The following is a 57671-nucleotide window of genomic DNA, read 5'->3' on the forward strand; positions in this document are numbered from 1 at the left end:
ACAATTTTTACTTCAGAATATTGTCTAACTTTTTGGGGTCACTTCATAACAGGTTCGTGGCGGTTTTTATGTACGTTTAAGTTTTACGCGGCAATCTCAGATCAGAGCAGCAGTGATGAGGCTCATCTTGTAGACTTCCTCAGCATCGCAGCCACGGGACAGGTCGTTGATGGGAGCATTCAGACCCTGCAGGATGGGGCCGTATGCAGCAAAGCCGCCCAGACGCTGTGCGATCTTATAGCCGATGTTGCCGGCGTTGATGTTCGGGAAGATAAAGACGTTAGCTTCGCCAGCAACGGTGGAGTTGGGAGCCTTCAGCTTGCCAACTTCCGGTGCAACGGCGGCGTCAAACTGCAGTTCACCGTCAACCTTCAGTTCGGGATGTGCTTCCTGAACGCGCAGGGTGGCGTTGCGCATCTTATCAACGGTCTCGCCCTTGCCGGAACCCTTGGTGGAGTAGCTCAGCAGAGCAACCTTCGGGTCGATACCGAAAATCTCAGCGGTATGAGCAGTCTCAACGGTGCTCTCGACGATCTCATCCTCAGAAGGATCGATATTGATGGCGCAGTCGCCCATCGCCAGCTTCTCGTTGCCGCGGACCATAATGAAGCAGGAGCTGACGGACTTGATGCCGGGCTTGCACTTGATCAGCTGCAGAGCCGGGCGAACGGTATCAGCGGTAGAATAGGTAGCGCCGCCCAGCAGGCAGTCAGCCTTACCCATCTTGACCAGCATGGTGCCGAAGTAGTTGGACTTGGACAGTGCAGCGCGGCACTGCTCCTCGGTCATCTTACCCTTGCGCAGTTCAACCATTTTGGCAACCATTGCGTCAAATTCAGGGTAAGAGGTCGGGTCGCAGATCTCTGCGCCGGTAATGTCAAAGCCGCCCTCAGCAGCAGCCTTTTTGACTGCTTCCGGGTTGCCCAGCAGCAAAACGTTCAAAATCTTGCCAGCCAGCAGCTTGGATGCTGCGGACAGGATACGGGCATCAGTGCCCTCAGTAAATACGATGGTTTTAGGATTTGCTTTCAACTGATTTTCAAAATTTTCAAAAACGTCCATGATAATACCTCCGTATCAATCTGGTGCCGGGTATCCGTGGATCCCGCACACGCTAGTACAGATACAATTATAGCACGATTTGAATTATTTGCAAATGGTGCAAGGACAAAACATATGTTTTTTGCGCAAAAAAAGTCTGAACTGGCTAAAAACGCAAAAATTCATGCGTTTGACGCAAAAATATCAGGCGAGATTGACAAAACTATATCAAACGGTGCGCGGGATGGAATTCTCTCCTTCCGGAGCAGAAAACCCATAAGAACGATAAAAATCGGCAACATCCTGTGGGCTGTGCACAACAACAGCCTGCAAAAGCCGGTCCGTGCCGGGCTGGCGGAAGCCGATGATGGTTTCACCTGTACAAATGCTGCTTTGCATTGCAATATCCGCCGGGCCAAGGCCCGGCGGCGGCTGCAACGCGGCGCAGGTTTTGCGGTGGTTAAAGAACATGGTGCATAACGCCTCCCCTGCTTTTCTTTCAGCATAGCGCAGGTTTGGGCAAAAAGCAAGTGCAATACAAAAAAGCCTTCCGGCACACAGGAGGGCTGCAATACCGGAAGGCATATGTAGGGAAATATAGAGAATGTCAGAATAAATCAGTCGAGGAATTCCTCGTTCAGCTGAACGCCAAAATCATGGGCAATGGCACGCAGGTCATCATCGGTGATGGTCTGGCGGATCAGGCCGCCGCCCATGGAGAGAACTTTGACATAGATCTCAGCACTCTTTTCAATCGTGTGGGCCAGGCCGAAAGTAATATCAAAATCGGGGCCGGAAGCAAACAAACCGTGCTGTGCCCAAATGGCAGCCTGGTATTTTTTCATCAGCTCACTGGTAGCCATGGCAATGTCAGCACCGCCGGGCACCATCCAGGGGCAGACGCCGACACCCTCCGGGAAAACGACCGGGCATTCAGTAGCGCTCTGCCACAAAGCACGGGTAAAATCACGGTCAGTCAGCGGCAGAATGTAGGTCAGGGCAATTACGTTGGTAGCATGGCAGTGGTAGATCACGCGGTTGGCACCGTTGGTGGCGGCCTTGCGCACGCTGTGGTTCATAAAGTGGCTGGGAAACTCGGAAGTCGGCTTTGCGCCATCGGCCAGGCCCCAGACAATGCGCCAGCTGTCGCCCTTATCATTGATCTCAACAATGCCGATGCTGTGGATAGGGTCCGGCTCCACATTGCGGAAGAACTTGCCGGAACCGGTGGTGATGAAATATTCCCCGGCCAGGTTATCAGCCTGAACGCCCATGTTGACCCACTCGCGCGGGGTTTCGTCAAAGAAAGGACGGCATGCGGCAACATCTTCCTCGGTCATGCGGTAGGTCAGGTTGCCGCCGTTGCGCTCATGCCAGCCCTGCAGCCAGCCGTCGTTGCACATACGGATAAAACCTTTTACGTTTGCTACATCATAAATCGTGCTCATAATACTGCTCCTTTACTCCATTGCCTTTTATCGTAACTGTTGCCTGCGGCTTACCGCGTGATGATATCAACAGGGACATTAAAGATCTTTGCCACTTTCAGGATGGTATCAATGTGGCGGCCGGTGGCTGCTGCCATGTGGTGGGTGGGGCCGGCTTCGCTCCAGCGGTTGCAGAACTCACGCGCACCGCAGCTGAAGCGGGTACGCATGTTGGTATCGCCAAAGGTAAAGATGGGGCCGGGTTCATTGACGCCCTCGGCAACCACAAACTTGAAGTGGCCGTCCTTATCCTGCGTGATGGCCAGATAGGTCACATCGCCGACCGGTGGATAGAATTGGGTCAGATAGCCGCCACCAGTCTTGCCGTGGAACACGGGCACGATCTTCATGGTCGGCTTTTTTGCCTTGGAGATATCGGCATCACCGGAGCCGGAATGGCCGATGATGCAGATATCCTCGTTGAAGTCGATGGAGTACATCTCGCTCAGCTGGCCGCAGCCCGCAATGGTTTTCAGGATGGACATTGCCATCGAAACCTTGATATCGCCCTCAACCGCGCAGGCAGTGCCCTGCTTGATGAGCATCGAGAATGCAGGAATCAGCATGGAGTCCAGTTTGCCGGCCACACCCTTGGCAAAACCGTCGTAGTGGGAAGCCACAAACGCAATCTTTTCGTCCTTGACCCACTGCTCAAAGGCAACAACATAACGGGCCATATCCCAGACCTTTTCGATCGTGCCGCCGCCCTCAATATCAAAGGTATCCAGAATATCCTGTGCCTTGGCACGAATCGCTTCTTCATCGGTGATGTTATCGGCAATGGCCCACATTTTTTCCCAGTCAAACTGCTTGGTGTAAAGCCACATGCGGTTGTATAGGTTGGTTTCGTCAATGTACAGGTCCATCATGCCGGGGTACGGGCGGCCGATCTGGGCAAGGTTGGTATCGCGGAAGCGGCGGCGCACCTGTGCAGCACGGCACCAATCTTCAATTTCAGCCTGCACACCGGGGTCACCGCCCTCGACCACGCCGGTGATAACGGCATGGCGCTTACCGGCGCGTTCCAGGTCGGCAACCATTTCACCAACGGCACCACAGGCGTACAGTTCACCTAGCCAGGTTGGTGTATCAGTGTTGGCATAATCCGGGGCTTTCTTCTTCTGCACATTGACCAGTACAACGGGTACATCCAGATCGCGCACGGCGGGCAGCATGTTGTAAGAGGTTGCATAGGTCAGCAGCTGCAGAATAACCAGGTCAACGTCTGCGGTACGGAACTTATCGCCCGCTGCCATGGACTGCTCTTTGGTGGTAACAATGCCGCCGTCAATGACCTCAACAGTACCGGGAATGGTCTTTTTGAAAGCGGCATACTGACCCTCAAATTCAGGAACCAGGGTTGGGAACTGCGGCAGATAGGCACCCAGAGCAATGGCAAACACGCCAACACGGGCTTTGGTTTCAACTAACATGGATATTACCCCCTGTAATAAAATTTATTGCGGATCACATTCCAAAATAGTGAACGACTTTTTGATGGAGGCGCGTGCATCCGCAAGGTCTTTGAACTCCCCTGCACGGATCATCTGCACCATCAGGTTGCCAAGGGCGGTACCCTCGGTAGGGCCTGCAAACACGGGCAGCTGGGTGGCATTTGCGGTCATCTGGTTCAGGTACATATCCTGGCTGCCGCCGCCCACAATATTGATGCTGGTATATTCTTTGCCGGTCAGGCTTTGCAGCTCTTGAATAGCGGCCTGATAATCATGCGAAAGCGAGTTGTAAATGGTCTGCATCACTTCGCCGGTGGTGGCGGGAACCGGTTTGCCGCCGTCTTTGCAGGCAGCCTTGACTTCTTTGATCATGGATTTCGGCGCCAGGAAGCGGTCGTCGCCAGTGGATACGATCCCGGCAAAGCTGCTGGCTTCCTGCGCGGCGGCAATCAATTCCGGGAAAGACGGGCGGGTTCCGGTCTGCTCGCCAAGTTCACGCCGCACAGACTGGATCATCCACAGGCCCATAATGTTCTTAAGGTAACGGTAGCGATATTCATAGCCGCCCTCGTTGGTAAAATTGGCCTGCATGCTGGCAGGGGTCGTGATGGGGTCTTTGTTTTCCACACCCAGCAGGCTCCATGTGCCGCTGGAAAGATAAACGGCCTTATCATCCCTTGCAGGAACAGCCAAAAAGGCGGAGCCGGTATCATGTGTAGCGGGCAGTACGACGGTGCAGTCAAAGCCGACATAATCCTTGACGGCGGAGCTCAAATTTCCAAGTTTGGTGCCGGGGGTGCTGATTCTGCCAAAGATTTTGCGCGGCAGACCAAGCCGGTTGATGATTTCATCGTCCCAATCCTTGCTTATAGCGCCCACCAGGGCAGTGGTGGAAGCATTGGTGTACTCGTTGGCCATCACGCCGGTCAGGCGGTAATTCAGGTAATCCGGCACCATCAAAAAATGCTCGGCAGCGGCAAGCTGTTCCGGGTGCTCTTTCTTTAAGGCACACAGTTGGTAAACCGTGTTGAACGACTGGTACTGGATGCCGGTACGGGCGTAAAGTTTTGTAAACGGCAGAATGGGTTCCAGTTCCTCCCGCATGGCGGCGGTGCGGCCATCGCGGTAAGCAACGGGGTCCCCGATAGGGGTACCATCGGCCTCCAGAAGCAGAAAGTCAACAGCCCAGGTATCAATACCGACCGTTGTGGGCGTATAGCCTGCATCGTGGGCGGCTTTCAGCCCCTCGATCACATTCTGAACCAGGCCTTCCATATCCCAGCAAAGGTGACCGTTCTTTTCAATCAGGCGGTTTTCAAAGCGGTAGACTTCATGCAGGGCCATAACACCATGTTCCACGGTGCCAATAATGTGCCGGCCGCTGGATGCTCCGATATCTACAGCAAGATAACAGGTTTGCATCTTTCTCTCCTTTTTGGTAAAATACGAATCAGGCGAACTGCCTTATGCTATTAGTATAGCGGCATAATATCCGGCATTCCATGGTTTGAAGTGGACTGTTTTTTGTGAAAATTCTACTTTGCCATTCCCTGCTGGCAAAGGCGGTTTCGCTGCTTTTGCTTGACTTATAGTTATGGGAAAAAATTAAGTCTGTGTTTTTTCGATGACAAGGCGAAGCTTGTTGTAATACTGTCGCAGTGCCCGGCGAAAATGCTAAGGCAACACCGCACAATTCCCGCCTGACGGCTTAAGCACCGCTCCGGCGGCTGCGGCACGGCATCTGCGTTGCCAAAATGCTCGATAATGTCGAGTTGCGGTACCCGCATCGTGCTTCGGGGGCAAAAGCCCCTCGCACTCTGCGACCGCTGCCCCTGCTTCGGTTCGCTGTTTCCGCCACTGGCGGCGCTCACCTTTGCAGCATCCAGTATTATCTGCGCTTTTGGCTTGGCATCTGCCGCACCTCGCTCGCCGTATCGGCACTTAGAATTATGCGGTATTGCCCTAAAAGTAAAGAATAAAAATAAAAAAGCCCCGCCTGCCGGGCAGAACATTCTGCATCCGGCAGGTGGGGCTTTTGGTTGTTGCAAATAGATAAATGAAAATTTACTGCCTTTTCTGCATCCGCAGCAGGCTGTACGGCATCAAGGGCGTGGCACAGGGAATGGTATACTGCATCATCGGGTGCGGGGTGGCATCCACCGCTTCCCCTTCCGCGTTTTTGATCCATTCAGGGGTTACGGGCACGACCGAACCATCTGGCTGCAAAATTTCCAGCGAATCTCCCAGGCAGAACTTGCTGCGCTGGGTGCAATGGGCAACGCCGTCTTCCCACGAATCCACAGTGCCGATGAAATCCCAATCTCGCACATAAGTATGGCTGGGCGTCTGCAGGGCTTTCTCTTTGCCAAAATAGAAACCGGGTGAATAATGGCGGTGGCTGGTACGGTTCAGCTCATCCAGCACGGAATCCGGTAAATCAAACGTATCACTGGCGGGGTTTGCCAGGTACTGGTCCAGCGCTTTGCGGTAAGCAGCGGTAACGGACGCAACGTAATAGAACGTTTTGGCGCGCCCCTCAATTTTCAGAGAATCCACACCAGCCTTGCAGATCAGGTCCAAAAACGGTGCGGTGCATAGGTCGTTGGCGTTCAGGATGTAGCTGCCTTCCTCATTTTCGCCAATGGGCATATACTGGCCGGGGCGGTTTTCTTCTACAAGATAGTATTTCCAGCGGCAGGGCTGGGCACATTCGCCGCGGTTACCGCTGCGCCCGGTCATATAGCTGGAAAGCAGGCACCGACCAGAAACGCTCATGCACATGGCGCCGTGCACAAAGGCTTCCAGTTCCAGCTCCGGCGGGGTGTTATCGCGGATCTGGGCAATATCGGTCAGGGTCAGCTCGCGTGCCAGCACCACACGCTTGGCGCCCAGGTTGTAGGCCATGGTTGCAGCAGCATAATTGGTGATGCCTGCCTGGGTAGAAAAATGCACATCCACATCCGGAGCATACTGTTTGGCAAGGCTCAGTACGCCAAGGTCCGCAATGATAAAGGCATCCACCCCGGCTTCGGCCGCGTCCTTGATATACTGCGGCAGCTCGGAAAGCTCATCGTTGGTGGGCAGGTTGTTCAGGGTCAGGTATACTTTTTTGCCGCGAGCATGGGCAAAAATGCAGCCATCATGAAGCTCGCCAATGGTCAGGTTGACCGGTGCGGCGCGCATACCAAAGCGCGGCAGTGCGCAGTATACGGCATCGGCACCATACATGACGGCATATTTCAGGGCTTCAAGGCTGCCGGCAGGCGACAGCAGTTCCGGACAGGACAACATAAGATAACGGCTCCTTTGTTCAGTGAAGTTCAGCTTTTATCAGCCCCAACCGGCGATGATGCAGTTCTGATGGTGTTCGTCTGCCGTTTTGGCATAGAAATATTCGCCAGGGTGGTCGCCGTTCGGGTTGCCGGTAACAAAGAAATAATAGCCTTCGTCCAGATATTCCTGGTCGGGATTCAGCGCGGCAGCAATGGCATCAATACCGGGATTGGTGATGGCACCGGCGGGCAGGCCGCTGATGCGGTAGGTGTCGTAATGAGCAAGCACATCATCAGGAATAGCACCCTGTTCCGGCCAGCCGTAATAAACGGCGGTGGGCGAATTCCACAGGTAGTTATTGTCACTATCGTTCATGATATAGCTGCTGGCATTGGATTCCAGCTTATGCTCTGCCCACTGCGGGTCATCGGATTCCAAACGATTGTGGAAGCAGGCGGAAACCTTGGCGTCTTCTGCGGGCATACCGGCTTCTTCCTGAATGAAGCTGGCCAGAATGACAACATCATTCATTGTGGTGCCCTTTTCGTTGATGGTATCCCACAGGTCGGAAGTTTTGGCGTCGAATTCCTTATAGAAGGTGTTGACGTAATTATAGACCGAGTCATCGGTGAAGAACTCGTAAGTGTCCGGGAACAGGTAGCCCTCGCACTTCATCAGGCGGCCTTCGGTATCCGGGATGGCATTCCAGAAATCATACTGGCTGAAATCGGAACCATCCTCGCCGTTGGCGCAGGCAAGGAAATCATCCACCGAGCACAAGCCATTTTCTTCCATCTTCTGGGCAATAGCAACGGCTGTGTAGCCTTCGGGGAATGTGATGGTAATGGTCTTGCGCTTGACCTGCTGCACGCTGAGGGTTTTCAGGATCGTGTTATAATCCATGCCGGAGCGCAGGGTAAAATCGCCATACTGCAAACCGGAAGCGCGGCCGCTGTATTTGGCATACAGCTTGAACAGCCAGTCATACTGGATGACGCCATCCTCTTTCAAAACGTTTGTGATGTCTGCAACAGTGGAACCCTGTTCAATGGTAACGGTCTGCTCCGGGCCAAGTTCGCCGTTGCCGGCAACTTCGCCGTAGAACTGGAACACTTTCCAGCCGCCGATGCCGACGATAGCCAAAATGACAACAAGAACCACAAGTCCAATGGGAAAACGGCGGCGGACGGGTTCATCATCGTCATCCTCTGCGTACTCGTCTGGACCTTCGGCGTCTTCGTACAGGTCCTGCGGGTCAGGATCAGGCTGTACCGGGCGCTTTGGTGCGGGGGCTGGCGCAGCATGATAAGCCTGGCGCGACTGCGAGCCCTTGTCCTGGGAATCACCACGATTGATTTTCATTCCAAATCTCCTTTACCAGGCAGCAGAACTGCCCTGTTTCACGTATGCACGGTCTTACAGCAACAGGCGGAAATAAACGTCCGTAACGGGGAACGGCTGCCCAAGGTAACAAATCATGCCGTAACCACAGCGCTTACCCTCGCCCAGGTACAAAAACTGATTTTCCGCCAGCAGCAGCCGTGCTTTGGTCAGACCGGTATGTTCCCGCGCGGCCTGCAGCAGAATATCAGCCGAGTGGTCGTTATCGGCCTGCAGCTCCATAAAAAGCAGCTCGTCCTTTTCTTGGCAATAGAGGCCGTAACCGCGCTGGTTGGAAACAATGGTCATACCGCGGCGGTAGAGCCGGGTGATCATGGTGTTCATGCTGCTTTCCGGCAGGGCGATGCAGGCGGGCTGGTAGCGCATGCGGGTGTCGATCAATTTGCGGACTGTTAGGTTATCAAACTCTGCTCGTGCCCACAAATTGTGTTCAATGGGCTTGCGGATGATGCGCAGCGGGAAGCGCCCCTGAAAATTCAGCTGGGAAAACGCTTTTGCGGCCCGCGTGCTTTGCGGTGCCGCCACAGCGAAATCACACCCTTTGGCGGAAAAGGCGCGCAGGCAGGTTGCCAGCAGTTTGGGCATCAGCCCGCGCCCCTGCAGGGACGGGTCCGTTGCCATGCAGCAGAGCCATACGCCGTGGTGGTGCCCGCATTCCACTGGAACCGCACCAATCATGGCGGCCGGGATGGGCTTTGCACCGGGGGCCGGGTCCCGGGCAAGGATCAGGATATTATCCAACCCCACAATTCCACAAAGCCAGTCCAAAGCATCCTGGCGGGTTCCGCCATACGTTTTGCGGCGGAACGCAACCATCTGCTCCAAATCAGCTTCCGTTGCTTTGCAAAGCATGTTCTATCCCCTCCTTGCCGTATTCAACGTGTGGTTTTTGCTGCCAACGGTTTTAGCTCAAAATCCGCTCCAGGTATGCCATCACTTCGGACTGAATATCCTCCGGCGTGCGGATGGTTTTCTGGCCGTCTACCGTTGTGGTACACTCAATGCGGTGCCAGCCCAGCTTGCGTGCGCAGTATTCAGCGGCGGCGCGGGAACGGGCCAGGTATTCGGTATCGCGTTCCTGAATATCTTTTTTGCTTTCATCGCCGTGGTAGCGCTGCGCAATCAGGCGCTGGCTGACATCGGGATCAACCGCAAGGTATACAACCGCATCCGGCGCAGGCAGGCCGAGCTTTTTGTACTCGAACTCAAACAGCCACTCCAGAAAACCATCCCAGTGCATCGGCGGCAGTTTGGAACATTGGTGAACAGCGTTGGAGGTGGTGTAACGGTCAGAGATGATTAGCCCATTCTGGCGGTAGACATTGCCCCACCTGGTTTTGTAGCTGGCAAAGCGGTCAACAGCATAAAACGTTGAAGCTGCATAAGCGTTCACGTCATCCGGGCGCTGGCCGAACTCGCCGGAAAGATACATCTTGACCAGTGCGGAGGACGGACTGTCATAATCTGGGAAGCTGATTTTCAGCGGGTCATACCCTTTGCTATGCAAATTCTGGCAGGCAAGTTCTGTCTGTGTGCCCTTGCCGGAACCATCCAGGCCTTCAAAAATAATCAGTTTACCCATGGTTTTCAGCCTCCTGTTTCAGTGTTGCATATTTATCACGCACGGCGTTCTGCTTGCCGCAGCACATACCGCCCTCCGGGCAGGGACCCGCCAGGCAGCGGGGACCAGCTGCGGCAAAAACATGCGGCGCAAGCGGGTATACAAGGCGCAGCATTTCATCGGCAACGGCGCGGATCTCCCACTGGGCACGGTTGCAGCAGCGCAGGTTGAAAAAGTTGTTCAGGCTGCGGCAGTTCATGGTCATTACCATTTTTGTCTCGCAGGCGTTGGGCAATACAAAGCGGGCGTCCTCGTTTGCCATTTTGCTGGCTTTGGCGCGGGCGGTCTTTTCCGGCATGCCCTGCTCCATCAAGGTGTGGGTATGCTTTTCTTCCAGTGCTTTGACCAGCTCCAGGTAGTGTTTGGCATCGGCGTTCATTGCATCAATAAAAGCCGCTTTGGCCGCAGGGTCAGCCTCAATTTCCGGGGGAATCACATAACGGAAATCTTCCAGCCGCACATAGCGCTGGCTCTGCACACTGAAACTTGCAATGCGGTGGCGGGTGACCTGTGCCAGAAAGGTGCGGGAAACGCCCTCAATGCCAAAGGTAAAGCTGGCATGTTCAATGGGGCTGGCGTGGCCGAAGTCATTCAGCTTTTGCAAAAAGGCTGCGGTCTTTTCCGGTGTTAGGCCATCCAGCAGGGTTTCGATATGTGCATCAGAATAGCACAGCTTGGCGGCTGCGGCAATGGTCTTTTCGGGGTCATTGGTGTGGGCGATCAATGTTACAAGCATGGGCCCGTTCCCTCTTTTCCTTTTTTATCAGTGGTTTATTCTTCGCTGGTCAGCTTGGTCAGCGGGGCGTAATTGGCCATTGTTTTTTTGATGCCAACGCGGTCAAACTGGATTTCTACAATACAGTCCCCCGCAACCGGCGTTACTTTCAGCACCTTGCCGCGGCCAAACACCTTGTGGTCCACAAGGTCCCCGGCTGCAAAGTTGGCGGCCTTTTTGCGTGCGGGTGCGGCGGGCGCAGTGGTAACGCCACCGCCCGCCGGAGCAACCGGAGCACCGGAATGATGGTTGACGCGGCTACTGCCATACCCGGCGCCAAAGCTACTGCTTTGGACCGTGTGGCGGCCGCCGGGGTAGTTCGGGCTTTCGTGCCCGCCGGAAGCAAACCCACTTTGGAAGCCGCCGGCATACTTGCTGCCAAAGCCGCCGCGGTTGTATTCACTGTTCAGATACCCGCGGGAAGCCCCGGAGTATCCGCTGCGCCCGCCGGGAACATTGGTGCTGTAGCTGCCGTACCCGGCGCCAAAACCGCCGCTGTAAGCAAGCTCTGGGCTTTCGGTTTCGTCCATCACATTGGGGTCAATCTCATCCAAAAAGCAGGAAGGCGGGTTGCGGCGCGTCTGGCCGAAAATCATACGGCTGCGGGAGGAAGAAAGATACAGCTCTTTCTTGGCGCGGGTAATACCGACATAGCACAGGCGGCGCTCCTCTTCCATTTCTTCCTCGCTGTAGCGAGCAAGGTCACCGGGGAAAACGCCATCCTCCATACCAATGATAAACACATACGGGAATTCAAGGCCCTTGGCGCTGTGCATCGTCATCAGGGTAACGGAATCAGCATCTTCATCATAGGAATCAAGGTCTGCAATCAGGGCAACTTCTTCCAAGAAACCGGAAAGGGTTGCGTCTTCCCCGTTCTGCTCCGCATAAGTCTTTACGGAAGAAATCAACTGGCCCAAGTTTTCCAGCCGGGTCTCGCCTTCTTCTTTCTGCGCTTTCAGCATGGCTTCGTATCCGGTCTTGCGGATCACTTCACCGGCAAATTCATCCAACGGAAGGGTGACGGAAAGATCACACAGTTCACGGTACATGGAGTAAAACGCGTTCAGCGCGCTGGCGGCACGGCCCAGTGCGGGATAAGAAGAAGCCTCCCGGATGATCTCCATCATCGGCACGCCGTTGGCGGCGGCCAGTTCCCCGATCTTATCAATGGTAGTGGCACCAATCTTTCGTGCAGGTTCATTGATGATGCGGCGCAGGCGCACGTCGTCCCGCGGGTTGACCACAACGGCCATGTAAGAGTTGATATCCTTGACTTCCTTGCGGTCAAAGAAGCGTTGGCCACCCACAATGCGGTACGGGATACCGGCACGGGCAAAATAAGTTTCGATGGGGTTGGACTGCGCATTCATGCGGTACAAAACGGCATGGTCTTTTAAGGAAGCACCATTTTTCAGGTTCTGGCCAATAACCTCGGCCACATGGCTGGCCTCATCCTGTTCCGAAGCAGCCGTATAATGGTGAACTTTGTCACCATCGCCGTTCTGGGTCCACAGGGTCTTGCCCTTGCGGCCGTTGTTGTTCTTGATGACGCTATTGGCCGCATTCAGAATGTTGGAGGTGGAACGGTAGTTCTGCTCCAGGCGGATGGTTTTGGCCCCGGCAAAAACTTTTTCAAAGTTCAGGATATTTTCAATGGTAGCACCGCGGAACTTATAAATGCTCTGATCGTCATCGCCAACAACGCATACATTGTTGGAACCACCGGCCAGCAGGCGCACCAGGTGGAACTGAGCCACGCTGGTATCCTGGTATTCGTCCACCACGACATAGCGGAACTTTTGCTGGTAGTATTCCCGCGCTTCGGCATCGGTTTTCAGCATCTGCACGGTATGGAAAATCAGATCGTCAAAGTCCATGGCACCAGCCGTGCGCAGCCGGTTGGAATAGGCGGTATAGATTTTGGAAATCAAAGCAGCCTTGGTATCGCGCGGCGCTTCGGCGGCGACATCTTTGGCGGAAAGAAGTTTATCTTTGTAACCGCTGATCTGGGAGATGGCTGATTTGACCGGCAGGAACTTGTCATCAATCATCAGTTCTTTGTAGATCTGCTTGATGACACGCTGCTGGTCGTCGGAATCGTAAATCGTAAAGCTTTTGGGGAAGCCAATGCGTTCGGCATCGCGGCGCAGGATCCGTACACAGGCAGAGTGGAAAGTGGAGGCAAATACATCCCCGCCCATGGTATCACCCAGCATGGCTTTCAGGCGTTCTTTCAGCTCTCCGGCGGCTTTATTGGTAAAGGTAATGGCCAGCACATTCCACGGGCGGGCCGGGGCAACGCTCATCAGCGGCATCAGGGACTGCGGAACCGGCTGGCCGCACATGATGGCGGTGCGCAGCTGCTCCAGATCACTCTGCGCAACCGGGCGGCTGACCTCTTTGGAGCCATAGGCGCGGCCAAAACGGATGATATTGGCAATGCGGTTGACCAGAACGGTGGTTTTGCCGGAGCCTGCACCTGCCAGGATCAGCAGCGGGCCTTCGGTGGTAAACACAGCCTGCTGCTGCACCGGGTTCAGCTTAGTAAAGCAGGAAGCGATATAGCGGTCCCGCAGGGCCAGAAATTCAGTGGTAATGGTATCGGGCATAATGAACCTGTCCTTATATTATATGGCAGAACCAGCCCGGAACCATGCAGGGCTGGGAATTTTGGCAAACGCTGTATAGTATAGCACACTTTTGCCGGATAGAAAAGTAGGCTGGCGGAGGTATCCGCAGAAAATCATACTTTTTACAACCTGCACAAAAGCTGCGCTTTAATTGGAAAAACCTTCTGGGGATTGCATTCGGTTATGCCACGCTCTGGGAGTGGCATCGCGGAAACCGGCTGTCAGGTATTGGCCCAGCGTTAAGCTGGCTGCGGTTCCGCGTGCCACACAGTTGATGGGGTCTGGTGCGATGGCAACATCCACATGCAGCTCCCCGGCAATATAACCAGCCAGGCCACGCAGCATGGAGCCGCCGCCAGTCAGCAGAATGCCGTTCTTGGCAACATCAGCGGCCAGTTCCGGCGGGGTGCTTTCCAATACATTGCGGGCAGTGGCGGCAATGCGGGCGGCCAGTTCCTGCACGGGCAGGTACAGGTCCCGCGTATAGACAAGGCGGCGGGCGGGCAGGTTGGTCTCCCAGGAATGACCACGGATCTCCATTACGCCCTCAAACTCGCTTTTGGTGCAGCAGGCAACCTGCTTTTTCAGCGCTTCGGCGGTTAGAGGGCCGATGGCAATGTTGAATTTTTCCTGAACATACTGGGCAATGCACTGGTCAAAAGCGTTGCCGGCGACCGGCAGGCTGGCGGCGCGCACCCGCCCACCCATGCTGATCACGGCGATATCCGTGGAGCCGCCGCCGATATCAATTACCATGCAGCCCATGGGTTTGCGGATATCCAGCCCTGCGCCAAGGGCGGCGGCAACAGGTTCATCCACAAGGAAAACCTGCCGTGCCCCGGCTGCCATGACGGCTTCTACCACGGCGTCAGCTTCAATGCCGGTAATGGCTGCCGGAACGCAGACCGATACGCGCGGCTTGATGATGCGCGAACGGCATACCTCATTGATAAACCGCACGATCAGTTCGTTTGTCATTCGGTGGTCCTGAATAATACCGTCCCGCAAAGGGCGGATGATATCAATATAAGAAGGCACACGCCCCACCATGCGCAGGGCTTTGTCCCCCACTGCCAGAATGGTGCTGCTGCGGGTATCAACAGCACCAATGCTGGGCTGATGGAACACAACCCCCTGTTCCTGTGTGGCAATGATAATGGAAGTTGTGCCAAGATCAAGGCCGATATCATATTGCTTCATGTTTATCTGGTACTCCTTGCTGCCAGAAGCAGCACTTTGTTATCTATTGTGAATTGCCATCAACCGTCCGGCAGATAAAAGTTATTTGCTTTCTTTTGGTGTTCCGGCGGCACAGTGGCTTTTGGGCATCAGTTCCGTCGCTGCAACACACACGCCGTCCACACTCACAGCGCCACCCTCCAATAGCGCTTTGGCGCAGGCAGAGATGGTGGCACCAGTGGTGATCACATCATCCAGCAACAGCAGCCGCATTCCGGAAAGGTCAACCCCAGTACGGCAGGCGTAAGCATCCTTGACATTGGCAAAGCGCTTTTGCTGGTCCAGCGATTTTTGCGGTAAAACCTGCCGGGTCAGGCACAGCGGCTGGATGACCGGAATGTGCAGGATGCGCCCAAGGCGCTGCGCTAGCAAAAGGGGCATATTTTCCGCGCGGTTCTTCTTTACGCGCGGCGGCACCGGAACAATGGCGCTGTACAGCGAAATGCCGGATAGATTCTCGTATACCGGGCGGTACCCTGGGGCACGGGCGGGCTGTGCGCCAAAAATCAGCACAGCCATCAAATCCGCCAGTTCTCGCGCATACCAGGGGTTGCCGTTCTCCTTGCAAAGCAGGATAGCATGGCGCACACTGTCTGCATAGTAAAAGGCAGCTGCGCAGGTGTTGACAGCGTAAAAGGCGTGCTCCGTTACAGGCAGACGCGGTGGAAGATGCCGCAGACGCTCGGCTTCCGGTATACAGGAACGGCACACGGCGGCTTTCCAGGCGCTTTGCTCAAGTATCGTGCCGCACAGCGGGCAGTGCCGCGGATAGGCAAGGGCCAGCAGCGGTTCCAGAGCCGTTCGCCCACGGTCCAGCCAATCCAGAGATATGCGTTTTCTCTGTTTCATCTGCGTTTTTCAGCCGGAGTGACTGCCTCGCGCAGCAGGTAGCGCAGCCCGCTGTAACGCATGTTCTGGCGCACATTATCCACCATGGCCTGCTCGGTGCGCCGGGTTCCCGCCAGAATGCACAGGCGGCGTGCGCGGGTAACCCCGGTGTACAACAAGTTGCGGTAACAAAGGCGCGCGGGTACATCTGCCACAGGCATAATGACGGCCGGAAATTCAGAGCCCTGGCTTTTGTGCACTGTTACAGCGTAAGCGGGTTCCAGCTCGGCAAGCTGGTCAGCACCGTAAATATACTTTCGGTCATCCATCTGTACCGTCACAGCACGGCTTTCGGGGTCAACGGCAGTAATAATACCCATATCCCCGTTATAGGCACCCACACCGGCTTCGGCACCGTCCCGCTCATAGGGAATGTCATAATCGTTTTTGATCTGCATTACCTTGTCGCCACAGCGCAGCACACGGCCGCTTTGCTCCCAAATGATCTGCGGCTTATCCGGTGCAGGCGGGTTCAAAATGGCCTGCAGGCGGCGGTTCAGTTCTACGCTCCCGGTGGGGCCAACCTTGGTGGGGCAAAGCACCTGGATGTCCCGCACGGGGTCATAGCCATAACTTTTGGGCAGCCGGGTACTGACCAGGTCGCAGATCAGCCTCTGGCAGGCAAGACCGGTGGATTCGATCATGAAAAAGTCATCATCCCGCCCGCCTTTTATGGGCATCTGCCCTTCCACAATGCGGTGGGCGTTCTGTACAATCATGCTTTTCTGCGCCTGGCGGAAGATCTCATTCAGCCGTACGGTGGGCAGAACGTCTGCCTGCAAGATTTCCCCCAGCACACTGCCGGGGCCAACGCTGGGCAGCTGGTCGGCATCACCTACCATAATAATGCGGCAGTGGTAACGCGCGGCGGCCAACAACGCCTGGAACAGCTTGGCATCTACCATACTCATCTCATCCAGAATGATAACGTCAAACGGGAGAAGATTCTTTTCATTATGAATAAAACGCACGCTGCCGGTAGAATAGTCCACTTCCAGCAATCGGTGGATGGTGGAAGCGCTGTGGCCGGTCAGCTCGGTCAGCCGCTTGGCGGCGCGGCCGGTGGGGGCACACAGGGCAACCCGGTCATAAATACCTTCATACAAATTCAGAATCGCTTTGACCGTTGTGGTTTTGCCGGTACCGGGACCGCCGGTCAAAACCATTACGCGGGAAGAGAGTGCTAAGCGGATTGCTTCCCGCTGCAAAGGGGCATATTCAAAACCTTGGGTCAATTCCAAAACGCGGATATCGCTTTCCAGCGTTTTGGGGCCTTCTGTCGGGAATGTGGCAAGCTCCCCCAGCCGCGCAGCAATATCCTGCTCTGCGCTGAGCAGATCTGGCAGGTAAATATATTTCGTTCCGTCAAAGGTGCAGGCGCGCATTTCGTCATGCTCCAACAGGCTTTGCAGCCCGGCCTTTACGGCATCCGGCTCCACCCGAATAAAGCGCGCAGTGCTTTCGATCAGCTTATCTGCGGGCAGGCAGGTGTGGCCGTTGTTGGCGTTGTGGCGCAAAGCGTACAAAAGCCCGGCGGCAATGCGCAGGTCGCTGCCCTGTCCTACCTGCAGCTGGGCGGCGATACCATCGACCTGGCTGAATTTCAGGTTCAGCGGCTCCCCGCACAGCATGTAGGGGTTCTTTTTCAGTGCTTCTACCGTGGCGGGGCCAAACGCGCGGTAGGCTGTAACAGCCATCTGGGCGGAAAGCCCAAACTTGGCCATCCAGGCAACCACTTCCCGCACACCGTACATACGTCGGAACTCGTTGGAGATGGCGGCGGCCTTTTGCGGGGTGATACCTTTTAGCTCACAGAGTTTGTCCGGCGTTTCGGAGATGACGTTCAATGTATGCGCCCCAAATTTTGCCACAATCTTTTTTGCTGTGGAAGGCCCGATATAGGGCAATACCCCACTGGAAAGGTAGCTCAGCAAAGCCGCGGTATCCTGCGGCAGGCTGGCCTCACAGGTTTCGGCACGGAACTGTTCGCCATAGCTGGGGTGGTTGACCATATAGCCATACGCCGTAATGGACATACCGTTATCCACGCTGCCCACGTTGCCTGCCACAACAATATCGGTGCCACCGGCATCCACTTCAAACACGGCATAACCGGTATCCGGGTTTTCGTATATCACATGCTCAACAACGCCCTCTAATTTGAGCATCTCAGCAGTTTGTGTTGTACTATTTGTCTGTAAAGTATCCGTGCTTGCCACCTCCTTCCGGGTGCAAATGGGGTAAAAACCGTTCAATACACAATTTTTTATTTTATATTATAGCCTATTTGTATCTCTTTGGCAATTTTTTTGACAACTTCCCCTTGTAGCTGATATAATAAATGTCCTTTTGCGGTTTTGAAGTGAGTGCAAAAAGAAGGCGCTGGGCAAGGAGGCGAAGCTGGAATAAAATTGCATGGATCGAATTTTCTGGCAGCGGCAAGTCCACAGTGGCGCGGACGCTGAGGTAGGAATACGCGGTGTAAATGCCTTGCAGCTTGACTGCGTACAGCATATACTGGGCAGGCAGGTACGCCCGCTGGAAGAAAAGCGGACAGCCGTACCCGCAGGCAAACTGAAAAAATCGCCAGGTTTTTGCGCAGTGCCCGAGGAAGTGCGTGTGATCAAAAAAGCAGGGAGAATTGGATGAATTTTACCGGGAAACGGGAATGCGGACAGAGCAGACTTTGCAGCAAAAGCGTTAACATATGCTTGCACAGGAGCAAACAACGGGAAAAATAAGAGCAATTTATACATCAATGGTAAAAAATGTTTTGAGAAATTGTTATCACTTGTGGAAGGGATGCAAACAAAATTGTGTATTTTGCTAAAAATCAAGACATTTCGATGTACGGTTGAAACACACCTGAATTTGTGCTAAAATCGTGTTAGCTATCTGTGGCCAAATTGCCGTAAAGCACAACTACTTTACATAAACATGCGTGCTAAGATTTTGCATGTGGGGCAGCTGCGGGCCCCAATTGTAAGAGTGGTGCTTTGCGTCAAAAAGCCGACCGAAGCGGCAGACCTGGCCAACCATCTTTGACTGGAAAACAGGAATTAAGAGATTAGAGAGGTGCCTTTTGTGGATAATGAAGAAAATGAAGTAATTGACCTAACAGAAATTTTAAGTGCGGTTCGCCAGCATCTTCTTAAACTGATTTTTGTAACTTTGGCTGCTGCGCTGGTTGGCTTTACGGCGTCTAAGTTTTTGATGACCCCAAAGTATGATTCTTCTGCCCTGATGATTGTCAATACCCGGCAGGATGTCAACGCCAATGTTACCAGTGACCAGATCAATTCTGCAACCAAGCTGGTTTCTACTTACAGCATTATTATCAAGAGTGATACGGTTCTGCAGCAGGTTATTGATAACCTGGGCCTGAACCTGACTTATGCTCAGCTGAACAAGCGCGTTACCGTAGCAGCTGTGGACGATACCCAGGTTATGAAGATCACTGTGCAGAGCGACAGCCCGGAATGGGCACGGCAGGTGTGTGAACAGATCATTACAGTGGCTCCGGATGTGATCAAGGAGGCTGTTGAAGCGGGTTCCGTCAAAGTGATCTCCAATGCTTCTTTGGCAACGGAGCCGGTTTCCCCCAACATTAAGAAGAACACGATGTTGGCCGCAGCGGTTGGTTTTGTTCTGGTGATTGGTATTATTGTGCTGCAGGTTTTGCTGGACAATAAGATCAACACGGAGGAAGATGTTACCAAGTATCTGGATATGACTGTTCTGGGCGTGATCCCGCAGTATGATCAGGGAGGTAAAAAGGAATGAGTAAAAAGCGTGAACATCATAAGCTGTTTATGGTTGGCTCAGATGCACCGTTCCAGTTTACAGAAGCTTACAAGTCTCTGCGAACCAACCTGGAGTTCCTTGCCGCAACCAGCGATTGCAAGACTATCCTGATTACCTCCTCTGTCCCCGGCGAAGGGAAGAGCAACGTCGCAGTAAACCTTGCGATTACCCTGGCAGACAGTGGCAAGCGTGTGGTGCTGGTTGACTGCGATATGCGTAAGTCTACCATCTCCCGCTACCTGCATATTCCGCGTGATCATATCGGCATTACCAACACCATTACGGGCAAGGACCGTACCCAACTGGCCAATGCACTGGTCAACTTCAAAGACCTGGGCATTGTGGTGCTACCTGTTGGCACCATCCCCCCGAACCCATCGGAATTGTTGGCAACGAAGGCGATGGAAAATACCTTTGAGGCCCTGAAGCAGGTATACGATTATATCATTGTAGATACGCCGCCGGTTTCTGTTGTTACCGATGCTGCAGTATTGTGCAAGTATGTGGATGGGGCATTGCTGGTTGTACGCCCGGGTGTTACCACCATTGAAGGTGCCCAGCTGAGCAAGAAAAACCTGGAAGCTGTGAATGCCCGCGTCCTTGGCGTAGTAATGAACGGATACGATGTTAAAAAAGCCGGTAAGAAAGATGGCTACTACTATTCTTATTCTTACGGGTACAGCAATGACGACGCAGCTGGAAAGAAGAGCCGGAGTAAGGCATAATGAGTTCGCAACTGGTTGATCTCCATTGTCATATTTTGCCTGGCATTGATGACGGTGCCAAAAACCTGGATGTTTCCATGTCCTTGATCCAGAAAGAAATGGAAGACGGGGTTGTTGGCATTGTGTTCACACCGCACTTCCATTATGAGCGCATTACGCTGGATGCTTTTGTGCAGCAGCGCAAAATGGCTTATCGCAGCGTTGTGGCGCAGCTGGCAGAACGCAAACTTCCCCTTGCCGTCAAATTGGGTGCAGAGGTCTATTTTACCACAGCTTTGGCCAGCCTGGATCTTTCCAAATTGGCATTTGCAGGGTCGCGGTATATCTTGATTGAATTCCCGACCAGCATCCATCCTGGTGGAATTGAGGATACCCTGTTTGCGGTGCAAAACCGTGGGTATACTCCCATTTTGGCCCATGTGGAGCGCTACCCCTATGTTACCGAGGATCCTACCCTGCTGTACCGCTGGGTCAGCTCCGGCGCATTGGCGCAGATCAATGCTTCGGGTTTGGTACGCGGTGGACATACGGCCAAATGGCTGCACAAACTGCTGGATTGGAACTTAGTTCATCTGATGTGTTCTGACTGCCATTCTGTTACAACCCGCCCGCCAAACCTGAAAGACGGGATGGCACAGATAAGCAGTTCAACGGCAAAACTTTTACAGAAAAATGCCATTGATGTCTACCTGAACAAAGAAATTTCCATCAAAGAACCAATTGAGCCAAAATTCCGCTTTGGACGCTGGGTATAATAGGCTTGCAAGTTACGGTTTGCTGCCCTACTATATTCCGGGGCCATCATGCGTGGCAGAAAGCCCGTTTCACATGCCGCAAAGGGAACGGTCTTTCTTCGTGCTTTTGCGGCTTATAATTGTATCATGAACCATTCTACATCAAAAATACTGCATATTCTGGATGCTTTTCTGGACTTTTTCCTGCTGTTGGGAACGTATGAGGTTTCCAGCCTGCTACGTATGCACAGCCCCTGGGGTGAAGCGTTCTGGTGGGTCGATGTTGCCCGCTTCCGCCCGCTGGCACTTGTATACGCAGCGGCAATCATTCTGATTTATATTGCACAGGGTGAATACCGCACTTTTAAGCGGCGCGGCTTAGTGAGAGAACTAGCAAAAGCCCTTTTGGGAAACCTGGGCGGCTTTGCGCTGGCAGCAACCATTTTGTATGTATTCCAACTTTCGCAGTTTTCCCGCCTGCTGCTTGTTTACTATTACCTGTTGTCCAGCGTGGTCATTACGATCAAGCGGTTATTGCTGCACCGGATCAGCCTTTGGTATGCAAAGCGGCGCCATATTATAGCCCGCGTTTTGCTGGTCGGCAATGGAAACCTGGCATTACGCTATTATAATGATGTTGTAAAGGGCAAGGATGTATCGGCAGAGTATGCCGGCTATGCAGCGCAGAACCCGGTAGTGGAACTGCCGAATTACCTTGGCACAGTAGCCGATCTGCATAAGATTCTGGAAAGTACCCGGATTACCCATATTGTGATTGCGGAGGAAACCCAGAACCGCAGCGAGTTGCTGCAGATCACCGCGATTGCAGAAAATTACGGCATTAAGGTTAGTGTAATTCCGGTCTATTCGGACTTTCTCTCTTCCCGCACAATGGATAATACCGTAAACGGGTTGTATGTGATCGACCTGAAAATGCAGGAAACCTGCGATATTATGGGTGTGAACATTGTGGTGACGGACATGGACAAAACCATGACGCTGCTGGAAAGCCAGCTGGAACAATGGCGTGGGAAATATATCTGCGTGGCCAATGTACATACCACCGTAACGGCGCACGAGGATGCCGAGTACCGCTATATTCAGAACCATGCGGTCATGGCGCTGCCGGACGGCGGTCCCCTTTCGCAGTTCAGCCGCAGGCAGGGGTATGCTGCGCAGCGCGTTACGGGGCCGGATTTGATGAAGCAGGTTTTGGCGGTCAGCGCAGAAAAAGGCTGGCGGCACTATTTTTATGGCTCTACCCCGGAAACGTTGCAGTTGCTGCGCAAAAAGGTGGAAGAGCGCTACCCTGGTGTTGTGATTTCCGGTATGATGTCGCCACCGTTCCGCGAGATGACCCCGCAGGAGGACGCTCAGGCGGTAGCGGAAATCAACGCAACAAAGCCGGATTTTGTGTGGGTTGGCCTTGGTGCCCCCAAACAGGAACGCTGGATGGCCGCCCATGAGGATCGCGTACAAGCCTTGATGATCGGCGTTGGTGCGGCGTTTGACTATGAGGCGGGCAACATTAAGCGTGCGCCCATGTGGATGCAGAAGCACAACCTGGAATGGCTTTACCGATTGATGCAGGACCCGAAGCGCCTGTTCCACCGCTACCTGAAAACAAATGTAAAATATCTTTTGTGGACCTGGCGCAGCGGCGAATAACAGAAAAGATAAAACAATAGCAAAAATACCATGCTGTACATTGGAAGGAGGAACCGACCCCGGTTCCTTGCCCGATGTGCGGCATTTTTTATGGCTTTGGGGTGCCGACCGACACTCTGATTCTATGCAGAATAAGTGAACAGATTCCGGCTGTGCGACAAATCAGAATCGAAGAATCTCGACTTTTTTCTCAAGCCCCCTACCTATTTGCCGGGAGCTATGGTATAATATCTGTATATGCTGTTATATATGCAAATTTAGATGTTTGGGAAGGAGCTACTACATGCAGCAGGAAACTGTCATTGTGTTGGACTTCGGTGGCCAGTATAACCAGCTGATCGCCCGCCGTGTCCGTGAATGCAACGTTTATTGCGAAATTTATTCTTACCGTACTGACCTGGCCAAAATCAAGGCCAAAAATCCGAAGGGCATTATCTTTACCGGTGGTCCCAACAGCGCTTACCTGCCGGATTCCCCTACCATCGATCCCGAAATATATACTTGGGGTGTTCCGGTACTGGGCATCTGCTATGGCAGCCAGCTGATGATGCATATGCTGGGCGGTAAGGTTTGCAAGGCTCCGGAACGCGAATATGGCAAGACGGTTGTGGATCTGGATACCACCAGCCCGCTGTTTGACGGCCTGCCGAACCAGAATGTTTGCTGGATGAGCCATAATGACTATATCGAGCAGGCTGCCCCCGGCTTTGATATTATTGCCCACACCCCCAACTGCCCGGTTGCCGCTGCACAGGATGCCGCCCGCGGCCTGTACTGTGTGCAGTTCCACCCGGAAGTGCTGCATACCGAAAACGGTACTAAGATTCTGCATAACTTTGTTTACAAAGTTTGCGGCTGTGCCGGTACCTGGAAGATGGACTCCTTTGTGGAGCATAGCGTGAACGCCCTGCGCGAGAAGATCGGCAATGGCAAGGTGCTGTGCGCTCTTTCCGGTGGTGTGGATTCCAGCGTATGTGCTGCCATGCTGGCAAAGGCCATTGGTAAGCAGTTAACCTGCGTGTTTGTTGACCACGGCCTGCTGCGCAAGAACGAACGTGAGCAGGTTTGCGAAGTGTTCGGCGAGGGCGGCCAGTTCGACATCAACTTTGTCTGCGTGGACGCCCGCGAACGTTTTTACAGCAAGCTGGCCGGTGTTACCGAGCCGGAGCGCAAGCGTAAAATCATTGGCGAAGAGTTCATCCGTGTGTTTGAGGACGAGGCCAAGAAGATCGGTGCTGTAGACTTTTTGGCACAGGGCACCATCTACCCGGACGTTGTGGAAAGCGGCCTGGGCGGTGAATCTGCTACCATCAAGAGCCACCACAATGTTGGCGGCTTGCCGGATTATGTAGACTTTAAGGAAATTGTGGAGCCGCTGCGCGACCTGTTCAAGGATGAAGTCCGCCAGGCTGGCCGTGAACTGGGCTTGCCTGAATATCTGGTCGCCCGCCAGCCGTTCCCCGGCCCCGGCCTTGCCATCCGCATTATCGGCGATATCACCCAGGAAAAGGTTGCCATTGTACAGGATGCTGATGCAATCTGGCGCGAGGAAGTGGATAAGCTGCCCGCCGCTCAGCGCCCCAGCCAGTATTTTGCCGCGCTGACCAACATGCGCAGCGTTGGTGTTATGGGTGATGAGCGCACCTATGATTACGCCATCGCCCTGCGCGCTGTGACCACGACCGACTTTATGACCGCGGAAGTTACCCTGCTGCCCACCGAAACCATTACCACCGCAGCAAACCGCATCGTAAACGAAGTAAAGCATATCAACCGTGTTCTGTTCGACTATACCACCAAGCCGCCAGCAACGATCGAGTTTGAATAATTTGAAATGCTTTAAAAATCCAGTGTTTATGCGGGTTTGAGGCACTTCAAGAAGTCTTTTGATAACAATTTGATAACGGTTGCATGAGAGCTATTATTCTTGTAAGCCAGTGGTTTTGGAGTTAGAGAATGATTGACAGGTGGTTGTGCAACAAATAAATCCACATTATTTATTTAGAAATCCCTTAGCTGTGGGTAAAAACTCATAGCTAAGGGATTTTTGTCGTCTTTATTTATCTGGTTTGAGCTGGTCTTGGAACATTAGACCAGCGCGTCGCTAAGTGCCTGCGATGGTACTTTCGCCCAGATTTGCGTGGTATCAAACTCCGGGTAATGGTAACGCCACTCATCGTATTTGTCTTTACTGATTTCCTCGGAAGATAGCTTGTCAGCCTGCTCTTTCCAGGCATACAGCATTTTCCGGAGTTCGTGAGCGGTCTTTGCCTTTGGACGTATCGACTTTCAGACAGATTTCTCCGTCTGATTTACTAACAATCAGACCGTACAAATCTTCAAGGGTATGTGCTGACCAATGCGCTGCAAGCCCGCGGCGCGGCGACGGAATCCCTGATCGTCAATATCTCCCGTCAGGGCTGATCTACATTCCGTCTATGTTCATCCTTGGGGCGATCTTTCACGAAACAGGACTGATCTGGGCACAGCCTGTGGCGGATGTCTTGTCTCTGCTGTTGGCTATTGGGCTGTATTTCCGCATGTCGGGCAAAGGGAACGATTAAGTTCAAAAGGGTTTGGGACTATCCCAAAAGTCATAATTCCCGGCTAAGCCGGAGGCTTGAGTAAGCCCTAGAAGGGCTTTATACCGGCACGCATCTCAAGATGCACCGAAAAATCCTTCACTTGCATCACTTGTACCGCTGCCCACAAGTGGGCAAAACTACATTTACTGCATGCTACAGCAAATCCGACTTTTAATCACAGTTCGCTTCGCTCATTGCTGTAAATGCTAAGGCAACACCGCACAATTCCCGCCTTGCGGCTTAAGCACCGCTCCGGCAGCTGCGGCACGGCATCTGCGTTGCCAAAATGCTCGATAAGACATCCAGTATTATCTGCGCTTTTGGCTTGGCATCTGCCGCACCTCGCTCGCCGTATCGGCACTTAGAATTATGCGGTATTGCCCTAAAGCTTACAATAAAAAGTTCCTGAAACCATACAGCAACCTGCTGCGATTTCAGGAACTTTTTATTTGTGATTTATTCGGCCGGGAGCGGATCAATCAAAACTGAGCACGCGCAGCAACATTGCTGCGCACCAAAGCACGTTTCAAGCGGGCCTGGGCAAGTTCCAGCTCACGGGCATCCAGGTTTTTCTGGGCCAGCAATTCCTCGGCGCGGGCTTTGCTGCGCTCAGCACGTTCTTTGTCAATGGAATCGGCCCATTCAAAGGTGGTGGCCAGCAGGCGGCATTCGCCGCCAAACATGCTCAACATACCGCCCATACAGGCGGCGCTGCGCTGGGTGCCATCCTCCAATGTGATGTGGGCCTCCCCCATGCCAAGGGCAGTGCAATAATCGATGTGACGGGCCATCAACTGAACCTGCCCGGTGATGGTCCGGCAGGACACCGACTGTACCTGCCCATCAAAAGCAGTGCCGTCCGGCGTCATGATTTTAAGTGGGAAACTGGACATGGTCCTGCCTCCTTACTGCTGCTTGGCCTTAGCCAGAACGTCATCAATCGTACCGGCAAACAGGAAGCAGCTTTCGGGGATGGAATCACATTCGCCGTTCAAAATCATCTTGAAGCCGCGCAGGGTTTCTTTCAACGGCACATACTGGCCGGGCATACCGGTAAACTGCTCCGCAACATGGAACGACTGTGAAAGGAAACGCTGTACCTTACGGGCGCGGTTGACGGTGATCTTATCGTCCTCCGAAAGTTCATCCATGCCCATGATGGCAATGATATCCTGCAGTTCCTTATAGCGCTGTAAAACCTGCTGCACGGCGCGGGCAATCTGGTAATGCTCCTGCCCGACAACTTCCGGGGCCAGAATGCGGGAAGTAGAATCCAGCGGGTCGACAGCCGGATAAATGCCCTGAGAAGCAATATCACGGCTCAGAACCGTGGTAGCATCCAGATGGGTGAAGGTCGTGGCGGGGGCCGGGTCGGTCAAGTCGTCCGCAGGTACATAAACAGCCTGAACAGAAGTGATAGAACCCTTGCGGGTGGAAGTAATACGTTCCTGCAGTGCACCCATTTCCGTTGCCAGCGTGGGCTGATAGCCAACGGCAGAGGGCATACGACCCAGCAGTGCCGAAACTTCGGAGCCGGCCTGGGTAAAGCGGAAGATGTTATCAATGAACAGCAGAACATCCTGATGCTTGACATCGCGGAAGTACTCCGCCATGGTCAGACCGGACAGCGCCACGCGCATACGGGCTCCCGGCGGTTCATTCATCTGGCCATAGACCAGCGCAGTCTTGCTCAAAACGCCGCTTTCGGCCATTTCGCCGTAAAGATCGTTGCCCTCACGGGTGCGTTCGCCAACGCCGGTAAAAACAGAATAGCCGTTATGGGCGGTAGCGATGTTATAAATCAGTTCCTGAATCAGCACGGTTTTGCCGACACCGGCACCACCGAACAGACCGATTTTGCCGCCCTTTGCATAGGGGCAGATCAGGTCAACGACCTTGATGCCGGTTTCCAGCAGTTCAGTCGAAGATTCCTGTTCATCGAAAGCAGGGGCCGGGCGGTGGATGGGCCAATGCTCTACCCCGGTGGGGGCAGGCTGTTCATCAACCGGTTCACCCAGCAGGTTGAACACACGGCCAAGGCACGCATCGCCAACGGGAACCTTGATCGGCCCGCCGGTATCCACGGCTTCGGCACCGCGCACAAGGCCATCGGTGGCGGCCATAGCAATGCAGCGCACCACGTTATCGCCAATATGCTGGGCAACTTCTACAATCAGCGGTTTGCCGTTGTTCTGCAGTTCAATCGCATTCAGCAGTTCCGGCAGCTCGCCGTCGGCAAAGCGGATATCCAAAACAGGTCCCATGACCTGCACGACCTTACCGATGTGTTTTTCTGGCATTGCACACACTCCTTTGAGTGAATTTTTAGCGTGCTGTCGGGCTTGTTTCCGGGTGTGTCTGAAAAAACTCTCAGCACTGTTGCATCAGATATTGCCCAAAGGCATACCTGAAGGCAAAGAAATCGGATAAAATTTCGGCTTTTCTGGTGCGCCCTAGCTTTCAGCATCTGCACCGGCCACTATTTCGGTGATTTCCTGCGTGATTGCTGCCTGACGGGCGCGGTTATAATAAAGGTTCAAATGCTCGATCATTTCGCCAGCGTTCTTGGTGGCAGAGTCCATGGCGGTGCGGCGTGCACCCTGTTCACTGGCAACACTTTCACACAAAGCGCCATACACAACCCCGGCCAAGTATTCCGGGATAATGGCATCAAACACGGCGGCGCTGTCTGGCTCATAGAGCATCAGACTTTGATGCTCGTGGCCCGGCTCCGGCGGTTCGGCATCAAACGGGAGAACCGGCAGAATGATTGCAGTTTGGGTCAGCATGGAAATAAACTGGGTAAAGGCAATGCGAATTTCATCAAAAGCGCCTTCCAGAAACTTCTGGCACACAAGGCGGGAAATTTCAAAGCAGTCGCTGACCGAAATATCCCCTGCGGTGGCAAAAGAATCCGTCAGAATCCGGATCTTGTGGCGCTCAAAGTATTCCACTGCCTTTTTGCCGATGGGCAGCACACAATATTCCCGCCCTTCAGCATCCGCTTCCACGGCTTTTAAGATATTGCTGTTATAGCCGCCCGCAAGGCCGCGATCACCTGCAATTACAATGTACAGGCAACACTTTTTCTCGCATTTGGCCAGATATGGGCTATTGAACTCAGAATCCGCAGCCGCAATATCAAACAGCGTGGCATAAAGCGTTTCGAAATAGGGACGGCTGTTTTCCACCCGTTCCTTGGCGCGCCGCAGCTTGCTGGACGCTACCAGCTCCATGGCTTTGGTAATCTGCATGGTGCTTTCCACGCTTTTGATGCGCAGTTTGATTTCTTTCATGGAACCAGCCACCGGCAGCACCCCCTTTGGCGTATTTTGTGATTATCCGGCATTTTTGATAAAGTCTGCCGTGAATGCGGCGAGCACATCTTTCATCTGCTGTTCGGTATCCTGCTTCATATCGCCTGTGGTGCGGATGGCTTCCATCACACCGCCAGCGGTTACATTTTCATCAAGGTACTGATACAGCGCGCTTTCGTACGCGGCGATATCCTTTACGGCAATGTCTTTCAGGTAGCCGTGGACTGTTGCATACAAAATGGCAACCTGCTTTTCTACCGGGATTGGGCTGTTGCGGTCCTGCTTCAGGATTTCCACAATGCGCTCGCCCTGTGCCAGACGAGATTTGGTGTCGGCATCCAGGTCGGAGCCAAACTGGGCAAAGCCCTGCAGCTCGCGGTACTGGGAGTAAACCAGTTTTAAGGTACCGGCAACCTTTTTCATCGCCTTGATCTGCGCATTGCCGCCGACACGGGAAACAGAAATGCCGGGGTTGACAGCCGGGCGGATGCCGGAATGGAACAGCTCGGTTTCCAGGAAGATCTGGCCGTCGGTAATGGAGATGACGTTGGTTGGAATATAAGCGGAAACGTCACCAGCCTGCGTTTCAATAATGGGCAGAGCTGTCAGCGAGCCGCCGCCCTTTGCATCGCTCAATTTGGCGGCACGTTCCAACAAACGGCTGTGCAGGTAGAAAACATCGCCGGGGTATGCTTCGCGTCCCGGCGGACGACGAATCAGCAGCGACAGAGCACGGTAGGCAACCGCATGTTTGGAAAGGTCATCATAGATAATAAGCACATGCTTACCCTGATACATAAAGTATTCGCCCATGGCGCAGCCGGCATAAGGCGCAATATACTGCAGGGGCGAAAGCTCCGAAGCTGTGGCGCACACTACAGTGGTGTAAGCCATGGCTCCGTTTTTCTCGAGGTTTTCAACCAGAGAGGCCACAGTAGAACGCTTTTGGCCAATAGCAACATAGATGCAAAGGACATCTTTGCCTTTTTGGTTGATGATCGTATCCGTAGCAATCACGGTCTTACCGGTCTGGCGGTCGCCGATAATCAGCTCACGCTGGCCGCGGCCAATGGGAATCATTGAGTCAATGGCCTTGATGCCGGTCTGCAAAGGCTGCTTGACGGGCTGACGGTCCAGGATGCCGGGTGCCGGGGATTCAATGGCGCGATAGTCGGCAGCATCAATCGGGCCTTTGTCATCAATAGGCTGGCCCAGGGCGTTGACAACGCGGCCAATCAGAGCATCACCGACCGGAACCGACACAACTTTGCCGGTGCGGCGGATGGTACCGCCTTCTTTGATGCCGCTGTCATCGCCAAGCAAAACGATTGATACGCTGTTTTCTTCCAGATTCTGCGCCATACCATAGGTTCCGCTATCAAACTGCACCAGCTCACCGGCCATACAGTTATCAAGGCCGGCGGCGCGGGCAATGCCATCGCCTACCATCGTAACAGTACCGGTCTCCGTCTGCTCAATGGCATTCTGGTAGTATTTGATCTGGGAACGAATAATGCGGGAAATCTGTTCAGGTTCCAGTTGCACTGTTTGGTTCACCACACAATCTATAAAATGAAGGTGGAATCCGGCGGCAGGTGCAAATCAAATCACCACACCGCTGATTTCATTGCGCAGACGTTCCAACCGGCCCTGCACAGTGCCGTCCAGGCGGGTTCCGCCAAGATCCAGCCGCAGACCGCCCAGAACACTGGGGTCCACTTTTCCCGTCAGGGTAATGGTTTTGCCGGTTACACGCTGCAATTTTTCCTGCAGTCTGCTGCGGGCACTTTCGTCCAGTGCAACAGCAGATACTGCCGTAACTTCCAAAATGTTATGGTCCTGGTTGTATCGGTCACGGTAAGCTCTTGCGCAGGCAGGCAGTTCTGGCAGAATACCTGCTTCGCACAAAATCTTTAAGAAGTTGACAAGATACGGATGCGCCTGCGCAAACGCCTGATCCAGCAACACACAGCGCTCTTTTTTGGGGACACTGGGCGTCATCAACAAGCGCAGATAGCCAGGCTCCTGCATTGCGTTGACAGCAACATCCAGCTCTGCCAGAATCCGTTCGGTCAGGCCCTCTTCCGCAGCCAGTTCATACAAACTTGTGCCATAACGCTTTCCGGTTTCGGTCATGAGGCATCCCCCACATTCCGGATAAATTCATCGATCAGGGCCTTGTGGTCCGTCTCGTTGATTTCGCGCTCAACTACCTTGCCTGCAATATCAACAGCAATGCCGCCAATTTCATTTTTTAGGTCGTTGACTGCTTTCTTGCGTTCCTGTGCAATATCAGCTTCAGCAACGGCGCGCAGGGCGGCTGCTTCGGCACGGGCCTCGCCAACAATTTCTTCTTCGCGCTTCTGGGCGCGGGCGGTTGCCTCACGCAAAAGCGTATCGCGTTCATCCCGGATGCTTTGCAGGTGCTGCTGGTATTCCTGTTCCAACTCGGCAGCCTTCTGTTTGGCTGCATCCGCATCGGCGTACATGGTATCAATTTCCGCCTGGCGGTCGTCGATCATCTTTTTGACCGGTTTGAACAGGAACTTTTTGAGCACCGCAAAGGTGATCATCATATTGCAGAAAGTGAACAGCGCTGTCCACGGGTCGATGCCAACAAAGCTTTCAAAGCCCGTCACGAGCCATTCCTCCTTTCCTTTTCGGCTATCGTATCCATCAGAAGACAAACAGTAACAACAGGGCGATAACCAGCGAATAAATGCCGGTCGATTCGGTAATGGCGCAGCCAAGGATCATGTTGGTACGCAGCAGGTTTGCCATTTCCGGCTGGCGGGCCATGCCTTCCAGCGCTTTGCCAACGGCATTACCTTCGCCAACTGCAGGGCCGATAGCACCAAACCCAATTGCGATACCTGCACCGATTGCACAGGCGGCTTTTACGATTGCTGTTTCCATACGAGGTATCCTCCTAAATAAATAAAATTTTACGTTAACCTTCTTCAGGCGGCGGGCAGGCATTGCTGACATAAACCATCGTCAACAGGCTGAACACCAGGGCCTGCACCCCACCAGAAAATACATCGAAATAAAGGCTCATGATGCCGGGAATGCCGACTTCCAGATACGGCACCCCTGCCAAGCCCAGCAGGGACAAAATTCCGGTTGCGGCAAACACCGCACCAAAAATTTTGTAAGCCAACTTTTTCTTGCGCACACCCAAAACCAGCAGCGCCACACCACCCAAAAGAATCAAGATTCCGACCGCAATGCTTTTGCCAACCAGGCCCAAAAGAGCGGCGGAAGCCGTTGCCAGAGCGGAATAAACCAGGCTGGTCAGAACGTTGCCGCCCGCAATGTTGCCAAAGTGACGGAATGCCATTGAGATGGGCTGCGCGATTTCGGAAACAAGGTTCATCGGCGTCATAACGACAACCGGTTCAGTAAAGCCTTTCAGCCAACCGAGCACACCGTTTGCTTTAATAGAGCAAGCCCAGCAGATCACGCTTGTCATTAAGGCCCAGGTAACGGTGGTGGAAAGATCCGCTGTGGAAGAGCGGAAAATACCGGTCATACCGATGTAGGAACCGAAAATGGAAGACAGGAACAATGCCCCGATATAAGGTGTCCAATAGGAATTATGCTTGCCCATGGTGTCTTCTACCATGCCGTACAACATAGTAACACCTTTTTCTACCAGTACCTGGCGGCGGCTGGGACGCTTTTGCAGGTTGCTGCCCAGCACAATACCGGCAATACAAAGCAGCAACATAACCGCAAACGAAGAAACCGTTGTCTGCGTGATGGGAATTCCACCAAACAAAGGGATCGTGAAATAAATCTTAGGCCCGTTCATGGCACTGCATCACCGCCTTTGGAATCTTTGCGGAAGAATTCAATCAGCTTAATGGCAGCCTGTGCAAACAGCAGCGGCAACAATGCTGCCAGCGGATCACAAACTTTGGCATGGAACAGCAGAACATAAATGACTGCCAGAATTGCCGTGCGCACAACGCTGGAACTTTGAATGCTCATGCACGCTTTTACGGAATTATCCCCTGCCGCGGCACGGTCCAACGCGTTAGAAACGGTAATGCTTAATGCCAGAAAGTTGCCTACAGCAATCACAGTGCCCAGCAGGCCACCCAGCAATACCGCTGTGGTAAACCGCCCAACCACTGCATAGATGGCCAGCATAATGGCGGAACAACCGGCGGTTGCCAAAGCCATGCGCCCAACCTGCTGCAGAATGTCCTGATGCTTTTGCATGGATACAGGCTCCTTCCATAACAATTAGTGTTGATTGAACGAGATAGGCGGCGGCTCCTGCTTTTTTTTCGGGGCCCTGCCCTGCCGCTCAATTGCCTTTAATGAACTGCGCAGGCTGCCGATGGCAGCCACCATGCCGAGCACGAACCCAACCAAGATGACCCAGCCGCCAAGACCGAATTGTTTGCGTAGCCAGACAGCCCCCAAAAGAAACAGCACCGGCGGAAGCACAACCGATAAACCAAACTGTGTCAGCCAGACAAGGTGCCGTGCGGCATCATAAAGATCCTTCATATGATTTACTGTTCCCATTCTTTCGCTTTGTATCCGCGATGGTTCTAGTATAAACTCTTTCTACAACAATTTCAACATAAATTTTGCATGTTTTTATATAAATTTTGTAGTCAAATAAGCAAAAAACAGACAATGTTTTTCAAAATTGCAGGTTCCCCCTATGATGGAAGCAAAAAAGCTCTGCCAACAGCAAAGCTTAAAATGTGTATAATAAAAGCGCAATCGAACAAATCCGATATTTTGACCAATTAGAACGGCTATCTTTATCCAATCGGGCATTAAGTGGCTCGACCGGGATTTTCCCCAAGGCAAGAAGGCGTGTCAGACATGCACCGCCCAGAGAACAGCCATCCGGACTCATTGCTTCTCTTTGAAATTCCGTTGCTTTTTCGACATGATCGCACCTCTTTGATGCGTGCCAAATCGGCTTCCGCCTGCTGTGCCGGGGCACCGGGCGCAGAGCACCTTCTTTTACCGTGGGGATATAGCTGTGGTCGTGGGAATCCGTAAAATAAGGGCGAAGGGTATCGTGATTTTCGCCGGTTTTCCGCAAAAGCTCTGCAGACCAACGGTTTCGATTTCATGAACCCCAAGTTTCCCATAAACCACGAGCATTCCTGCTTGATACTGTGCCATATTGCTCCTCTTTCATCCAGATGGAACAGCCTGTACAAAACAGTCTTTCCAGCGTACTTTTGCGCTCCACCTTATTGTGCCACGGCTGGGTGACTGGCTTCCAAGGGCATCTTCCACGAAGTTTTCCTCGTGCAATCTGCGCAGAATGCCCAGTACAATTCTTGTGCAAAACTGCCTTTGCAAATTCCAGACAGGCAGGCTATAATAATTTCGTACAACGAGTAGCACTCATGCGTAAAACCGGTTGCATGAGGGTTGCCCGTTGTTTTTTTGTCCTCAAAATGGAAAGGTAAGGTGAATCCCATGGAAAGTTCCAATCAATTTCTCGGCACGGAACGCATCGGCAAGCTGATGCAAAAGTATGCAATCCCGTGCATTATTTCACTGCTGATCGGCGCACTGTATAACATCGTGGATCAGATCTTTATTGCAAACGCCAGCTATCTGGGCTCCTACGGCAACGCCGCCAACACCGTCGTGTTCCCCCTGACGGTGGTAGCGCTGGCCATTGCCGTGATGATCGGTGACGGCTGCTGCGCCTTCGTCAGCATCAGCCTTGGGCAGAACGAGGTTCCCAAGGCAAAGCGGAGCGTCGGCAATGCGGTGGTGATGTGTCTGGTCAGCAGCATTGTGCTGGCCGCGCTCTATCTGATTTTTGCGGACACCATTCTTGCCATGTTCGGCGGAACGGTGAACGTCGAGACCTACCACCACTCCCAGGAGTATTTCTTTTATATCACGCTGGGTGTGCCGTTTTATATGTTTGGGCAGGCCATGAATCCCATCATCCGTGCCGACGGCAATCCTCGGTTTGCCATGGTGTCCACCCTTGCGGGTGCGGCGCTGAACATCATTCTGGACCCCATCTTCATTTTCGGCTTCCGCTGGGGCATGATGGGCGCAGCGGTGGCTACCGTCATCGGTCAGCTGGTCACGGCAGCGCTGGCAGTGTGGTATCTGCTGCACATGAAGATCATTCGCCCTGAAAAGGGTGACTACCGGCTGAAGGGCTCCATCTGCGGCCGTACCCTGACCCTTGGCATGACCAGCTTTCTGTCTCAGATCAGTCTTGTGGCGGCTATGGCAGCCATCAACAACATGATCCGCAAATACGGCGCACTGGATGCCGTGTTCGGGCAGGAGCAGTACGCCCAGATCCCTATGGCGGTGGTGGGCATCGTGATGAAGTTCTTCCAGATCGTCATCTCCATCGTGGTGGGCATGGCGGCTGGCTGCATCCCCGTGGTGGGCTTCAACATGGGCGCCAAAAAGCCCACCCGTGTGAAGGAGCTGTTCACGAAACTGCTGCTGGCAGAAGCCACCGTGGGTGCCGTTGCACTGGTGCTGGTGGAGCTGCTTCCCCGGCAGCTGATTGCCCTGTTCGGTGCCGCCAACGAGAGCGTTTTCTACACCGATTTTGCCGTGAAGTCCTTCCGCATCTACCTGTGCATGATCATTCTGGCCTGTGTCAACAAGGCGTGCTTCATCTTTTTGCAGGCCATGGGCAAGGCGGCGGAATCCACCGCCCTGTCCATGGTGCGTGAGGTGGTGTTCGGCGTGGGCTTTGCCCTGCTGCTGCCCCGGTTCTTCGGGCTGGACGGCGTGCTGTACTCCATGCCCATGTCGGATATCCTCACCTTCCTGATTGCAGGCTATCTGATCTGCAAGACCTACCGTGAATTGAGCACGAAAGGAGAAGTCTAATGGAAAAACGCATCATCACCATCAGCCGCGAGTTTGGCAGCGGCGGCAGAACCATCGGCAAACTGGTGGCAGAGCATCTGGGCATCCGGTGCTACGACGCCGAACTGATCCAGAAACTGGCTGCCGAAAGCGGCTTTGACGAAAACTACGTCAAGGAGGCCGGAGAGTACACTCCCAGCGGCTTCCTCGCCTCTGCCTTCACTGACCGCAGCTTCGGTCCCACTAACGAGGACCTGCTCTGGAAGCTGCAATACCGGATCGTCCGGGAGCTGGCAGAAAAAGAGCCCTGCGTCATCGTAGGACGCTGCGCCGATTTTATCCTGCAGGACCGCACCGACTGCCTGAAGGTCTTTGTCCACGCGGACATGAAGTTCCGGGCTGACCGCATCGTGCGGGTCTATGGGGAACGGGAGAAATCGCCCGAAGCCCGTCTGAAGGAGAAGGATAAGCGCCGCGCTGCTTATTACCGCTTTTATACCGATATGAAGTGGGGCGATGCCGCCAACTATCATGTCGCGCTGGACAGCGGGGTAATTGGAATTGAAAAATGTGCCAAAGTCATTGAAAGCCTGGCATAAGCTGTAAATTCCGACACCGTCCCTGAGACAATAGAGCAAAACACCGCCCACCTGAGTTCCGTTACGCAGATGGGCGGTGTTTTTTGTTAATGGCAGTTCTATGGGAAGATCAATCTTCTAACCCATGGCTCCCGGCCACATTTTTCAAGTATTCCTCTGGATTACCATTCAGAATCAAATCTGCATAGCCCAGTGGGTCATTGCAGATAAGGTAGCACAACTCTGACCGGTGTGCCATGGTCACATCCAGTTCATCCTCGACCACAGTGCAGTCACTGAAGACTTTTCTCCCATTCCGGAGCAGCAATTTCACGCACCCAGTGTCCATGTTAAAATGGCAGGCTCTTTCATCGTACTTCATGTTCGTGGCCTTTCTACCTTACGGCACCTATACAGTTGTGACGTTACCACGAATAAACCGTGTTCCTTGCACAGCCGGTCGCTGGTGCGCCGGATATAGGCATACGACCCAGCCGCCGGGACGTTTGCAAACTGGTTGATACAGACCCAGCGGCGGCAGATACAGCGCGCCTTGACCAACGGCCATGAACGCAACGTGACCGGCGAGGACGGCAGGCAGCACAAGGCCAGCGCCGACCCGCTGAACCACTGCACAAGCCTTGATCTGCCCCTTGATGTGGAGGACAGCGGCAGTACAACCATGGGCGAACAGCAGGAAGACCCGGCACCGGCTTTGCCGCCTGGAAGCACGGCGGCAGTGTAGAAGAATGCCTAATTGAGTATCTGGACGCGAAAGGCGCGTACCTGTACGGGGGTGCGGTACAGCAAAAAGAAAGCACCTAAAAACTTACGTTTCTAGGTGCTTTTCTTTGGTGCGGATGAAGGGATTTGAACCCACACTCTTTTAAGGGAACTAGAACCTGAATCTAGCGCGTCTGCCAGTTCCGCCACATCCGCTTATTTTGTTTGGCCGCCTCACCGGCGACGAGTATTATTATAACCAGCAGTACCACTTTTGTCAACAGATATTTTCATATTTTTTTTAATTTTTTCAAATTTGTTTCGCAAAGCAAGAAACAAAACGGTAGAACGTCGCTTCCCGCTTGCCTATCTTTTGCTTTTGCCTTTTCTTTCACACAAAAGTGTTTCCTTTACTTCGTGTGCGGCTCCGGGCTGCTGTCAATCAGAGCTTGGCGCAGCGGAAGGAAGCTGAAATGAAAGTCATCATACCCGCTCTTGCACTCCTGCAGATAACGGCGGGAAGGAACACCCAAGGGGTGGCTGGCGGGCAGGGTGTAAAGGATTGCTTCAATATTATGCAGAACTTCCCGTCGCGTAGTGACGTCCCAGACACACTGTACCTGCATTGTCTGCTTCTGGTAGAAATAAGGAACCCCCGCATAGACATCCAGAGCCTGCTCGTCTTTATCAGAAATCTCATAAACCCCGCAGCCCACCATAGACGGGCACCAGGGCTGCTGAAAATCCGTGGTCAAAAAGCAGCCGTTCTTGGAACCACGGAAGACTAGGCGCACACCGAATAAATATGTATACCCGACCACACGGGCATTGGGGCAACGCTGGCGCATCTGCACCAGGTTGAGGTTGGGACCGTAAGCCAAGTAATACTTCATTTTCAGTTTGCCTCCATTTTACAATTCCGTAATAATTATATTGTAATTCTGATATGTCGATAACGCAAGGCACCAAGTTACACAAACTTATTACCTTGGGATTGTTGGGGTTTCTGTTGTTCTGCTGTTTTTATGGGAAATTACGGTATAAATAGTTTGGATTGTGAGATTTCACCTCAAAATCGGACGGCAACGGCATGACTGGATGGTTCTAAGATCATATCGTTTTTTCATGTGTTTACAGCTTTTCAGGCTGGTGAAAATATGCTATGATAAAGTTGTTCATTTTGGATTGCGGCGTTGGAAAAATCGGGGCTCTGTCCCCTGCCGAATCCGCAGCAGGCCGTGGTAGTGGCGGCTGAACATAATGATGGCCAGGGCCAAAGTTAGAATGCCGCTTTCTGGGCCATAGGAAAGCCACGCGGGCAGGATGGCCAGCGCTGGGATCACCACAGCCCCCAACGGCAGGTAGCCGAGCCACAGGACCAGTGCCCCGCCAGCGATGCAGCAAAGCGTGCCCCAAAACGGAAGATACAAAACGAGCCAAACGCAGGTTACCGCAACCCCCTTGCCGCCGCGGAACCCTGCCCATGCGGGATAGTTATGGCCCAGCACTGCGCCAAGCCCGGCATATAAAATCGACGCCTGCCCGATCAGTGGTGCCGTAGCATAATACGCCGCACCGCAGGCAGCAACCGTTTTTAACGTATCACCTGCCAAGGTTAGCAGCCCGGCCCCCTTGCCCAGTTGGGCCATGATATTAGCCATGCCGGGGTTGCCGGTGCCAAGCTGCCGCGCGCTTTTGCCGGAAACAACGCGGGCGACAACTTCTGCCGTAAGAAAACTGCCGAACAGATAACCCAGCAGGATACAGGCCAGCCGGGCGGCCAAGGCGTCTGGATGCATAAATGATAGCTCCTTTTTACCACTGTTTGGGCAGCGGTTGTCTTTTATTATATTATAGTCCCCTGTGCAAGGGGGCAATACGAGGGATATTCATGAATTTTGATGAGCTGAAACAGCAATGCCTGGCGTGCCAGCGCTGCGGATTGTGTGAGACCCGCACCCATGTGGTGTTTGGGCAGGGTGTGCCGGACGCCGAGGTTCTTTTTGTGGGCGAAGGCCCCGGCGCCAACGAGGACGCACAAGGCCTGCCGTTTGTGGGCCGCAGCGGCCAGCTGCTGGACCATTACCTGGAAGCGATTGACCTTGACCGCAGCAAAAATATTTATATTGCCAATATTGTTAAGTGCCGCCCGCCAGAAAACCGCGACCCTGCCCCGGAAGAATCCGCCGCCTGCCTCCCGTGGCTGCGCATGCAGTTCCGGCTGCTGCGCCCAAAAATTGTGGTGTGCTTGGGCCGCATTGCCGCCCAGCAGATGATTGGAAAAGACTTTTCCGTCACGCGGGACCACGGTAAGTTTTTTGATAAGCAGGGCACATTGTTTATGGCAACTCTGCACCCGGCAGCGCTGCTGCGCAACCCAAAAAGCAAAATATCCGCGTTTGAAGATTTTGTAGCCCTGCGCGAGAAAATTGAGCAGGTGTGTGACCATACCTATAACCGCAGCTGACTGCCCCTGACAGGAGGACGAGCCCTTGCAGGAACCTGTATCCCCAATACAAATCACGCTGCCGGTGCGCCAGCTGGTGGAATTCTTGCGCCGGGCTGGCAGCATTGACAACCGCTTTACCGGCTTTGACCGCGCCAATGAGGGCGCACGCATCCACCGCAAATTGCAGCGCGCCGCTGTAAAAGAACATGCCGATTACGCCGCGGAGGTATTTCTTCGCGGTATTTTTGCGTATGAAGAAATTGAATTTACGCTGGAAGGCCGCGCCGATGGCATTTTTACCGCAGCGGACGGTGTTACCGTGGTGGATGAGATCAAGACCACCGCATGCCCGGCGGCAGATATTACCCCGGATTTTGCACCGGAGCACTGGGCACAGGCTATTGTGTATGCAGCAATTTATGCGGCACAGCATGAGTTGGAAGAGATGCGGGTTCAGCTGACCTATTTCCAGGTAGATGAAGAGCTGATTCTGCGGTTTGAGCGGCATTACACCGCGCAGCAGCTGCAGGAGGAGGTGGAAGCCCTGCTGGCGGAATATGCCCCCTGGGCGCGGCGGGCGGTTGAGTGGAAAAAGGCCCGGAACTCGGATTTGCAGGCCATGCAGTTCCCTTTCCCTGCGTATCGCCCCGGGCAGCGCGCGATGGCGGGCGAGGTATACAAAGTGTGCCGGGACGGCGGCCGGCTTTTGTGCCAGGCACCAACCGGGATTGGTAAATCCATGAGCGTGCTGTTCCCTGCCCTGAAATCTATGGGCAATGAGAGTGTGGGACCGATTTTTTATTTAACGGCCCGCGGCACAACCCGTACGGCAGCGGAAAACGCACTGGCTATCCTGCGCGATACCGAGCCGGAACTGCACCTGCGCAGTGTAACGCTGACAGCGAAAGACAAGATCTGCCTGTGTGAGACGCGGGAGTGTACCCCGGAAGCCTGCCCCTATGCCAACGGGTATTATGCCCGCATCAAAGGCGCTCTCTGGGATGTGCTGGATGTCCCCTGCCTGACGGCGGAAACCTTGCAGGAATATGCAGAACGCCACACGGTATGCCCCTTTGAGCTGGGGCTGGACAGCAGCCTGTGGAGCGATGTGATTATTGGGGATTACAATTATCTGTTTGATCCGGTTGTACATCTGGCGCGATTTTTTGAATCTGCCGGGGATTATATCTTCCTGGTGGACGAAGCGCACAACCTGCCGGGGCGTGCGCGGGAAATGCACAGTGCTGCCCTGACCAAAACCAGCTTTTATGAAGCGAAGAAGCTGTTGGGCAAAGGCAAAAGCAGCCTGAAAAACGCTCTGACCAAAGTAAATGATGTATTTATTGAATGGCGCCACCGTGCCGAGGAAGAAACTGCCGCCAGAGATGGACGGTTTGGCAAAACATTCTTTCTAAAAGAGCGCAGCGAGGAGTTTGATCACCTGCTGAACCGCCTGTGTGAACCGTTGGAAGCATGGCTGGACGACCACCGAGAACCGGATGAAACCCACACGGCACTGCTGCAGTTGTATTTTGATGTGCGGGCCTGGCTGCGCGTAGCGGATACCTTTGACGATCATTTTGTGCTGCAAATCACGGCATCCGGCAGCGAGGTGCGTGCAGCGCAGCTCTGCCTTGACCCCAGCGCCTTTTTGGCGGATAGTTTTGCCCTGGGGCGCGCCGCGGTGCTGTTCAGTGCAACGCTGGCCCCGGCCAGTTATTATAAGGACCTGTGCGGCGTGCCGGAAGCACGGGCCGTTGCCCTGCGCAGCCCCTTCCCCGCGGGCAATCAGGGACTGTTCTGCATCGGCAATGTCAGCACCCGGTATAAGGACAGGGATGCAAGCCTTGCCATTGTGGAGGAAAGCCTGGCGACGATGGTGCGGGCGCACTGCGGGAATTATCTGGCGTTTTTCCCCAGTTATGCGTATATGGAGCAGGCTTATGCACAGTTCAAGGAACACTGCCCGGAAATCAACTGCATCAAGCAGGAAAACGCGATGGATGAACAGCAGAAAGCGGCCTTTTTGGCCCAGTTTGTGCCGGGCCCCAGCCAAACCCTGCTTGGCTTTGCCGTGATGGGCGGCGTATTTGGGGAGGGCGTTGACCTGACCGGCGACCGGCTGATTGGTGTAGGCATCGTGGGCCCAGGGCTGCCGCAGGTTGGACCCCGGCAGGAGCAGCTGCGGGACTATTTTGAGCAGACACGCGGTTCCGGCTTTGACTACGCCTACCGTTACCCCGGCATGAACAAGGTGCTGCAAGCCGCCGGGCGTGTGATCCGCACCCCGCGGGACAAAGGCGTGGTGCTGCTGATCGATAGCCGCTTTGCCATGCCGGACTACCGCCGCCTGATGCCCCCGCATTGGAGCCACCTGAAAATGATTTATGATACAGAAGAGCTGGAACGGGAACTCTGGCGGTTTTGGGAAGAATAAAAACAAAACAGCACCGCAATCTTTGCCGTGCACATCGTCTTACTTGACTGTGTGTGCAACAAACTGCGGTGCTGTTTTTGCTTTGCTATTTAGAAGGTGGATTATTTCAGGGTGCTGGCCCACTCGTCAGGCTTGAATCCGACAAGGACAAAATCATCCCCGACCACCAAAGGCCGCTTGACAAGCATGCCATCTGTGGCAAGCAGGTGCAACTGCTCATCCTCGGTCATGGTGGGCAGTTTGTCTTTCAGGGCAAGCGATTTATATTTCAGGCCGCTTGTATTAAAAAAGCGGCGCAGGGGCAGCCCGCTGCGAGCGTGCCATTCTTTCAGCTCTTCATAGGTGGGGGGCTGCTCCAGAATATGGCGGTCGGTGTAAGCAACGCCGTTTTCATCCAGCCAGCATTTGGCCTTTTGGCAGGTAGAGCATTTGGGATATTCAATAAGCAGCATGATAAGCTCCTTTGGATTATTCAACCGGGATTTTGGCTAGCTGGGCATCCAGTTGATTCAATGCGCTTTCCGGCAATGCCGCCTGCAGGAAGCCGGAAATTTCGCGCAGGCTGATTCCCTGGGAAAGTGGGTTAGACACAATGGCCTGCCACATATCCCCCAGCACAGCCTGCAGCAGAGCGCTGGCCTGCGGGTTCTTCATCAACCTGCGCACCGGCATATTCAGGCTGAGCGGCCCGGCGGCAAGCTGGGCCGCAAGCTCGGTATCCGGTGCGGTAACGCCCAGGCAGCCCCACAGCTTTTGCAAAAAGTCAACGCTCATCGGCAGCCATTGGGCGGTTGCCGGGTTGACACGGGAAGCTTCCGGCCCGGAGGTACAGGCAGTGGCAAGGGAAATGCCGTGTGCCCCGGTCGGGAAGATGTGCAGCGCAAACGGGATGCTGTGGTCAGCCAAAGCATCTGCAAAAACAAGGCTGTTCTTAACAGGAACCAGCGCGTCCCCCTGGGTAGCAAACAGGAATGTGGGCGGGGTGTCATCATCAACCAGCGCGTGCAGGTCGGGCTCCTGGCGGCCAGCGACGGTCCACATTGCGCCCAGCGTTGCGGCATAGCCCAACACAAGGGCGTTGGGGCGCTGTGCCTTGGGCAGCAGTGTGCCCAGCGAAGCAACCAAATGCCCACCGGCAGAAAAGCCAACGGCGGCGATCTGCTGCGGGTCAATTTCCAGCTCCGCGGCGTTGGCGCGCAGGTAATCCATTGCGGCGGCACCATCCTGTAATGCTTTGTCAATCGGGGTAGTTGCATCTGCCGTATAGCGCAGAACAAACGCATTGAACCCCTGTGCCATATAAGCCAGGGCAACCGGTTCGCCCTCACGGTCAGAGCAATACTGGTAGCCGCCGCCGGGCACGACCAGCATAGCCGGGCGGATGGCGGCATTTGGCATTTTGGGGCTTTGGTCCTGCAGATAGCAGGTCAGAACAGCCTGGTTAGGAGCAAGTGTAACGGTGATGATTTTCACGGAAATCCCTCGCTTTCGCGCACATATTTAACATTTGACTGTATTGTAGCATTTGTGCCGGAAAACGACAAGCGAGATTGCGAAAGTTTTGTTCAAATTTTATATATTGTCCATATCACTTGTGATTTAAGGGGTGCAGTTCTTCCTGCTGCTCCTGCAAGGTTTTGCCGATGGTGTGCTCCATGGCTTTTACATCCTGGTGCAAAGCGGCAGCTTCCCGCTGCAGTTCAGGGTTCTCTTCAATGTCTTCACGGATAAACATGAAGCTAAGGCTGACCAGCAACGAAGCACAGCAGAACCAGATCACACGGTTGCCAAAGTGGATGGTCAGCAGACTGCCGGCAGCGGCCCCCACAGCAAACAGTGCAATTACAGCAAAATACTGCATGGCGCGGCGCAATACAGCGCGGTCTTTTGTGTGCAGGCCGGTGTACAGGTACTGCATGCCGCTGCGCATGTTGCCAATGCACATGGTGCTGGCATATGCATTGCCGTGCACCTTGCGGAAAGATTGTACCTGCATGGCGCAGACAAAGCTGACCAGCATATTGGCCAGCCAGTCCAGATTGTTGGGGATAAAGCCAACAACAAACAACAGTGCAATCTCAATCAGCAAAATCAGCTGGCGCCAGTGGAATCTCTCCATCAGGTGGTAGCGGTTGCGGATGCCCTCGGCAAAATAGACACCGGCGGCAAAGGCCAGCAGCGGCAAAAGATACCGCAGCGCTTTGGCAAAATCACCCTCGCAAAAATTGGTGGCCATCAGCACGATATTGCCGGTTTGAGCGTTGGCAAAAACCTTGCCGCGGCCCATGTAGGTGTAAGCGTCCTGAAATCCGCCGGACAGGGTTAGAAATACTGTTGTACGGAATGCATCGGACATTTGGCGGCTATGTGTAGCCATGATGATACCCCTCCCCGCCTGCTGTTTGGGCAGGCTGTTTTTCTCTTTTTCTGGTTGTCCTAAATACTTTTAATTTCTTATTGCCTGGTGCGCTTCCCTGTATGGAACTGCGCTGCGGCAAACTTAAAATTCAACGCCTTTTCTTGCCGGAATGCCTTTTTCGTATGGGTGGCGGCGGCAGCACATTTCAGTAATGTAATCTGCGGCATCCAGCATCCAGGGGGCCGGGTCGCGGCCGGTCATTGCCAGTTCCTGCTCGGCAGGCTTGTGCAGTACGGCGTTTTGCAGCAACTCTCGGTCCACCAAGTTCAGATTCCAGGCGGCGCAGGCTTCGTCCAGAATCAAAAGGTCCGCCGGTTCGGCAAGCGCCCGGCGCAGGTTTTCAGTTTGCAGGGCACGGGTGGCGGCCTTTTCCTCCTCATTCATCTGGAATACAAACTTCTGCCCGGCTTTGCCGCGGTAGAAGGTAGCGCCAAGGGTTTGCAGCGGTTCCAGTTCCCCGGTTGCACCGCCTTTCAAAAATTGCACGATCACCACGCGCCGCCCGCAGCCCAGCGCCCGCACAGCCAGGCCCATGGCAGCTGTGGTTTTGCCCTTGCCGTCACCGTGGTATAAATGAATCAAACCATTGCTCATAAGGCTGCCTCGCTTTGTGTGGCTTTGGTATACTGCACGGTTTCCAACAGCTGCAAGGTGTGGTCTGTTTGCCAGTTGGCGGCATCCAGGCGGTAGCCGCCCGCGTTGGGACCGCACCAGTCGTGATAATCCCGCCGCGGCAGACCGTAACGGGACATAACCGCCATCTGGATGCCGCCGTGCGCTACAATCACCAGCTGCTGTTTGTGCTGTGCAAGGCTTTCTTCCACCAGTTTGGCAAAGGCGGCACAGCTGCGGTTACAAAAATCCTGAATGCGCTCCCCATCCGGGCGGGCAGCAGTCTTGTTGGCTTCCAGCCAGGCAAGGTAGTCGGGGTCGTGCTCAATGTGGATATAATGCCGCCCCTCAAAACTGCCAAAGCACATTTCCCGCAAGTCCTGTACAATGATCTGCGGGCAGCCGGGGAAAAAGATTTCCGCCGTCTGCCGTGCGCGGATGAGCGGGCTGACATAGGCAACATCCGGCATAAACCCTGCCGGGCGCAGCTGGGCGCGGCCCGCGGCGGAAAGCGGGATATCCTGTTGACCCTGGTACCGGTGTTGGGCGTTATATTCTGTCTGCCCATGCCGCAAAAGGTAAATCTGCATGATTTCACATCCTGATATCAATTCTTTATCAAGCTGGCAGTTGCTGCCAATCCCTGCCCGGCTCCGGCGCAGCGGGCCCAAAGCCGCCGGAAGTCGAAGTATACAGGAACAATTTTATTATAACATTTTCCCCTTCCTGTGCAAGCCCCGTTGGTACATTGTGCGTATAATGCACCGCTGGTGGGGCCACAATAAGGTTACCATGCGGGTTGCATGGCAAATGATAAGGGAGCGGATGGGAAAGATGCAGGCAGTGCAGGAAATTATCAATGTGTTTGTTGCCAGTGTGGTTTCGCTGGCGGTACTGTTTATTTTAACGCGGCTGGGCGGCAAACGGCAGATTGCCCAGATGAACTTGTTTGATTATGTCAACAGCATTACCATTGGTTCCATTGCGGCAGAGATGGCCACCAACCTGGAACAATGGTACCGCCCGCTTACCGCCATGATCGTGTATGGTATCGCAGCTTTTGCGGTGCATTACGGCACCTGCAAAAACCGGAACGTCCGCCTTTGGTTGAGCGGACAGGCCATTCCACTGATGGAGAACGGAACGATTTATAAAGCGGAGCTGGACCGCGCCAAAATAGACCTGAATGAATTTTTAGCACAAGCCAGAGTAGCCGGATATTTTGATTTGAATGAAGTGCAGTGTGCCATGCTGGAAACCAGCGGCCAGATCAGCTTTTTACCCAAAAGTTTCAACCGCCCGGTCACTCCGCAGGACCTTGCCATCCAGACAGATCCGGCCAGCAAGTGGTATGACCTGGTGTTGGATGGCAAGCTGATTGAAGAAAACTTGCACACCAGCGGAAAGGACCGCACCTGGTTGAACACCCAGCTTTCCCGCACGGGCATCGGCCAGTTGAGCGAAACGTTTTATGCTGCCTGTGATAATCAGGACAACTTTTTTGCCTGCCGCGGAGAATAAATACAGGGCAACACCGCACAATTCCCGCCTTGCGGCTTAAGCACCGCTCCGGCAGCTGCGGCACGGCATCTGCGTTGCCAAAATGCTCGATAAGAAATCCAGTATTATCTGCGCTTTTGGCTTGGCATCTGCCGCACCTCGCTCGCCGTATCGGCACTTAGAATTATGCGGTATTGCCACAGAAAAATGACAGCAAAAAGGGGCCGGTGTTACCCGACCCCCCTTGCGGTTTAGGAATTCAATTATTTGAAGTAACGGTCCAGCAGACCCTGCATGCCGCGGCCATGGCGGGCTTCGTCCTTTGCCATTTCATGCACGGTGTCATGGATGGCATCCAGATTCAGAGCCTTTGCCTTCTTGGCCAGCTCCATCTTGCCTGCGCAGGCACCAGACTCGGCATCCACACGCATCTGCAGGTTCTTTTTGGTGCTGTCGGTCAGGACTTCGCCCAGCAGTTCTGCGAACTTGGAAGCATGCTCAGCTTCCTCAAAAGCGTAACGCTTCCAAGCTTCGGCGATTTCCGGGTAGCCTTCACGGTCGGCAACGCGGCTCATGGCCAGGTACATGCCAACTTCGCTGCACTCGCCGTTAAAGTTCTCGCGCAGGCCCTGGATGATATCTTCCGGAGCGTCCTTGGCGATACCGACAACATGCTCGGTCACATAGGAATTATCGGTCTTTTCGATGAACTTGGAAGCGGGAGCCTTGCAGACGGGGCAGAAATCGGGGATGGAGCCCTCAGCAATGTAGCCGCAGACAGTGCAAACATACTTTTTCATAAGAAATACCTCCGAATCAAAATAATGGTTTGTTCTTGGTTTTTAGTTTTATGAGCCGCACAAGACGTTCAAATTTTTGAACTCGTTCCCTGTGCTATGGTTATATTATAGCCGCAGAAATGTGAAATGTCAACACTTTTTTAAAAATTTTTAAGACGCTATCTTAAAATGTAATTTTGCTTTTCGCTTTGCTCTTCGGCGGAATAATTCTCTTGACAGCGGGAAAAATCAGGCGCGATACCATATAGGTGCAGGAACCAACGATAAGACCCGCTATCAGCAGCATCGGCGCATAAGTGATTGCCATTTTGTCTGAAAGCAGCGCTGCAGCCCCCAGCAGCTGGCCGCAGTTGTGCGCCAGTGCCCCGCTGACCGAAAAAATGTAGCCTGTGATGGTGAATGGCAATGCCAGAAGCAGACAGAACACAGCCAGGGAAAGCGCGCCCCCGCACAGCGAAAGAAACCCGGCTGTAACGCCGCGGGTAAGCAACGCAAACAACGCCTTGAGCAGCACAAGATAAAGCGCCGAACGGCGGTTCAAAAACAAAACGGCGTACATGACAACAATATTGGAAAGCCCCAGCTTCATGGCGGGCATCAGGCCAAAAAACGGGGTAAGCATGGATTCCAAAAAAGAGAGCGCCATGGAAAGGGCAAACAGCATGCCAAGCAGGGCGGTTTGTCTGGCTTTGTAGTTCTGCAAGGGGGATTCCTCCATTACTTTATAAGTTATATGGATTCTGTATTTCAAAGTGTAAGGTGGCGGGCGGAGTTTGTCAAGCGCCGGTATTTTTGCGCAAAATTGTGGATGTGAAAGTGTGTGAGATTTACCCTGCGGGACTTGAAAAACAGGTGTAAATCGTGTATCCTATATAAGTACATTATTCTGGTGTACTATAGTAGGTGATCTAAATTCCCAGAGGGCCAAAGAGATAAATTTGAACCCCGAACCAACAAAGGAGAACTATATTATGAAAAAATTGATTTCTGCCTTGGCGGCAGCCGTTTTGTTTGCCACCCTGCTGGCTGGCTGCGGCAGCGGCGCTTCTTCCTCTGCCAGTGCTTCTTCGGAAGCTGCCAGCAGCACGGCTTCTGAGGCAGCCAGCACCGATGCTTCCTCCACCGAGGAAGCCACTGCCAGCGTGGATTTGGGCGCCATCGTGACCGCCATTGAGGCTGTGAACGAAGTGCCCAATGCCCGTGCCATCGATGACTTCTCCATGGAGAACGAGATGAACCTGACCCCGGATAACATTGTTGCTTTCCAGGGCGATGTGACCAACGACCAGGCAGACTGTGCTCTGGTATTCGCCGCCCAAGTCAAAGATGGCACCGCTGACGCCGTGAAAGCTGAACTGGAAGCCTATAAGGAATCAATGAGCAGCACGCTGTATGCTGACTTTGCTGATAAAGTTGCCAAGGCACAGGATGCACGCATTGTGGTAAAAGGCAATGTTGTGGTCATGGTCATTGCTGGTGTGAATGGCCCGGATTATTCCGCAATCGACACCGCCATTGACGGGGCACTTGCCTGATAGCACAACCCGATACCAAACAGGCCGCGCCTCAACAGGCTGCGGCCTTGTTTTTTGGTGGGCTGTTCCCCATACTCCCTGAACCAAGAGAGGAGGAACCGCTGTGAATTTTAACAGCGTTGTCTTTTTATTCTATTTTATGCCGCTGGCGCTGGGGCTGTATTACCTTGTGCCGGGCAGGGTCAAAAATGCGGTGCTGCTGGTGGAAAGCCTGCTGTTTTTCTGCTGGGGCGGTATTACATGGCTGCCGCTGGCCGTGGGCATGGTTGCCATCAACTATGCGGCGGGGCTTCTGCTTGCCAGCCTGCCCGCCGGGGGCAAGCGAAAAATCGTGCTGATTGCTGCCATTGTGCTGACGGCAGCGGCGCTGGTCTACTGCAAATACACGAACTTTTTGCTGGACACGCTCAACGTTATCGCTTCCACCGGGTTTGCCAAGCTGAGTTTTTTGGATGTTTTACCACTGGGCATCAGCTATTATACGTTTAAGCTCATCAGTTATACTGCGGATGTGTATACCGGCAAGGTAAAAGCGGAACGCAGCCCGGTGGTCTTTGCGGTATATGTTCTGATGTACCCGCAGCTGATCGTTGGCCCGATCGTGAAATACCGGGATATGGCGGATGTCCTACACCAAACACAGGGACGCTGCACCCTGCAAAAAGCGCAGGATGGTGCTGAAATGTTTGTGTTCGGCCTTGCCAAAAAGGTGATTTTGGCGGATTCCATTGCGGCGCTCTGGCAGGATATCATCGGAACGGGCGGCATTGGGCTGGCGAACGCTTCCCTGCCGCTGGCATGGCTGGGCATTATTGCGTACTCTTTGCAGCTGTACTTTGACTTTGCGGGTTACTCGGAGATGAGCAACGGCCTGAGCCTGATGATGGGCTTTGAATGCCCGGCGAACTTTAACCTGCCGTACATTTCAGGCAGTATTACCGAATTCTGGCGGCGGTGGCACATCAGCCTTTCCGGCTGGTTCCGGGATTACATTTATATCCCGCTGGGCGGCAACCGCTGCAGTGCCGGGCGCCAGATGCTGAACATGCTGGCCGTCTGGGCGCTGACCGGCATCTGGCATGGTGCGAACTGGAACTTTATCTGCTGGGGCCTTTACTATTTCGTGCTGCTTGTCATCGAAAAGAACTTTTTGATGAAGTACCTGAAAAAAGGCAAGGTCTGGCCGCACATTTACACATTGTTCCTGGTGGTACTGGGCTGGGGGCTGTTCACCTGCAACGCCCCCGGTGCACCGCTGGGGCTGCTGCTCAGCCGGTTGTTCATCCCGCAGGGCGGCGTTTCGGCGCTGTATTTCCTGCGCAATTATGCGGTGCTGCTGGTTGTGTGCTGCGTTTGCTCCACCCAACTGCCGGGGCGGTTCTGGCAGTGGTGCAAAGGCAAAGCCCCGCTACGGGCAGCGCTTTGCGGCGTCTGCTTTGTTCTGTGCACGGCGTATGTGGTAGCAGCAACGGGTTCCACCGCACTGTATGCAAACTTTTAAGGGGAGGGATGGCTTTATGGAAAAATATGTTCACCGCAGATCCGACCGTCATCTGCCGCCAGCTTCCCTGATTGTTTTTGCCGCCTTGCTGTGCGGGTTTGCACTGGTCAACCTGTTCTGGCCCAAGCGCGAGAACTCGGAGCTGGAAAACCGCAAACTGGCGCAAATGCCAGTGTTCAGCGTAAAAACTTTGCTGAACGGCAAATGGCAGGATGATTTTTCCACCTATCTGCAGGACCAGGTTGCCCTGCGCGATGGGTGGATCAACCTGGAAAGCGCCGTCAATGCCCTCGCGTTTGGCAAAACGGAGGAAAGCGGCATCCTAAACGGCAAAGATGGCTGGATGTTCACCAAGCTGTTTACCGTCAGTACGGATACTGAGAAGCAGCTGGGGAAAAATATCAGTGCCGTCACAAACTTTGCCCAGCGCTACCCCGGCCGGGTCACTTTTTTGCTGGCACCTTCGGCCAGCGATATCTACCCGGAAATGCTGCCGGCTAATGCCCCCATGGTGGACGAAGATGCCATGCTGGATGACATTTTTGCCCAAGTGCAGGCCAGCGGGGCGGATGTGATCGATATGCGCGACGATTACCGCGCCAATAAGGATCAGCATCTGTACTTTAAGACCGACCACCACTGGACACCGGATGGTGCTTACCGCGCTTACCAGCAGTTCTGCACGCTGAAAAATCTGACGCCGTTTGACTGCAATGTCTATACCAAAATTACCGTCCCCGATTTTTACGGCACGCATTATTCTGCTACGCGGCGCTGGAATGCACAGGCGGACAGTTTCAGCTATTATGATCTGCCCAACCAGATGACGGTTTATAAAGTAAACGGCGAAGCAGATTATGAACCGGTGAAAACCGAGGGCCTGATGAACCTTGCCAAGCTGGATACTCGTGACAAGTATGGAGCTTTTTTGGATGGCAACAACGGTTATTCGGTGATTGAGGGCAACGGGACGGGCAGCATCCTGGTGGTAAAGGACAGCTATGCCAACAGCTTTATCCCCTACCTGACGGCGAATTATGCAAAAATTGGCGTGGTGGATTTCCGCGGGCTGGCCTATGGGTTAGATTCCACGATTGAAAAAGAGGGCTATGACCAAATCTTGATCCTGTATAACTTCCAGACTTTTATTTCTGACAACAAAGTGATTTATCTGGACCGCCCCACAACGCTGAAGTAAAAACGCCGCAGCCCGCCTGCATTTTGCAGGGCATCCAGCTTGTGCCGGGGAAATGTGATTTTGCGGGAACCTGCAGGAATCCATTTTGAACAGGCGGCCAATAGAAATGCCGATGCTTTAGCCTACGAATCTCACTGTGAGGTATACCGCATGGAACACCAACCTTTTACCATTGCGCAAATGCGCCCCATCCGTGATTGTATGACAGTCTCCCGCCCGGCAAACCTTGGCAAAGAGGTGCCGGTCACCTGGTTTTCCCTTGGGGCGGGTACTACCATTACGCCGGAAAGCTATGACTGTACGACCCTGTATGTGGGTGCTATGGGCAACGGCCGCTTTATCTTAGGCGAAGATGGCCGGGCAGTTCCCTTTGCGGGGGATGATCTTCTGGCTGTTCCGCCCAAAACACTGTGTGGAACCAGCACGGATATCGGTATGATCTATACTGAAATTATTTTGAAAAAGGAGAATACTATCATGAACAACATCATCAAAGCTGGCCAGCCCACAGCCCTGAAAGACCTGATTTCTTACGAAGAGGGCAGCATTGCCAATGTTGACCTTATCCACGCAGACAACATGAAGTTTGTGCTGATGGCATTCGATGCGGGCACCAGCCTGCCCCCACACCGCGCCCCCGGCAACGCCATCCTGACCGCACTGGAAGGCAAAGCAATCATTGACTATGAGGGTCAGGATTACGAGCTGAACGCAGGCGAAAGTTTCCGCTTTGACAAAAACGGCCTGCACAGCGTTACCCCGCAAGGCAAGTTCAAAATGAGCCTGCTGCTTGTGATTGAGTAAAATCAAACCATAAATCGCATTCCCCCGATGCAGAAGATAACCCTTTTGCATCGGGGGAATTTTTATTGGGAAAGCAGCGTGGAATAGTACGGTTCAGCCCTTTAGCCTAAAGGTGTTGTTTAGCGCCTTAAAGTGCCTGAATAAGATAAAGCAATAACAGGTGTACCGTGTAGGTTTTGACAATTCCGGCTTTATTTCTTATAACAAAGCTGCTTCTGTTAGTTCCTTAAAACTCTTGCGCGTGGTAACATTGTGCGGATTGAAATGGTATAGGAGAGTGCTCCCCTGCCGGATGCCATTGATAGCGGCTGCCAGCGGACGGAGGGTGCGCCAAATGAGGAAACGCAGCATGTTTTTTGAAAACACCCTATTTATGCGACCTTGACACCGCTCGCTATAAAGGAAGGCTGCAGAGCCGCAACCCCGGAATGACCGGCATCAGCTTACACATTGATCAACATACAAAACAATAAAACCCCTGCCGCCGTAGAACAATTACATTCTACAGCGGCAGGGGCTGCTGCTTTGATTGGGCTATTTACTGCATGATTGCCTTATTTTTATAGCGCTTGCGCACGGCACCATATTCCAGGTGCGGCTGGCCGCCATTCACTGTGTCCGCATCAATGGTAACACGGGTAATAGTGGGGTCAGACGGAATTTCGTACATGATGGGGATCAGGATATCCTCCACCACGCTCCGCAGGCCGCGGGCACCGCTCTTGCGTGCAATGGTCTTTTGGGCGATAGCACGCAGGGCAGCATCCGTAAAGGACAGTTCAGCGCTGTCCATAGCCAGCAACTCTTTGTACTGGCGCACAATGCTGTTTTTCGGCTCGGTCAGAACACGGATCAAAGATTCCTCGTCCAGCGGGTCCAGCACCGTCACAACCGGCAGACGACCGATCAGCTCCGGAATCAGGCCAAACTTGACCAGATCGTCCGGTTCCACTTTGCGCAGCAGCTTTTGACGGGTTTCCTCGCTGTCCAGGTTGGTGCGCAGCTGGCTACCAAAGCCGAGGGTGCTCTTGTCGGTACGGGTCTGGATCAGCTTTTCCAGGCCGTCAAAGGCACCGCCGCAGATGAACAGGATGTTCTTGGTGTTGATCTGGATGAATTCCTGCTGCGGATGTTTGCGGCCGCCGTTGGGCGGCACATTGCTGACAGTGCCTTCCAGAATTTTCAGCAATGCCTGCTGCACGCCCTCTCCGCCAACATCGCGGGTGATGGATGGGTTCTCGCTCTTGCGGGTGATCTTATCAATCTCGTCCACATAGATAATACCAACTTCGGCTTTGGGAATATCAAAGTCCGCAGCCTGAATCAGCTTGAGCAGAATGTTCTCAACGTCCTCGCCAACGTAACCGGCTTCGGTCAGGGTGGTGGCGTCCGCAATCGCAAACGGAACGTTCAGCATTTTGGCAAGCGTCTGGGCCAGCAGGGTTTTGCCGGTACCGGACGGGCCAAGCATCAGTACGTTGGACTTTTGCAGCTCTACATGGCTTTCCTGCCCGGAAAGAATGCGCTTATAGTGATTGTAGACAGAAACTGCCAGCACGCGCTTGGCATCGTCCTGACCAATGACATACTGGTCAAGGCCAGCTTTGATCTCAGCAGGCGTCATAATGTTGACATCCGCCAATGGGTCAACGCCGGAATGCCCGCGAGAAGCCGCAGCACGGCGTTCCGGCGTTGCGCGCGGCGGTTCGGGTGCGTTGCCATCCTTATACAGGGCACTGTAGCACATATCAATGCAATCTTTGCAGATGTTTACGCCGGGGCCGATGATAAGCTGATCCACCTGGCTTTGGGAACGGCCGCAAAAGCTGCAAATCATTTCACGTTTTCCGTCCTTGCCGGAAATCGAATTTGCCATTTCCTAATTCCCCCGGTTTTAGTGTTTTACAATGATCTCATCGATCAGGCCATAGGCCTTGGCTTCCTCTGCGGTCAGGTAGTTATCGCGGTCAGTATCTTTCTCCACAACCTCAAGAGGCTGGCCGGTATACTCGCTGAGCATGCGGTTCATCTTTTTCTTGATCTGCACAAGGTGGTTGGCATGGATCTGGATGTCGCTTGCCTGGCCGGAAAGGCCACCGCCCTGGCCGCCGGAAATCAGCGGCTGATGGATCAGGATCTCAGAATTCGGCAGGGCAAAACGCTTACCCTTGGTGCCGCTGGCCAGCAAAAATGCACCCATGGAAGCAGCCATGCCCACGCAGATGGTGGAAACATCGCACTTGATATACTTCATGGTATCGTGGATGGCCATACCGTCGGTAATGGAACCGCCAGGGCTGTTGATATAGAAGCTGATATCTTTTTCGGGGTCCTGCCCTTCCAGATACAACAGCTGTGCAATGATCACGCTCGCGGAATTGGGGTTGACATCCTCGCTCAGAACGATAATACGGTCGTTCAACAGGCGGGAGAAAATATCATAGCTGCGCTCACCGCGCGCAGTCTGCTCAACAACATAAGGTACCAGGCTCATTCGGTTCCCTCCTTAAAACAATGGTAATGGTTCCGGGCTGTAACAGCCCGGAGAGCGGAGAACAAATCTCCATGATTCGATAAGAGCCGATACAACGGCAAAGCACGCTGTATCGGCTTTTATACAATCTTGCTATCGGGCAAAGCCAGGGCTATGGATTAGTCCTGCTTTTCCTCTTCTTTGGGCTCAGCGGTCACAACGTTAGCCTTTTCCTTAACAAAGTCGATTGCCTTATTGATTGCCAGGTCAGCCTTAACAGCAGCGGCGTCCACAATGCTCTTAACCTTGTCGGCTTCCATCTTGTAAGCGTCAGCAATGCGCTTAACTTCTTCCTCGAACTCCTCGTCAGAAGCGGTGATGCCTTCCTTGGCAACGATAGCTTCCATTGCCAGGCGCATCTTGACCTGCTTGTCAGCCTGCTCCTTGAACTGTGCACGGAACTGCTCGATGTTCATGCCCATATACTTCAGGTAGTCAGCCAGCTTCAGGCCCTGCTGAGAAATGCGGTACTCGAAGTCCTGAACCAGCTCGTCGATGCGGCTGTCAACCATGGCGTCAGGAATATCAGCCTTCATGTTGGTGATAACCTGATCCATCAGATCGTTCTCGACCTTCTGCTCAGCCTGCTTGTCCAGGTTGGTCTTGATGTTGTTGCGGATGGAATCCTTCAGCTCATCCAGGGTGTCGTACTCGCTGACGTCCTTTGCAAAGTCGTCATCCAGAGCAGGCAGCTCCTTGTACTTGACTTCATGCAGCTTGATCTTGAAGGTTGCATCCTTGCCAGCCAGCTCGGCAGCGCCGTATTCCTCGGGGAACTTGACATTGACGTCGAACTCTTCGCCAGCGGAGTGGCCAACAACCTGATCCTCGAAACCGGGGATGAAGGAGCCGGAGCCCAGAACCAGAGAGTAATGCTCTGCCTTGCCGCCCTCAAAAGCCTTGCCATCAACAAAGCCCTCAAAGTCGATATCAACGGTATCACCGTTCTCAGCAGCGCCCTCACGGGTCAGCAGACGGCCGTTGCGATCCTGCATGCGCTTCACTTCGGCGTCAACATCTGCCTCGTTGACATTCTTGGCTTCTTTGGTCACAGTTAAACCGGCATACTCGCCCAGTTCAACTTCGGGCTTGACAGCAACCTTGACCTTCAGCACAACGCCGTCAGCCTCAGACATGGAAACGACCTCGGGATCGGGGCGGCCGACAACATCGATCTTTGCTTCCTTCACAGCGGCCTCATAAGCCTCCGGGAACAGATCATTGACAGCGTCATAATGGAAAATGTCAGAACCGTACATCTTCTCGATCATATGACGGGGAGCCTTGCCCTTGCGGAAGCCGGGAATGGCATATTTTTTGCCTTCGCGCTTGAACGCATTGTTCACAGCGGCCTTGAAGGTCTCAGCGTCGATAGAGAACTGCAATTCTACCATGCTCTTTTCGAGCTTTTCACAGGAAATCAGATTCATTTGAAAATCCTCCAAACATAGAAATACAATGTATTATATCATGTACCGGCAAAGAATACCAGCCCATTTTGAAATAAAATTCCCCTTACAGGCAAAAAAATTGAAAAAAGCTGCAAACAAATGCTTTAATCACAGATTTTATAAGGGCAAAAATGTAAACCGTCCGCCGAAACCAGCTTGTAGCGGATACCATCCACTTCGCGCTGGATAGCCCCGCGGATGGACTTTCCGTGCAGGTGGCCGTAATAACATTGCTGCACGCCAAACTCATGCAGGATATCCACCAACGGCTGTGCGCACCCGCCGGGATAAACTGGCGGGTAATGCAGAAATGCAATTTTCTGTGCGCTCCCCCCTGCCTGCAGCGACATGCGCAGGCGGCCGGCTTCGCGCGCCATGATCTTGGCATCTTGGGCGTTGGTATCGTCAAACGGCCAGCCGCGGGTACCGCACAAGGCATAATCCCCCACCATGCAGGCATTGTTATGCAGGATGTGCATGGTATCAAAACCGTTTTCTGTCAGGTAGCGCTCCATCTTGCGGGCGGTCGTCCACCAATAATCATGGTTGCCTTTCAGCAGCCATTTTTGACCCGGCAGGTTTTGGATAAATGCAAAGTCGGTTTTGGTGTCCTCCAGCTTCATGGCCCAGCTGGTATCCCCCGCCAGAATGACTGTATCCTGCGGGGAGATCAGCGTGCGCCAGTTTGCTTCCAACTTGGGCAGATAGCCTTCCCAGCCTTCAAAAACATCCATCGGCTTATCCCCGCCGAGAGAAAGGTGAAGATCACCAACCACAAAAATTGCCATATGCACCCCCGGCAGTATATTCTGGCGTATTCTGCCCATACTGATAGAGCACTCAAAAGCAAACGCTTTTGTGCCTTACCAAGAAAGGAGAAGCACCATGATGGAAGAAAACGTAATCAACGGAATTTGCTGTGATGTAGAAAACTGTGTGTACAACAACGGCTCCTGCTGCTGCACAGCGCATGAGATTCACGTGAACCACCGCGCCAACAACGGCACAGAAACAATGTGCGAAACCTTCAGCGAAGTATAACCACAGTTTACCGGCGGCTGCCGGGCTGCGTTTGCGGGCCTGGCAGTGCTTACTTAATGCGTGTAATGCACGCCCCTAATGCCGCTTATTTCAGCGCGGCATCCCGGATGGCGGCAGGCTCAATGACGGTATTGAACCGCACCGGCAGGGTGTTCAGCACGCTGAGGGAAGCCGGAACCGGGCAGCCGGTTTTGACATTCAGAGCAGCCATGGCGGCAAAGTCGCTTTCCGGGGCAGTTTCACCCAGCGCGGCCAGCACATCGCGCGGGAACTTGTACGGGCTGGCGGTGGAAAGCACCACCATAGGCGCCGCGCTGCGCACCTTCTCAGCTACGCAGAACGCAACGGCGGTGTGGGTATCGCAGAGATAATTGTCCTGCTCAAAGCGGGCATTGATCTCTGCAGCGCCAGCTGTATCATCAGCACAGCCGCAGGCAAAAGATGCCTGAATGCGGGCCAGGGTCTCGGCATCGACGGTGTACATACCGGTCTTTGCCAGGTCAGCCATCCAGCCTGCCACTTTGGCGCTGCTGCCGCTGACATGGTACAGAAGACGCTCCAGGTTGCTGGAGATCAGGATATCCATGGACGGCGAAGTCGTCTTG

The 57671-nt window shown here is 53.7% G+C and carries 57 protein-coding genes and 1 tRNA gene (1 of these 58 running past the window's edge); 18 read left to right on the forward strand and 40 right to left on the reverse strand.

Annotated features, from left to right (window positions below):
* Nucleotides 1–96 precede the first annotated feature (96 nt).
* On the reverse strand, nt 97–1062 hold the full coding sequence (gene pta / locus PG062_RS06515; RefSeq protein ID WP_270751660.1) for a phosphate acetyltransferase: 966 nt from the start codon (nt 1060–1062) through the stop codon (nt 97–99).
* Nucleotides 1063–1098: 36 nt separating this feature from the next.
* On the opposite strand from pta, the gene PG062_RS06520 reads away from it, so the two are divergent.
* Entirely contained in the window at nt 1099–1521 is a 423-nt protein-coding gene (locus PG062_RS06520; RefSeq protein WP_270751661.1) for a hypothetical protein, read from the forward strand.
* Between the two features lie 137 nt (nt 1522–1658).
* Here PG062_RS06520 and rhaD read toward each other — a convergent pair whose 3' ends face one another.
* From rhaD to recD2, 12 genes are all read right to left on the reverse strand, one after another.
* Nucleotides 1659–2489, reverse strand: coding sequence for a rhamnulose-1-phosphate aldolase (rhaD, locus tag PG062_RS06525; RefSeq protein ID WP_270751662.1), 831 nt, complete (start codon nt 2487–2489; stop codon nt 1659–1661).
* A gap of 50 nt (nt 2490–2539) precedes the next feature.
* Nucleotides 2540–3961 (reverse strand): arabinose isomerase, encoded by a 1422-nt coding sequence (locus PG062_RS06530; RefSeq protein WP_270751663.1) that lies wholly within the window; start codon nt 3959–3961, stop codon nt 2540–2542.
* 24 nt (nt 3962–3985) lie between these two features.
* Nucleotides 3986–5404, reverse strand: coding sequence for a rhamnulokinase (gene rhaB, locus PG062_RS06535; RefSeq protein WP_270751664.1), 1419 nt, complete (start codon nt 5402–5404; stop codon nt 3986–3988).
* 642 nt (nt 5405–6046) lie between these two features.
* On the reverse strand, nt 6047–7273 hold the full coding sequence (locus PG062_RS06540) for a peptidase U32 family protein (protein ID WP_270751666.1): 1227 nt from the start codon (nt 7271–7273) through the stop codon (nt 6047–6049).
* Nucleotides 7274–7312: 39 nt separating this feature from the next.
* On the reverse strand, nt 7313–8617 hold the full coding sequence (gene mltG, locus PG062_RS06545; protein WP_270751667.1) for an endolytic transglycosylase MltG: 1305 nt from the start codon (nt 8615–8617) through the stop codon (nt 7313–7315).
* A gap of 54 nt (nt 8618–8671) precedes the next feature.
* Nucleotides 8672–9508 (reverse strand): GNAT family N-acetyltransferase, encoded by an 837-nt coding sequence (locus tag PG062_RS06550; protein ID WP_113999502.1) that lies wholly within the window; start codon nt 9506–9508, stop codon nt 8672–8674.
* A 52-nt stretch (nt 9509–9560) separates the two neighbouring features.
* Nucleotides 9561–10238 (reverse strand): dTMP kinase, encoded by a 678-nt coding sequence (locus PG062_RS06555; RefSeq protein WP_270751668.1) that lies wholly within the window; start codon nt 10236–10238, stop codon nt 9561–9563.
* A complete protein-coding gene (gene thyX, locus PG062_RS06560) occupies nt 10231–11013 on the reverse strand; it encodes an FAD-dependent thymidylate synthase (RefSeq protein ID WP_113999500.1) in 783 nt (260 codons plus the stop codon). The genes PG062_RS06555 and thyX overlap by 8 nt, the downstream gene beginning before the upstream one ends.
* Before the next feature lie 35 nt (nt 11014–11048).
* The gene (locus tag PG062_RS06565) at nt 11049–13664 is read right to left on the reverse strand and encodes an ATP-dependent helicase (protein WP_113999499.1); all 2616 of its coding nucleotides are present in this window, start codon (nt 13662–13664) and stop codon (nt 11049–11051) included.
* Between the two features lie 168 nt (nt 13665–13832).
* Nucleotides 13833–14885: a rod shape-determining protein gene (locus tag PG062_RS06570; protein ID WP_270751669.1), complete on the reverse strand. Its 1053-nt coding sequence runs from the start codon at nt 14883–14885 to the stop codon at nt 13833–13835.
* An 81-nt stretch (nt 14886–14966) separates the two neighbouring features.
* Nucleotides 14967–15773: a ComF family protein gene (locus PG062_RS06575; protein WP_270751670.1), complete on the reverse strand. Its 807-nt coding sequence runs from the start codon at nt 15771–15773 to the stop codon at nt 14967–14969.
* Entirely contained in the window at nt 15770–17980 is a 2211-nt protein-coding gene (gene recD2 / locus PG062_RS06580; RefSeq protein WP_270751671.1) for an SF1B family DNA helicase RecD2, read from the reverse strand. The genes PG062_RS06575 and recD2 overlap by 4 nt, the downstream gene beginning before the upstream one ends.
* Before the next feature lie 916 nt (nt 17981–18896).
* Here recD2 and PG062_RS06585 point away from each other — a divergent pair.
* The 5 genes from PG062_RS06585 (at nt 18897) to guaA (ending at nt 24571) form a co-directional block, all read left to right on the forward strand.
* Nucleotides 18897–19595 (forward strand): YveK family protein, encoded by a 699-nt coding sequence (locus tag PG062_RS06585; RefSeq protein WP_270751672.1) that lies wholly within the window; start codon nt 18897–18899, stop codon nt 19593–19595.
* Complete coding sequence (locus PG062_RS06590; protein WP_270751673.1) at nt 19592–20341, forward strand: CpsD/CapB family tyrosine-protein kinase; 750 nt, start codon at nt 19592–19594, stop codon at nt 20339–20341. The genes PG062_RS06585 and PG062_RS06590 overlap by 4 nt, the downstream gene beginning before the upstream one ends.
* On the forward strand, nt 20341–21096 hold the full coding sequence (locus PG062_RS06595; RefSeq protein ID WP_270751675.1) for a tyrosine-protein phosphatase: 756 nt from the start codon (nt 20341–20343) through the stop codon (nt 21094–21096). The genes PG062_RS06590 and PG062_RS06595 overlap by 1 nt, the downstream gene beginning before the upstream one ends.
* Nucleotides 21097–21222: 126 nt before the next feature.
* The gene (locus tag PG062_RS15815) at nt 21223–22743 is read left to right on the forward strand and encodes a WecB/TagA/CpsF family glycosyltransferase (RefSeq protein ID WP_333559388.1); all 1521 of its coding nucleotides are present in this window, start codon (nt 21223–21225) and stop codon (nt 22741–22743) included.
* Nucleotides 22744–23026: 283 nt separating this feature from the next.
* Nucleotides 23027–24571, forward strand: coding sequence for a glutamine-hydrolyzing GMP synthase (gene guaA, locus PG062_RS06610; protein ID WP_113999490.1), 1545 nt, complete (start codon nt 23027–23029; stop codon nt 24569–24571).
* Between the two features lie 260 nt (nt 24572–24831).
* Here the strand turns inward: guaA and PG062_RS15970 are convergent, their stop codons facing one another.
* Complete coding sequence (locus PG062_RS15970) at nt 24832–24987, reverse strand: hypothetical protein (protein ID WP_456298751.1); 156 nt, start codon at nt 24985–24987, stop codon at nt 24832–24834.
* 29 nt (nt 24988–25016) lie between these two features.
* Here PG062_RS15970 and PG062_RS06620 point away from each other — a divergent pair, with 29 nt between their 5' ends.
* Nucleotides 25017–25307 carry a hypothetical protein gene (locus PG062_RS06620; protein ID WP_270751852.1) on the forward strand — a complete coding sequence of 97 codons (291 nt, stop codon included), beginning with the start codon at nt 25017–25019 and terminating at the stop codon, nt 25305–25307.
* A 500-nt stretch (nt 25308–25807) separates the two neighbouring features.
* Here PG062_RS06620 and atpC read toward each other — a convergent pair whose 3' ends face one another.
* From atpC to PG062_RS06670, 10 genes are all read right to left on the reverse strand, one after another.
* Nucleotides 25808–26221, reverse strand: a complete 414-nt coding sequence (atpC, locus tag PG062_RS06625; RefSeq protein WP_113999488.1) for an ATP synthase F1 subunit epsilon — start codon at nt 26219–26221, stop codon at nt 25808–25810.
* A 12-nt stretch (nt 26222–26233) separates the two neighbouring features.
* On the reverse strand, nt 26234–27628 hold the full coding sequence (atpD, locus tag PG062_RS06630) for a F0F1 ATP synthase subunit beta (protein WP_113999487.1): 1395 nt from the start codon (nt 27626–27628) through the stop codon (nt 26234–26236).
* Between the two features lie 153 nt (nt 27629–27781).
* Nucleotides 27782–28624 (reverse strand): ATP synthase F1 subunit gamma, encoded by an 843-nt coding sequence (gene atpG / locus PG062_RS06635; protein WP_333559389.1) that lies wholly within the window; start codon nt 28622–28624, stop codon nt 27782–27784.
* Nucleotides 28625–28666: 42 nt separating this feature from the next.
* Nucleotides 28667–30190, reverse strand: coding sequence for a F0F1 ATP synthase subunit alpha (atpA, locus tag PG062_RS06640; protein WP_113999485.1), 1524 nt, complete (start codon nt 30188–30190; stop codon nt 28667–28669).
* 57 nt (nt 30191–30247) lie between these two features.
* On the reverse strand, nt 30248–30781 hold the full coding sequence (gene atpH, locus PG062_RS06645; protein WP_270751677.1) for an ATP synthase F1 subunit delta: 534 nt from the start codon (nt 30779–30781) through the stop codon (nt 30248–30250).
* Entirely contained in the window at nt 30778–31284 is a 507-nt protein-coding gene (atpF, locus tag PG062_RS06650) for a F0F1 ATP synthase subunit B (RefSeq protein ID WP_113999483.1), read from the reverse strand. The genes atpH and atpF overlap by 4 nt, the downstream gene beginning before the upstream one ends.
* 37 nt (nt 31285–31321) lie before the next feature.
* Entirely contained in the window at nt 31322–31561 is a 240-nt protein-coding gene (gene atpE / locus PG062_RS06655; RefSeq protein WP_270751678.1) for an ATP synthase F0 subunit C, read from the reverse strand.
* Nucleotides 31562–31595: 34 nt separating this feature from the next.
* On the reverse strand, nt 31596–32459 hold the full coding sequence (locus PG062_RS06660) for a FoF1 ATP synthase subunit A (RefSeq protein ID WP_270751679.1): 864 nt from the start codon (nt 32457–32459) through the stop codon (nt 31596–31598).
* Entirely contained in the window at nt 32456–32872 is a 417-nt protein-coding gene (locus PG062_RS06665) for an ATP synthase subunit I (RefSeq protein ID WP_113999480.1), read from the reverse strand. The genes PG062_RS06660 and PG062_RS06665 overlap by 4 nt, the downstream gene beginning before the upstream one ends.
* A 24-nt stretch (nt 32873–32896) precedes the next feature.
* The gene (locus PG062_RS06670) at nt 32897–33166 is read right to left on the reverse strand and encodes an AtpZ/AtpI family protein (protein ID WP_270751680.1); all 270 of its coding nucleotides are present in this window, start codon (nt 33164–33166) and stop codon (nt 32897–32899) included.
* 939 nt (nt 33167–34105) lie between these two features.
* Here PG062_RS06670 and PG062_RS06675 point away from each other — a divergent pair.
* The gene (locus PG062_RS06675) at nt 34106–35506 is read left to right on the forward strand and encodes an MATE family efflux transporter (RefSeq protein ID WP_270751681.1); all 1401 of its coding nucleotides are present in this window, start codon (nt 34106–34108) and stop codon (nt 35504–35506) included.
* Nucleotides 35506–36084 (forward strand): cytidylate kinase-like family protein, encoded by a 579-nt coding sequence (locus PG062_RS06680; protein WP_270751682.1) that lies wholly within the window; start codon nt 35506–35508, stop codon nt 36082–36084. Before PG062_RS06675 ends, PG062_RS06680 begins: the two co-directional genes overlap by 1 nt.
* Nucleotides 36085–36193: 109 nt before the next feature.
* Here the strand turns inward: PG062_RS06680 and PG062_RS06685 are convergent, their stop codons facing one another.
* A complete protein-coding gene (locus tag PG062_RS06685) occupies nt 36194–36445 on the reverse strand; it encodes a DUF6061 family protein (RefSeq protein ID WP_270751683.1) in 252 nt (83 codons plus the stop codon).
* A 135-nt stretch (nt 36446–36580) separates the two neighbouring features.
* On the opposite strand from PG062_RS06685, the gene PG062_RS06690 reads away from it, so the two are divergent.
* Entirely contained in the window at nt 36581–36808 is a 228-nt protein-coding gene (locus tag PG062_RS06690; protein ID WP_270751684.1) for a hypothetical protein, read from the forward strand.
* Nucleotides 36809–36915: 107 nt separating this feature from the next.
* Here PG062_RS06690 and PG062_RS06695 read toward each other — a convergent pair.
* The 3 genes from PG062_RS06695 to PG062_RS06705 form a co-directional block, all read right to left on the reverse strand.
* Nucleotides 36916–37002: transfer RNA gene (locus PG062_RS06695), tRNA-Leu, on the reverse strand.
* Between the two features lie 194 nt (nt 37003–37196).
* Nucleotides 37197–37679 carry a gamma-glutamylcyclotransferase family protein gene (locus PG062_RS06700; protein WP_113999474.1) on the reverse strand — a complete coding sequence of 161 codons (483 nt, stop codon included), beginning with the start codon at nt 37677–37679 and terminating at the stop codon, nt 37197–37199.
* A 282-nt stretch (nt 37680–37961) separates the two neighbouring features.
* Nucleotides 37962–38585, reverse strand: coding sequence for a glycerol-3-phosphate acyltransferase (locus PG062_RS06705; RefSeq protein ID WP_270751685.1), 624 nt, complete (start codon nt 38583–38585; stop codon nt 37962–37964).
* Nucleotides 38586–38677: 92 nt separating this feature from the next.
* On the opposite strand from PG062_RS06705, the gene PG062_RS06710 reads away from it, so the two are divergent.
* Together PG062_RS06710 and PG062_RS06715 are read left to right on the forward strand one after the other, a co-directional pair.
* Complete coding sequence (locus PG062_RS06710; protein ID WP_113999473.1) at nt 38678–39253, forward strand: uracil-DNA glycosylase; 576 nt, start codon at nt 38678–38680, stop codon at nt 39251–39253.
* A gap of 25 nt (nt 39254–39278) precedes the next feature.
* Nucleotides 39279–41672: an ATP-dependent DNA helicase gene (locus tag PG062_RS06715; protein WP_270751686.1), complete on the forward strand. Its 2394-nt coding sequence runs from the start codon at nt 39279–39281 to the stop codon at nt 41670–41672.
* Nucleotides 41673–41773: 101 nt separating this feature from the next.
* Here the strand turns inward: PG062_RS06715 and PG062_RS06720 are convergent, their stop codons facing one another.
* The 5 genes from PG062_RS06720 to PG062_RS06740 all read right to left on the reverse strand — a co-directional run bounded on the left by PG062_RS06720 (nt 41774) and on the right by PG062_RS06740 (nt 45293).
* Nucleotides 41774–42124, reverse strand: coding sequence for an arsenate reductase family protein (locus PG062_RS06720; protein WP_270751687.1), 351 nt, complete (start codon nt 42122–42124; stop codon nt 41774–41776).
* 16 nt (nt 42125–42140) lie between these two features.
* Entirely contained in the window at nt 42141–43145 is a 1005-nt protein-coding gene (locus PG062_RS06725) for an alpha/beta hydrolase (RefSeq protein WP_113999470.1), read from the reverse strand.
* Between the two features lie 115 nt (nt 43146–43260).
* On the reverse strand, nt 43261–44049 hold the full coding sequence (locus PG062_RS06730; protein ID WP_270751688.1) for a YoaK family protein: 789 nt from the start codon (nt 44047–44049) through the stop codon (nt 43261–43263).
* A gap of 123 nt (nt 44050–44172) precedes the next feature.
* Nucleotides 44173–44685 carry a cob(I)yrinic acid a,c-diamide adenosyltransferase gene (locus PG062_RS06735; RefSeq protein ID WP_270751689.1) on the reverse strand — a complete coding sequence of 171 codons (513 nt, stop codon included), beginning with the start codon at nt 44683–44685 and terminating at the stop codon, nt 44173–44175.
* Entirely contained in the window at nt 44682–45293 is a 612-nt protein-coding gene (locus PG062_RS06740; protein ID WP_113999467.1) for a histidine phosphatase family protein, read from the reverse strand. The genes PG062_RS06735 and PG062_RS06740 overlap by 4 nt, the downstream gene beginning before the upstream one ends.
* Before the next feature lie 235 nt (nt 45294–45528).
* Between PG062_RS06740 and PG062_RS06745 the strand changes: the two genes are divergently transcribed.
* Nucleotides 45529–46224, forward strand: a complete 696-nt coding sequence (locus PG062_RS06745) for a DUF421 domain-containing protein (protein WP_270751691.1) — start codon at nt 45529–45531, stop codon at nt 46222–46224.
* Nucleotides 46225–46466: 242 nt separating this feature from the next.
* On the opposite strand, the gene PG062_RS06750 is transcribed toward PG062_RS06745, so the two are convergent.
* Both PG062_RS06750 and PG062_RS06755 read right to left on the reverse strand, forming a co-directional pair.
* A complete protein-coding gene (locus tag PG062_RS06750; RefSeq protein ID WP_113999465.1) occupies nt 46467–47003 on the reverse strand; it encodes an NADH peroxidase in 537 nt (178 codons plus the stop codon).
* A 163-nt stretch (nt 47004–47166) separates the two neighbouring features.
* The gene (locus PG062_RS06755; protein ID WP_270751692.1) at nt 47167–47706 is read right to left on the reverse strand and encodes a Gx transporter family protein; all 540 of its coding nucleotides are present in this window, start codon (nt 47704–47706) and stop codon (nt 47167–47169) included.
* A 268-nt stretch (nt 47707–47974) separates the two neighbouring features.
* Here PG062_RS06755 and PG062_RS06760 point away from each other — a divergent pair, with 268 nt between their 5' ends.
* The 4 genes from PG062_RS06760 to PG062_RS06775 all read left to right on the forward strand — a co-directional run bounded on the left by PG062_RS06760 (nt 47975) and on the right by PG062_RS06775 (nt 52041).
* Nucleotides 47975–48538, forward strand: a complete 564-nt coding sequence (locus tag PG062_RS06760; RefSeq protein WP_113999464.1) for a DUF4358 domain-containing protein — start codon at nt 47975–47977, stop codon at nt 48536–48538.
* 103 nt (nt 48539–48641) lie between these two features.
* Nucleotides 48642–50039, forward strand: a complete 1398-nt coding sequence (locus PG062_RS06765; protein WP_270751693.1) for an MBOAT family O-acyltransferase — start codon at nt 48642–48644, stop codon at nt 50037–50039.
* Nucleotides 50040–50055: 16 nt separating this feature from the next.
* On the forward strand, nt 50056–51237 hold the full coding sequence (locus PG062_RS06770) for a DHHW family protein (RefSeq protein WP_270751694.1): 1182 nt from the start codon (nt 50056–50058) through the stop codon (nt 51235–51237).
* A gap of 150 nt (nt 51238–51387) precedes the next feature.
* Nucleotides 51388–52041, forward strand: coding sequence for a cupin domain-containing protein (locus PG062_RS06775; protein ID WP_270751695.1), 654 nt, complete (start codon nt 51388–51390; stop codon nt 52039–52041).
* 538 nt (nt 52042–52579) lie between these two features.
* On the opposite strand, the gene clpX is transcribed toward PG062_RS06775, so the two are convergent.
* From clpX to PG062_RS06795, 4 genes are all read right to left on the reverse strand, one after another.
* Nucleotides 52580–53917: an ATP-dependent Clp protease ATP-binding subunit ClpX gene (gene clpX, locus PG062_RS06780; RefSeq protein ID WP_270751696.1), complete on the reverse strand. Its 1338-nt coding sequence runs from the start codon at nt 53915–53917 to the stop codon at nt 52580–52582.
* An 18-nt stretch (nt 53918–53935) separates the two neighbouring features.
* On the reverse strand, nt 53936–54535 hold the full coding sequence (locus tag PG062_RS06785) for an ATP-dependent Clp protease proteolytic subunit (protein WP_114000642.1): 600 nt from the start codon (nt 54533–54535) through the stop codon (nt 53936–53938).
* A 158-nt stretch (nt 54536–54693) separates the two neighbouring features.
* On the reverse strand, nt 54694–56004 hold the full coding sequence (gene tig, locus PG062_RS06790; RefSeq protein ID WP_270751697.1) for a trigger factor: 1311 nt from the start codon (nt 56002–56004) through the stop codon (nt 54694–54696).
* 125 nt (nt 56005–56129) lie between these two features.
* Entirely contained in the window at nt 56130–56813 is a 684-nt protein-coding gene (locus PG062_RS06795) for a metallophosphoesterase (RefSeq protein WP_270751698.1), read from the reverse strand.
* Between the two features lie 97 nt (nt 56814–56910).
* Between PG062_RS06795 and PG062_RS06800 the strand changes: the two genes are divergently transcribed.
* Nucleotides 56911–57066, forward strand: coding sequence for a DUF1540 domain-containing protein (locus PG062_RS06800; RefSeq protein WP_114000645.1), 156 nt, complete (start codon nt 56911–56913; stop codon nt 57064–57066).
* 85 nt (nt 57067–57151) lie between these two features.
* Here PG062_RS06800 and thrC read toward each other — a convergent pair whose 3' ends face one another.
* Nucleotides 57152–57671, reverse strand: the 3' end of a protein-coding gene (gene thrC / locus PG062_RS06805) for a threonine synthase (protein WP_270751699.1). It continues 929 nt past the right edge of the window; 520 of the gene's 1449 nt are visible here — the last part of the coding sequence; its start codon lies beyond the right edge, outside the window — the gene reads right to left on this strand; its stop codon occupies nt 57152–57154.

Source organism: Gemmiger qucibialis, from assembly GCF_027689445.1.
Taxonomy (GTDB): domain Bacteria; phylum Bacillota; class Clostridia; order Oscillospirales; family Ruminococcaceae; genus Gemmiger; species Gemmiger qucibialis.

Coding starts and splice junctions, on each gene's coding strand:
- rhaD (WP_270751662.1), bottom strand. CDS start 2,489: ATGAGCACGATTTATGATGTAGCAAACGTAAAAGGTTTTATCCGTATG.
- clpX (WP_270751696.1), bottom strand. CDS start 53,917: ATGGCAAATTCGATTTCCGGCAAGGACGGAAAACGTGAAATGATTTGC.
- PG062_RS06595 (WP_270751675.1), top strand. CDS start 20,341: ATGAGTTCGCAACTGGTTGATCTCCATTGTCATATTTTGCCTGGCATT.
- PG062_RS06550 (WP_113999502.1), bottom strand. CDS start 9,508: ATGCTTTGCAAAGCAACGGAAGCTGATTTGGAGCAGATGGTTGCGTTC.
- PG062_RS06735 (WP_270751689.1), bottom strand. CDS start 44,685: ATGAGCAATGGTTTGATTCATTTATACCACGGTGACGGCAAGGGCAAA.
- PG062_RS06565 (WP_113999499.1), bottom strand. CDS start 13,664: ATGCCCGATACCATTACCACTGAATTTCTGGCCCTGCGGGACCGCTAT.
- PG062_RS15815 (WP_333559388.1), top strand. CDS start 21,223: ATGAACCATTCTACATCAAAAATACTGCATATTCTGGATGCTTTTCTG.
- atpC (WP_113999488.1), bottom strand. CDS start 26,221: ATGTCCAGTTTCCCACTTAAAATCATGACGCCGGACGGCACTGCTTTT.
- PG062_RS06575 (WP_270751670.1), bottom strand. CDS start 15,773: ATGAAACAGAGAAAACGCATATCTCTGGATTGGCTGGACCGTGGGCGA.
- PG062_RS06700 (WP_113999474.1), bottom strand. CDS start 37,679: ATGAAGTATTACTTGGCTTACGGTCCCAACCTCAACCTGGTGCAGATG.
- guaA (WP_113999490.1), top strand. CDS start 23,027: ATGCAGCAGGAAACTGTCATTGTGTTGGACTTCGGTGGCCAGTATAAC.
- PG062_RS06670 (WP_270751680.1), bottom strand. CDS start 33,166: ATGAAGGATCTTTATGATGCCGCACGGCACCTTGTCTGGCTGACACAG.
- PG062_RS06540 (WP_270751666.1), bottom strand. CDS start 7,273: ATGTTGTCCTGTCCGGAACTGCTGTCGCCTGCCGGCAGCCTTGAAGCC.
- atpD (WP_113999487.1), bottom strand. CDS start 27,628: ATGCCAGAAAAACACATCGGTAAGGTCGTGCAGGTCATGGGACCTGTT.
- PG062_RS06770 (WP_270751694.1), top strand. CDS start 50,056: ATGGAAAAATATGTTCACCGCAGATCCGACCGTCATCTGCCGCCAGCT.
- mltG (WP_270751667.1), bottom strand. CDS start 8,617: ATGAAAATCAATCGTGGTGATTCCCAGGACAAGGGCTCGCAGTCGCGC.
- PG062_RS06685 (WP_270751683.1), bottom strand. CDS start 36,445: ATGAAGTACGATGAAAGAGCCTGCCATTTTAACATGGACACTGGGTGC.
- PG062_RS06570 (WP_270751669.1), bottom strand. CDS start 14,885: ATGAAGCAATATGATATCGGCCTTGATCTTGGCACAACTTCCATTATC.
- PG062_RS15970 (WP_456298751.1), bottom strand. CDS start 24,987: ATGCTGTATGCCTGGAAAGAGCAGGCTGACAAGCTATCTTCCGAGGAA.
- pta (WP_270751660.1), bottom strand. CDS start 1,062: ATGGACGTTTTTGAAAATTTTGAAAATCAGTTGAAAGCAAATCCTAAA.
- PG062_RS06720 (WP_270751687.1), bottom strand. CDS start 42,124: ATGCTGCTTATTGAATATCCCAAATGCTCTACCTGCCAAAAGGCCAAA.
- PG062_RS06705 (WP_270751685.1), bottom strand. CDS start 38,585: ATGCATCCAGACGCCTTGGCCGCCCGGCTGGCCTGTATCCTGCTGGGT.
- PG062_RS06675 (WP_270751681.1), top strand. CDS start 34,106: ATGGAAAGTTCCAATCAATTTCTCGGCACGGAACGCATCGGCAAGCTG.
- tig (WP_270751697.1), bottom strand. CDS start 56,004: ATGAATCTGATTTCCTGTGAAAAGCTCGAAAAGAGCATGGTAGAATTG.
- PG062_RS06785 (WP_114000642.1), bottom strand. CDS start 54,535: ATGAGCCTGGTACCTTATGTTGTTGAGCAGACTGCGCGCGGTGAGCGC.
- PG062_RS06775 (WP_270751695.1), top strand. CDS start 51,388: ATGGAACACCAACCTTTTACCATTGCGCAAATGCGCCCCATCCGTGAT.
- PG062_RS06710 (WP_113999473.1), top strand. CDS start 38,678: ATGAATTTTGATGAGCTGAAACAGCAATGCCTGGCGTGCCAGCGCTGC.
- PG062_RS06530 (WP_270751663.1), bottom strand. CDS start 3,961: ATGTTAGTTGAAACCAAAGCCCGTGTTGGCGTGTTTGCCATTGCTCTG.
- PG062_RS06795 (WP_270751698.1), bottom strand. CDS start 56,813: ATGGCAATTTTTGTGGTTGGTGATCTTCACCTTTCTCTCGGCGGGGAT.
- rhaB (WP_270751664.1), bottom strand. CDS start 5,404: ATGCAAACCTGTTATCTTGCTGTAGATATCGGAGCATCCAGCGGCCGG.
- thyX (WP_113999500.1), bottom strand. CDS start 11,013: ATGCTTGTAACATTGATCGCCCACACCAATGACCCCGAAAAGACCATT.
- PG062_RS06760 (WP_113999464.1), top strand. CDS start 47,975: ATGAAAAAATTGATTTCTGCCTTGGCGGCAGCCGTTTTGTTTGCCACC.
- PG062_RS06555 (WP_270751668.1), bottom strand. CDS start 10,238: ATGGGTAAACTGATTATTTTTGAAGGCCTGGATGGTTCCGGCAAGGGC.
- PG062_RS06745 (WP_270751691.1), top strand. CDS start 45,529: ATGGGAAAGATGCAGGCAGTGCAGGAAATTATCAATGTGTTTGTTGCC.
- PG062_RS06590 (WP_270751673.1), top strand. CDS start 19,592: ATGAGTAAAAAGCGTGAACATCATAAGCTGTTTATGGTTGGCTCAGAT.
- PG062_RS06665 (WP_113999480.1), bottom strand. CDS start 32,872: ATGCAAAAGCATCAGGACATTCTGCAGCAGGTTGGGCGCATGGCTTTG.
- PG062_RS06680 (WP_270751682.1), top strand. CDS start 35,506: ATGGAAAAACGCATCATCACCATCAGCCGCGAGTTTGGCAGCGGCGGC.
- atpH (WP_270751677.1), bottom strand. CDS start 30,781: ATGACCGAAACCGGAAAGCGTTATGGCACAAGTTTGTATGAACTGGCT.
- PG062_RS06800 (WP_114000645.1), top strand. CDS start 56,911: ATGATGGAAGAAAACGTAATCAACGGAATTTGCTGTGATGTAGAAAAC.
- atpG (WP_333559389.1), bottom strand. CDS start 28,624: ATGAAAGAAATCAAACTGCGCATCAAAAGCGTGGAAAGCACCATGCAG.
- atpE (WP_270751678.1), bottom strand. CDS start 31,561: ATGGAAACAGCAATCGTAAAAGCCGCCTGTGCAATCGGTGCAGGTATC.
- PG062_RS06660 (WP_270751679.1), bottom strand. CDS start 32,459: ATGAACGGGCCTAAGATTTATTTCACGATCCCTTTGTTTGGTGGAATT.
- PG062_RS06750 (WP_113999465.1), bottom strand. CDS start 47,003: ATGAAAAAGTATGTTTGCACTGTCTGCGGCTACATTGCTGAGGGCTCC.
- PG062_RS06740 (WP_113999467.1), bottom strand. CDS start 45,293: ATGCAGATTTACCTTTTGCGGCATGGGCAGACAGAATATAACGCCCAA.
- PG062_RS06730 (WP_270751688.1), bottom strand. CDS start 44,049: ATGGCTACACATAGCCGCCAAATGTCCGATGCATTCCGTACAACAGTA.
- recD2 (WP_270751671.1), bottom strand. CDS start 17,980: ATGCTCAAATTAGAGGGCGTTGTTGAGCATGTGATATACGAAAACCCG.